This window comes from Pannonibacter sp., from assembly GCF_051860505.1.
Lineage (GTDB): Bacteria > Pseudomonadota > Alphaproteobacteria > Rhizobiales > Stappiaceae > Pannonibacter.
Genome location: NZ_JBHYDX010000015.1, coordinates 1 through 55,400 on the forward strand (window position 1 = coordinate 1; position 55,400 = coordinate 55,400).

Annotated in this window: 50 protein-coding genes and 1 tRNA gene (1 of these 51 running past the window's edge); 27 read left to right on the plus strand and 24 right to left on the minus strand. The window is 63.5% G+C overall.

Translation table 11 applies throughout. The features are described 5' to 3' along the window. Nucleotides 1–211 precede the first annotated feature (211 nt). The 3 genes from uvrB to ACTIFE_RS11805 all read right to left on the minus strand — a co-directional run bounded on the left by uvrB (nucleotide 212) and on the right by ACTIFE_RS11805 (nucleotide 4,603). Nucleotides 212–3,136: an excinuclease ABC subunit UvrB gene (gene uvrB, locus ACTIFE_RS11795; protein ID WP_439529353.1), complete on the minus strand. Its 2,925-nt coding sequence runs from the start codon at nucleotides 3,134–3,136 to the stop codon at nucleotides 212–214. Between the two features lie 168 nt (nucleotides 3,137–3,304). Continuing rightward, entirely contained in the window at nucleotides 3,305–4,081 is a 777-nt protein-coding gene (locus ACTIFE_RS11800) for a VOC family protein (RefSeq protein ID WP_439529354.1), read from the minus strand. A gap of 36 nt (nucleotides 4,082–4,117) precedes the next feature. Beyond that, nucleotides 4,118–4,603 carry a DUF1579 domain-containing protein gene (locus ACTIFE_RS11805; protein ID WP_439529355.1) on the minus strand — a complete coding sequence of 162 codons (486 nt, stop codon included), beginning with the start codon at nucleotides 4,601–4,603 and terminating at the stop codon, nucleotides 4,118–4,120. A 130-nt stretch (nucleotides 4,604–4,733) separates the two neighbouring features. Between ACTIFE_RS11805 and ACTIFE_RS11810 the strand changes: the two genes are divergently transcribed. Next, complete coding sequence (locus ACTIFE_RS11810) at nucleotides 4,734–5,180, plus strand: MarR family winged helix-turn-helix transcriptional regulator (RefSeq protein WP_439529356.1); 447 nt, start codon at nucleotides 4,734–4,736, stop codon at nucleotides 5,178–5,180. On the opposite strand, the gene ACTIFE_RS11815 is transcribed toward ACTIFE_RS11810, so the two are convergent. After that, nucleotides 5,170–5,529 carry a SelT/SelW/SelH family protein gene (locus tag ACTIFE_RS11815; protein ID WP_439529357.1) on the minus strand — a complete coding sequence of 120 codons (360 nt, stop codon included), beginning with the start codon at nucleotides 5,527–5,529 and terminating at the stop codon, nucleotides 5,170–5,172. The genes ACTIFE_RS11810 and ACTIFE_RS11815 overlap by 11 nt on opposite strands. 147 nt (nucleotides 5,530–5,676) lie before the next feature. Between ACTIFE_RS11815 and ACTIFE_RS11820 the strand changes: the two genes are divergently transcribed. Then, a complete protein-coding gene (locus ACTIFE_RS11820; protein WP_439529358.1) occupies nucleotides 5,677–6,636 on the plus strand; it encodes a phosphotransferase in 960 nt (319 codons plus the stop codon). 41 nt (nucleotides 6,637–6,677) lie between these two features. Here the strand turns inward: ACTIFE_RS11820 and ACTIFE_RS11825 are convergent, their stop codons facing one another. From ACTIFE_RS11825 to ACTIFE_RS11845, 5 genes are all read right to left on the minus strand, one after another. After that, complete coding sequence (locus ACTIFE_RS11825; RefSeq protein WP_439529359.1) at nucleotides 6,678–7,646, minus strand: DUF1624 domain-containing protein; 969 nt, start codon at nucleotides 7,644–7,646, stop codon at nucleotides 6,678–6,680. A gap of 21 nt (nucleotides 7,647–7,667) precedes the next feature. Then, nucleotides 7,668–7,796, minus strand: coding sequence for a hypothetical protein (locus ACTIFE_RS11830; RefSeq protein WP_439529360.1), 129 nt, complete (start codon nucleotides 7,794–7,796; stop codon nucleotides 7,668–7,670). A gap of 269 nt (nucleotides 7,797–8,065) precedes the next feature. Beyond that, nucleotides 8,066–8,476, minus strand: coding sequence for a DUF3775 domain-containing protein (locus ACTIFE_RS11835; protein WP_439529361.1), 411 nt, complete (start codon nucleotides 8,474–8,476; stop codon nucleotides 8,066–8,068). Between the two features lie 75 nt (nucleotides 8,477–8,551). Beyond that, nucleotides 8,552–8,719, minus strand: coding sequence for a hypothetical protein (locus ACTIFE_RS11840; protein ID WP_439529362.1), 168 nt, complete (start codon nucleotides 8,717–8,719; stop codon nucleotides 8,552–8,554). A 3-nt stretch (nucleotides 8,720–8,722) separates the two neighbouring features. Then, a complete protein-coding gene (locus tag ACTIFE_RS11845) occupies nucleotides 8,723–8,995 on the minus strand; it encodes a hypothetical protein (RefSeq protein ID WP_439529363.1) in 273 nt (90 codons plus the stop codon). A gap of 216 nt (nucleotides 8,996–9,211) precedes the next feature. Between ACTIFE_RS11845 and ACTIFE_RS11850 the strand changes: the two genes are divergently transcribed. The 3 genes from ACTIFE_RS11850 (at nucleotide 9,212) to ACTIFE_RS11860 (ending at nucleotide 12,301) form a co-directional block, all read left to right on the plus strand. Beyond that, nucleotides 9,212–10,354, plus strand: coding sequence for a PAS domain-containing protein (locus tag ACTIFE_RS11850; RefSeq protein WP_439529364.1), 1,143 nt, complete (start codon nucleotides 9,212–9,214; stop codon nucleotides 10,352–10,354). 89 nt (nucleotides 10,355–10,443) lie between these two features. After that, entirely contained in the window at nucleotides 10,444–11,643 is a 1,200-nt protein-coding gene (locus ACTIFE_RS11855; RefSeq protein WP_439529365.1) for a pyridoxal phosphate-dependent aminotransferase, read from the plus strand. A 175-nt stretch (nucleotides 11,644–11,818) separates the two neighbouring features. Next, nucleotides 11,819–12,301, plus strand: a complete 483-nt coding sequence (locus tag ACTIFE_RS11860; RefSeq protein WP_439529366.1) for a DUF992 domain-containing protein — start codon at nucleotides 11,819–11,821, stop codon at nucleotides 12,299–12,301. Nucleotides 12,302–12,624: 323 nt separating this feature from the next. Here the strand turns inward: ACTIFE_RS11860 and ACTIFE_RS11865 are convergent, their stop codons facing one another. Next, complete coding sequence (locus tag ACTIFE_RS11865; RefSeq protein WP_439529367.1) at nucleotides 12,625–13,062, minus strand: hypothetical protein; 438 nt, start codon at nucleotides 13,060–13,062, stop codon at nucleotides 12,625–12,627. Nucleotides 13,063–13,194: 132 nt separating this feature from the next. On the opposite strand from ACTIFE_RS11865, the gene ACTIFE_RS11870 reads away from it, so the two are divergent. Continuing rightward, nucleotides 13,195–15,270 carry an elongation factor G gene (locus ACTIFE_RS11870; RefSeq protein WP_439529368.1) on the plus strand — a complete coding sequence of 692 codons (2,076 nt, stop codon included), beginning with the start codon at nucleotides 13,195–13,197 and terminating at the stop codon, nucleotides 15,268–15,270. 193 nt (nucleotides 15,271–15,463) lie between these two features. Further along, nucleotides 15,464–16,429, plus strand: a complete 966-nt coding sequence (gene msrP, locus ACTIFE_RS11875) for a protein-methionine-sulfoxide reductase catalytic subunit MsrP (protein ID WP_439529369.1) — start codon at nucleotides 15,464–15,466, stop codon at nucleotides 16,427–16,429. 498 nt (nucleotides 16,430–16,927) lie between these two features. On the opposite strand, the gene ACTIFE_RS11880 is transcribed toward msrP, so the two are convergent. The 3 genes from ACTIFE_RS11880 to ACTIFE_RS11890 form a co-directional block, all read right to left on the minus strand. Then, nucleotides 16,928–17,824: a LysR family transcriptional regulator gene (locus ACTIFE_RS11880; protein ID WP_439529457.1), complete on the minus strand. Its 897-nt coding sequence runs from the start codon at nucleotides 17,822–17,824 to the stop codon at nucleotides 16,928–16,930. A 66-nt stretch (nucleotides 17,825–17,890) separates the two neighbouring features. Then, the gene (gene trxB, locus ACTIFE_RS11885) at nucleotides 17,891–18,847 is read right to left on the minus strand and encodes a thioredoxin-disulfide reductase (protein WP_439529370.1); all 957 of its coding nucleotides are present in this window, start codon (nucleotides 18,845–18,847) and stop codon (nucleotides 17,891–17,893) included. Between the two features lie 34 nt (nucleotides 18,848–18,881). Then, entirely contained in the window at nucleotides 18,882–19,904 is a 1,023-nt protein-coding gene (locus ACTIFE_RS11890; RefSeq protein ID WP_439529371.1) for a mitochondrial fission ELM1 family protein, read from the minus strand. A 171-nt stretch (nucleotides 19,905–20,075) separates the two neighbouring features. Between ACTIFE_RS11890 and ACTIFE_RS11895 the strand changes: the two genes are divergently transcribed. The 3 genes from ACTIFE_RS11895 (at nucleotide 20,076) to ACTIFE_RS11905 (ending at nucleotide 21,183) form a co-directional block, all read left to right on the plus strand. Further along, entirely contained in the window at nucleotides 20,076–20,546 is a 471-nt protein-coding gene (locus tag ACTIFE_RS11895; RefSeq protein ID WP_106754808.1) for an Lrp/AsnC family transcriptional regulator, read from the plus strand. 87 nt (nucleotides 20,547–20,633) lie between these two features. Next, complete coding sequence (locus ACTIFE_RS11900) at nucleotides 20,634–20,894, plus strand: type II toxin-antitoxin system ParD family antitoxin (RefSeq protein WP_439529372.1); 261 nt, start codon at nucleotides 20,634–20,636, stop codon at nucleotides 20,892–20,894. After that, a complete protein-coding gene (locus ACTIFE_RS11905; protein WP_439529373.1) occupies nucleotides 20,884–21,183 on the plus strand; it encodes a type II toxin-antitoxin system RelE/ParE family toxin in 300 nt (99 codons plus the stop codon). The genes ACTIFE_RS11900 and ACTIFE_RS11905 overlap by 11 nt, the downstream gene beginning before the upstream one ends. A gap of 252 nt (nucleotides 21,184–21,435) precedes the next feature. On the opposite strand, the gene greA is transcribed toward ACTIFE_RS11905, so the two are convergent. The 3 genes from greA to ACTIFE_RS11920 all read right to left on the minus strand — a co-directional run bounded on the left by greA (nucleotide 21,436) and on the right by ACTIFE_RS11920 (nucleotide 25,819). Further along, nucleotides 21,436–21,909, minus strand: coding sequence for a transcription elongation factor GreA (gene greA / locus ACTIFE_RS11910; protein WP_106754779.1), 474 nt, complete (start codon nucleotides 21,907–21,909; stop codon nucleotides 21,436–21,438). A 117-nt stretch (nucleotides 21,910–22,026) separates the two neighbouring features. After that, nucleotides 22,027–25,389 carry a carbamoyl-phosphate synthase large subunit gene (gene carB / locus ACTIFE_RS11915; protein ID WP_439529374.1) on the minus strand — a complete coding sequence of 1,121 codons (3,363 nt, stop codon included), beginning with the start codon at nucleotides 25,387–25,389 and terminating at the stop codon, nucleotides 22,027–22,029. Between the two features lie 127 nt (nucleotides 25,390–25,516). Further along, nucleotides 25,517–25,819, minus strand: coding sequence for a helix-turn-helix domain-containing protein (locus ACTIFE_RS11920; protein ID WP_439529375.1), 303 nt, complete (start codon nucleotides 25,817–25,819; stop codon nucleotides 25,517–25,519). A gap of 293 nt (nucleotides 25,820–26,112) precedes the next feature. Here ACTIFE_RS11920 and ACTIFE_RS11925 point away from each other — a divergent pair, with 293 nt between their 5' ends. Together ACTIFE_RS11925 and ACTIFE_RS11930 are read left to right on the plus strand one after the other, a co-directional pair. Beyond that, entirely contained in the window at nucleotides 26,113–27,174 is a 1,062-nt protein-coding gene (locus ACTIFE_RS11925) for a helix-turn-helix domain-containing protein (RefSeq protein WP_439529376.1), read from the plus strand. Between the two features lie 692 nt (nucleotides 27,175–27,866). Continuing rightward, entirely contained in the window at nucleotides 27,867–28,310 is a 444-nt protein-coding gene (locus tag ACTIFE_RS11930) for a MerR family transcriptional regulator (RefSeq protein ID WP_439529377.1), read from the plus strand. Between the two features lie 141 nt (nucleotides 28,311–28,451). On the opposite strand, the gene carA is transcribed toward ACTIFE_RS11930, so the two are convergent. After that, nucleotides 28,452–29,642 (minus strand): glutamine-hydrolyzing carbamoyl-phosphate synthase small subunit, encoded by a 1,191-nt coding sequence (gene carA, locus ACTIFE_RS11935; protein ID WP_439529378.1) that lies wholly within the window; start codon nucleotides 29,640–29,642, stop codon nucleotides 28,452–28,454. 259 nt (nucleotides 29,643–29,901) lie between these two features. Here carA and ACTIFE_RS11940 point away from each other — a divergent pair, with 259 nt between their 5' ends. From ACTIFE_RS11940 to ACTIFE_RS11960, 5 genes are all read left to right on the plus strand, one after another. Continuing rightward, nucleotides 29,902–30,375 carry a GatB/YqeY domain-containing protein gene (locus ACTIFE_RS11940; RefSeq protein ID WP_439529379.1) on the plus strand — a complete coding sequence of 158 codons (474 nt, stop codon included), beginning with the start codon at nucleotides 29,902–29,904 and terminating at the stop codon, nucleotides 30,373–30,375. Nucleotides 30,376–30,622: 247 nt separating this feature from the next. Beyond that, nucleotides 30,623–32,626 carry a DNA primase gene (dnaG, locus tag ACTIFE_RS11945; protein WP_439529380.1) on the plus strand — a complete coding sequence of 668 codons (2,004 nt, stop codon included), beginning with the start codon at nucleotides 30,623–30,625 and terminating at the stop codon, nucleotides 32,624–32,626. A 457-nt stretch (nucleotides 32,627–33,083) separates the two neighbouring features. Further along, a complete protein-coding gene (rpoD, locus tag ACTIFE_RS11950; protein ID WP_439529381.1) occupies nucleotides 33,084–35,105 on the plus strand; it encodes an RNA polymerase sigma factor RpoD in 2,022 nt (673 codons plus the stop codon). Between the two features lie 429 nt (nucleotides 35,106–35,534). Then, nucleotides 35,535–36,992, plus strand: coding sequence for a DUF930 domain-containing protein (locus tag ACTIFE_RS11955; protein WP_439529382.1), 1,458 nt, complete (start codon nucleotides 35,535–35,537; stop codon nucleotides 36,990–36,992). A 117-nt stretch (nucleotides 36,993–37,109) separates the two neighbouring features. Further along, nucleotides 37,110–38,603, plus strand: coding sequence for an MFS transporter (locus ACTIFE_RS11960; RefSeq protein WP_439529383.1), 1,494 nt, complete (start codon nucleotides 37,110–37,112; stop codon nucleotides 38,601–38,603). Nucleotides 38,604–38,644: 41 nt separating this feature from the next. Here ACTIFE_RS11960 and ACTIFE_RS11965 read toward each other — a convergent pair whose 3' ends face one another. After that, nucleotides 38,645–39,244, minus strand: a complete 600-nt coding sequence (locus ACTIFE_RS11965) for a LysE/ArgO family amino acid transporter (protein WP_439529384.1) — start codon at nucleotides 39,242–39,244, stop codon at nucleotides 38,645–38,647. 92 nt (nucleotides 39,245–39,336) lie between these two features. On the opposite strand from ACTIFE_RS11965, the gene ACTIFE_RS11970 reads away from it, so the two are divergent. From ACTIFE_RS11970 to ACTIFE_RS11985, 4 genes are all read left to right on the plus strand, one after another. Further along, nucleotides 39,337–40,233 carry a LysR family transcriptional regulator ArgP gene (locus ACTIFE_RS11970; RefSeq protein WP_439529385.1) on the plus strand — a complete coding sequence of 299 codons (897 nt, stop codon included), beginning with the start codon at nucleotides 39,337–39,339 and terminating at the stop codon, nucleotides 40,231–40,233. Between the two features lie 143 nt (nucleotides 40,234–40,376). After that, complete coding sequence (locus tag ACTIFE_RS11975; RefSeq protein WP_439529386.1) at nucleotides 40,377–40,766, plus strand: DoxX family protein; 390 nt, start codon at nucleotides 40,377–40,379, stop codon at nucleotides 40,764–40,766. A gap of 164 nt (nucleotides 40,767–40,930) precedes the next feature. Next, the gene (locus tag ACTIFE_RS11980; RefSeq protein ID WP_439529387.1) at nucleotides 40,931–41,341 is read left to right on the plus strand and encodes a ketosteroid isomerase-related protein; all 411 of its coding nucleotides are present in this window, start codon (nucleotides 40,931–40,933) and stop codon (nucleotides 41,339–41,341) included. Between the two features lie 24 nt (nucleotides 41,342–41,365). Beyond that, complete coding sequence (locus tag ACTIFE_RS11985) at nucleotides 41,366–42,466, plus strand: NAD(P)/FAD-dependent oxidoreductase (RefSeq protein WP_439529388.1); 1,101 nt, start codon at nucleotides 41,366–41,368, stop codon at nucleotides 42,464–42,466. Between the two features lie 48 nt (nucleotides 42,467–42,514). Here the strand turns inward: ACTIFE_RS11985 and ACTIFE_RS11990 are convergent, their stop codons facing one another. Then, nucleotides 42,515–43,015, minus strand: a complete 501-nt coding sequence (locus ACTIFE_RS11990) for a cytochrome b (RefSeq protein ID WP_439529389.1) — start codon at nucleotides 43,013–43,015, stop codon at nucleotides 42,515–42,517. A gap of 334 nt (nucleotides 43,016–43,349) precedes the next feature. On the opposite strand from ACTIFE_RS11990, the gene ACTIFE_RS11995 reads away from it, so the two are divergent. Further along, nucleotides 43,350–43,937, plus strand: coding sequence for a GNAT family N-acetyltransferase (locus tag ACTIFE_RS11995; RefSeq protein WP_439529390.1), 588 nt, complete (start codon nucleotides 43,350–43,352; stop codon nucleotides 43,935–43,937). Nucleotides 43,938–44,040: 103 nt separating this feature from the next. Here the strand turns inward: ACTIFE_RS11995 and ACTIFE_RS12000 are convergent, their stop codons facing one another. Together ACTIFE_RS12000 and ACTIFE_RS12005 are read right to left on the minus strand one after the other, a co-directional pair. Continuing rightward, entirely contained in the window at nucleotides 44,041–44,784 is a 744-nt protein-coding gene (locus tag ACTIFE_RS12000; RefSeq protein ID WP_439529391.1) for an SIMPL domain-containing protein, read from the minus strand. A 358-nt stretch (nucleotides 44,785–45,142) separates the two neighbouring features. Continuing rightward, on the minus strand, nucleotides 45,143–46,234 hold the full coding sequence (locus ACTIFE_RS12005) for an AI-2E family transporter (RefSeq protein ID WP_439529392.1): 1,092 nt from the start codon (nucleotides 46,232–46,234) through the stop codon (nucleotides 45,143–45,145). Nucleotides 46,235–46,471: 237 nt separating this feature from the next. Here ACTIFE_RS12005 and ACTIFE_RS12010 point away from each other — a divergent pair. Next, nucleotides 46,472–46,547 (plus strand) — tRNA-Ile (locus tag ACTIFE_RS12010). A gap of 223 nt (nucleotides 46,548–46,770) precedes the next feature. Here the strand turns inward: ACTIFE_RS12010 and ACTIFE_RS12015 are convergent. After that, nucleotides 46,771–47,790 carry a 1-aminocyclopropane-1-carboxylate deaminase gene (locus ACTIFE_RS12015; protein ID WP_439529393.1) on the minus strand — a complete coding sequence of 340 codons (1,020 nt, stop codon included), beginning with the start codon at nucleotides 47,788–47,790 and terminating at the stop codon, nucleotides 46,771–46,773. Nucleotides 47,791–47,931: 141 nt separating this feature from the next. Here ACTIFE_RS12015 and ACTIFE_RS12020 point away from each other — a divergent pair, with 141 nt between their 5' ends. After that, entirely contained in the window at nucleotides 47,932–48,408 is a 477-nt protein-coding gene (locus ACTIFE_RS12020) for an Lrp/AsnC family transcriptional regulator (RefSeq protein ID WP_439529394.1), read from the plus strand. Nucleotides 48,409–48,500: 92 nt separating this feature from the next. Here the strand turns inward: ACTIFE_RS12020 and ACTIFE_RS12025 are convergent, their stop codons facing one another. Next, nucleotides 48,501–49,331 carry an alpha/beta fold hydrolase gene (locus ACTIFE_RS12025; RefSeq protein ID WP_439529395.1) on the minus strand — a complete coding sequence of 277 codons (831 nt, stop codon included), beginning with the start codon at nucleotides 49,329–49,331 and terminating at the stop codon, nucleotides 48,501–48,503. Nucleotides 49,332–49,534: 203 nt separating this feature from the next. Here ACTIFE_RS12025 and ACTIFE_RS12030 point away from each other — a divergent pair, with 203 nt between their 5' ends. Beyond that, on the plus strand, nucleotides 49,535–50,506 hold the full coding sequence (locus tag ACTIFE_RS12030) for a GlxA family transcriptional regulator (protein ID WP_439529396.1): 972 nt from the start codon (nucleotides 49,535–49,537) through the stop codon (nucleotides 50,504–50,506). 104 nt (nucleotides 50,507–50,610) lie between these two features. Here the strand turns inward: ACTIFE_RS12030 and ACTIFE_RS12035 are convergent, their stop codons facing one another. Further along, a complete protein-coding gene (locus ACTIFE_RS12035) occupies nucleotides 50,611–51,393 on the minus strand; it encodes an alpha/beta fold hydrolase (RefSeq protein WP_439529397.1) in 783 nt (260 codons plus the stop codon). A 558-nt stretch (nucleotides 51,394–51,951) separates the two neighbouring features. Between ACTIFE_RS12035 and ACTIFE_RS12040 the strand changes: the two genes are divergently transcribed. Both ACTIFE_RS12040 and ACTIFE_RS12045 read left to right on the plus strand, forming a co-directional pair. Beyond that, entirely contained in the window at nucleotides 51,952–54,303 is a 2,352-nt protein-coding gene (locus ACTIFE_RS12040) for a TonB-dependent hemoglobin/transferrin/lactoferrin family receptor (RefSeq protein WP_439529398.1), read from the plus strand. 4 nt (nucleotides 54,304–54,307) lie between these two features. Next, a protein-coding gene (locus ACTIFE_RS12045; protein WP_439529399.1) for an ABC transporter ATP-binding protein/permease crosses the window boundary here: on the plus strand, nucleotides 54,308–55,400 show its 5' portion. Its footprint extends 662 nt past the window's final position; the window shows 1,093 of its 1,755 coding nt (coding positions 1–1,093); it begins with the start codon at nucleotides 54,308–54,310; the stop codon falls past the right edge of the window.

Consider the following 55,400-nt stretch of genomic DNA (forward strand, 5'->3'; position numbering starts at 1 on the left):
CAATCACCCAAAAAACCGCCAATCGAAACAACGCAGATGCAACTCCCAGGGCTCCAAACTTAAACCGGACAGCAGTGGCACAAGGCGGGGATGACCGTTGAGCGGGGGCTTCGGCTGCGGTGTCTGGGTCATGAGGCCCTGCGGCCCCTCACTCTGTGGTGGTCATCCCCGCCTTGTGCGGGGATCCATATGGCCCGCCCGCTTTCCCCACTCACCGCCCCGGCCGTCCCGTCTTCTTCGACCTTCCCTTGCGCCGGGCGTCTTCTGACGGGTCTTCGTAGGAGCCGGTGCCGATCTTGCCGCGCGGTGTGTGGTGCGGGGCGTCTTCTGCCTGAATCGCTGGGGCCTGGATGACGGGCTTTTTCGGCAATTCTCCGCTGTGCAGGGGAACTTCGGTGCGGCCGACAGTCATTTCGTCCAGGCTGTTCTTGCGCACTTTGGAGCTGGGGGCGGGCATGGCCGAGCCCCTGGCCGCTCGCGCCCGGTCGGCGGCGGTTTCCTTCTTCTTGCCGCTGGCGCCTTCCTTGGCCCCGCCGGCGCCGTAAAGCCGTTCGCCCTGATAGGTGCCGCCGCGCTCCTCCACGTCGGACTGGCGTGCCATCGGGTCGTCGGACAGGGCCAGCTCGGTGGCCTGCAGCCGGCGGATCTCGTCGCGCAGCCGGGCGGCGGTCTCGAAGTCGAGATCGGCGGCGGCGGTGCGCATCTGCTTTTCCAGGCTTTCCAGATGGGCCTTGAAATTGTGCCCGACCAGATTGCCGGTCTCGGCAAAGCCCGCGTCGACGGTGACGTGGTCCTGTTCGTAGACGCTGTCGAGAATGTCGCCGATGGAGCGCTTGACGCTTTCCGGCGTGATGCCGTGCTCGGTGTTGTAGGCGATCTGCTTTTCGCGGCGGCGGTTGGTCTCGGCGATGGCGCGGTCCATCGAGCCGGTCATGCGGTCGGCGTAGAGAATGACCTTGCCGTCGACATTGCGCGCGGCGCGGCCGATGGTCTGGATCAGCGAGGTTTCCGAACGCAGGAAGCCTTCCTTGTCCGCGTCCAGAATGGCGACCAGCGCGCATTCGGGAATGTCGAGGCCCTCGCGCAAGAGGTTGATGCCCACCAGCACGTCGAACGCGCCGAGGCGCAGGTCGCGGATGATCTCGATGCGTTCCAGGGTCTCGATGTCCGAATGCATGTAACGCACGCGGATGCCGTTTTCATGCAAGTATTCGGTCAAGTCCTCGGCCATGCGCTTGGTCAGCGTGGTAACCAGCGTGCGGTAGCCCTTGGCCGCCGTCTCGCGCACCTCGCCCAGCAGGTCGTCGACCTGCGAAGTTGCCGGGCGGATATGCACCGGCGGATCGATCAGGCCGGTCGGGCGGATGACCTGCTCGGCGAAGACGCCGCCGGACTGGTCCATTTCCCAGCTGCCCGGCGTTGCCGACACGGCCACCGTCTGCGGCCGCATGGCGTTCCATTCCTCGAAGCGCAGCGGGCGGTTGTCCATGCAGGAGGGCAGGCGGAAGCCATATTCGGCCAGCGTCGCCTTGCGGCGAAAGTCGCCCCGATACATGGCGCCGATCTGCGGAATGGTGACATGGCTTTCGTCGGCGAAGACGAGGGCGTTGTCGGGCAGGTATTCGAACAGGGTTGGGGGCGGCTCGCCCGGCGCGCGGCCGGTCAGATAGCGCGAGTAGTTCTCGATGCCGGCGCAGGAGCCGGTGGCCTCCAGCATTTCCAGGTCGAACAGGGTGCGCTGCTCCAGCCGCTGCGCTTCCAGCAGGCGGCCATGGGCGTTCAGTTCCTCCAGCCGCTGCTTCAGCTCGGCCTTGATCGACTTGGCGGCCTGCTGCAGCGTCGGCTTCGGCGTTACATAGTGCGAGTTGGCGTAGATCTTGACGCTCTTCAGCTCGCCGGATTTCTGGCCGGTGAGGGGGTCGAATTCGGTGATCGATTCCACCTCGTCGCCGAACAGCGAGATGCGCCAGGCGCGGTCCTCGTAGTGGGCGGGGAACAGTTCGATGGTGTCGCCGCGCACGCGGAAGGCACCGCGCTGGAAGGCGGCGTCGTTGCGCTTGTATTGCAGGGCCACCAGGTCGGCGAGCAGCTGGCGCTGGTCGATGCGTTCGCCCACCTCCAGCGCGAAGGTCATGGCGGTGTAGGTCTCGACCGAACCGATACCGTAGATGCAGGACACCGAGGCGACGATGATGACATCGTCCCGCTCCAGCAGCGCACGGGTGGCCGAATGGCGCATCCGGTCGATCTGCTCGTTGATCGAGGATTCCTTCTCGATATAGGTGTCCGTCCGGGGCACATAGGCTTCCGGCTGGTAGTAGTCGTAATAGGAAACGAAATATTCTACCGCATTGTCGGGGAAGAAGCTCTTGAACTCGCCATAGAGCTGAGCGGCGAGCGTCTTGTTCGGGGCAAGGATCAGGGCGGGGCGCTGGGTGCGGGCAATCACCTGCGCCATCGTGTAGGTCTTGCCCGAGCCGGTGACGCCCAGCAGCACCTGCGTCTGCTCGCCGCTTTCCAGGCCTGACACCAGCTCGGCAATGGCGGTTGGCTGGTCGCCCTTCGGCTCATAGGCCGACTTCAGCACGATCGGCACGCCACCTTCGGACTTGGTCGGACGCTCCGGCCGGTGCGGCACCCACAGGACGCCGTTCTTGTGCAGCGGATTGCCACTCTCGATCAGGGCGGAGAGGGCCGCGACGGTGGCCGTTGCGCCGCCATCGCCCGAGAGTTCCGGCAGGGCGTTGCGGCCCTTCTTCTTGCGGTTCTCCTTCAGATGCTGCTCGAGCTTCTCCGCCTCTTCCAGCGAGATGTCGAGCCCGGCAACCGGGTTAAGCCCGCCCGCCGCGCGCTCGCGAGCGCTCTCCGCCTTGCCGATGGACGTGCCGCGCGAGGAGCGCGATCCGGTGTCGGACTTGGCCTTCGGCTTTGCGGCCTTGCGCGCGGGCGCTGCCGGTGCATCCGTCGGGACCGACGCCGGATCAGGCAGCTTCTCGGCTGCGTCCGCAATTTCCTGTGCCCAGTTCGAGATCGAGCCCGAAAGCGGCGCGCCTTCGAAAGCGGCCTGCGGGGCTTCGCCAAAGCCATCGGCGGTTTCGGAGGAGGATGCGGCGGGGGGGAAGGGCTTCTTGCTCATGCCCCGCAATATGGGCCGAGTCCGTTGCCGAGGGAAGGGCGGGTTGCGGCTTTGTTCCGGACGCCGTGTGAGTGGGACAAGCCTCCTGACAGGATGATGTCAGGAGGCTTGTCGCGTTTGCATCATCGCCGGAAGCCAGGGCGTTGAGGAGTACAGGCTTCAGCCTGGTCAGCGCGTCATCGACACCAGCGAGAACATCGCGCCCTGCGGATCGAGGGCGTTGACGATCCACGAGCCGCCGGGCACTTCCTGCGGACCGTTGACGATCCTTGCGCCGGCTGCTGTGGCCCGGGCGACAGCCGCGTCGAGGCCATCGACGTTGATGTAGAAATTCCAGAAAGGCTCCGGCATGTCTGGCATTTTGGTCATGATGCCGCCAAGACCGACGCCGTCCAGCGCAACGCACTGGTAGGTGCCCATCGGCCCCATGTCGACGGCCATGTCCTTCTGCCAGCCGAACATCTTGCCGTAGAACTCGACTGCCTCGGCGCCGTCGCCGGCGTAAAGCTCGTTCCAGCCGAAGGTGCCGGGATGACCCATGGCCGGTTCCGGCGGCAGCGGACCGTCGGGCATGTCCGGCTTGAACAGGCAGATCACCGCGCCATGCGGGTCCGCAACCACGGCAAAGCGTCCGATCTGCGGGATGTCTTCGGCCGGCTTCATGATCTTGCCGCCATGGGCCGCGAACTCTGCGGCCTTGGCGTCGACGTCGGCGACCCCGACATAACCGAGCCAATGCGGCGGAACGCCGATGCCGGTCAGTTCTTCCGGTATGACCATGATGCCGGCGGTCGGCATCGGCTGGCCGGGAATGGTCATCAGCGTGTAGTCGAAGCCGGGCATCCCGGCGTCCGATGCTGTCCATCCGGCAACCTCTGCGTAGAACGCAGCCGCTGCCTTGGGGTCCGTCGTCATCAGTTCGTACCAGATGAACTTGCCGATCATTGCAATCCTCCCTTTTTGAAATGCGGCTCCCCTGCGTCAAGCCGGAGTGACCACATGGGTCATGAACTCATGAAAGCTCCCGTCCGCCTGTTCGACGCTGCCCGTGAAGCTGCGGCTGCCATCAGACCTGAAGCGTATGACATCGCGATAATTGACGATTTTCTCGGGAGTGTTGAAATCCGGTCCCTGGGCTTCCAGCACCAGCGTCTCGCCGCCGTCTTCCAGCCAGCCACGATAGACCCAGAGCCGGTCCATCATCGAACCGATCCATGTGCCGGTGTAGCAGCCGAGCGCCGGGTCGTAGCCGATGGTCATGAACATCCGGGCCGGTGTTCCATCCGGCATCGGGCCCTGGCTTTCGATCACGACCCAGAGGTCCCCAAGCATCCGGCCCGTTTCCGTCCAGAGTTTTGCCGGATCGTTCGGGTCGTAATCTGGATGACCGGTGCTCGAGATCATGCGCCAATCGCCTGCCAGGCGTTGCAGGACCTTGTGATGTTCCGTGGGCTTGGATGGTTGCATGAGCGTCCCCTGTAATTTCGGGTTGAGCTGTCGCATTGGCGGGGGATAAGTCTTGCGGGCCGGGGCGGACCACCGTATCCCGGCAATACTGTCAATTGACGATAAGAGTTGATATCAACATATTTGAACCATGTCAAACGCGCCAGTCATTCCCTATTCCAAGACGCTGCAGGTCAAGGACACCTGCCTCTGCCTCTTTGCCCAGCGAGCGGCACGCGTTCTGGCGCGGCGGTTCGATCTGGCATTGAAGCCGCTGGGGCTCACCAATCAGCAGTTCTCGCTGATGATGTCGCTGAACCGGCCCGCGCCGCCGTCGCTGGGGCAGGTCGCGCGGCTGCTGGGCATGGACCGGACCACGCTGACTGCTGCCCTGAAGCCGCTGACGCGCAACGGCTGGGTCGAGGTTCTGCCGGACCCCAAGGACAAGCGCGGCAAGCGCCTGGCGTTGACTGCGGTGGGCGTCGGCGTTCTTCAGGCGGCTGTTCCGGTTTGGGATGCGGTACACGGTGCGCTGGAGGCTGGAATGGCGACAGACCCGCAGCTGTTGCGCAACGGACTGGCCGAAATCAGCGGCTAGGCGCATCCCCCTTCGAATGCCCGTCCGAATGTCCGAGATCGCGCTCCGGCCAGACCAGATCGCGAACGCGTTGCTTCAGGACCTTGGCCTCCGGGAAGCCGCCGTCCGCCTTGCGCTCCCAGATCTGGGTGCCATCACAGGTGATGACAAAGACACCGCCCGTTCCCGGGATCAGGGTGACGGAGCCAATCTCCTCGGAGAAAGTGCTGAGCAGTTCCTGCGCCATCCAGGCGGACCTCAGCATCCAGTTGCATTGGCGGCAATAGGTAATGACAAGGGCCGGTTTCTCACGCTCCTGAACCTGGGGCGAGGTCTCGGCTTTCGGCTCTTGAACTGTGAGGTTTGACATTGGGGTTGCCTGTGGCGTGGGACATGCGGGCTGGCTGGATCGGCTGTGATCACTGCATGGATCTTTCCCGCACTGCAAGGGTGGTTGTTGAGCTGTGGCTGCTGCCGGGCTACCTGTGAGGGCAGGATTTCCCGAGCCGGTGATGCGATGAGCCAGGACAGCCACGACAAGAGCCGCAGGACCTCGATCGAGGCGGCCGCCTGCGGCCGGCTTGATGCCCTGTTGGCAGATGTTCCCGGACTGGCGGCGGCCATCGGCGACCTGTCAGCGATCTCGCGGCAGGACGGGCTCAGCAACGAGGTCTTCCGCATCGATGGCAGCCGGGGGGAGTTCATCCTGCGGCTTGAACGGCCCAGCCTGCGGGGGCGGGTTGACCGTCTTACGGAGGCGGCTTTTGCCAGGCGGGCGGCGGATCTTGGGCTTGGGCCCAGCGTCGTGCTGGTTGAGCCGGGGCGCGGATTGATGCTGTTGCAGGCCTTGCCGGATGCACGTCCGCTTGCAAGCGATGACAGGGCCGATCCGGGCGAGGCGGTCCTGCTTGGGGTTGCCTTGCGCAAACTGCACCAGGCGGCGGGGCTTTCGGCAGGTCGCCTGTGTCCCGAAGATCTGATTGCCGGGCTGCGGGCACGAGTGCCGGCCGCACGGTTGTCTGCCCTGCAAACGCAGGTGGTGGATGCGGCGATGGCAGCCGCGCGGCAGCTGGGCGCGGACCCTGTCCACCCGGTACCCAGTCACTGCGATCCGGTGCCGCAGAATGTGCTGCTGTCCGGCGGACGGCTGTGGCTGATCGATTTCGAGTATGCAGCGCTGGCCGACCCGGCCTGGGACCTGGCCTATGCCGGACTTGAGGCGGGATATGGCGCGGCTGCGCGCATGGCGTTGTTGACTGGCTATTGCGCCGGAGATTTTCCGGCGGCAGCAAAACTGGCCCTACGCGTTGGCCGGATGCGGCCGGTGTGTGACGTCGTGTCCGCACTGTGGGCGCTGGATCAGGCGGAGGCCGGCAATCCGGCAACGGACTTCACAGCCTATGCGCAGGCACGGCTGGCACGGGCGCAAACAGCGCTTGACCAGCAAGGCAAGCCGTCCGGCAAAGATGACGACTAGGGCCGGTTCCTGTTCGAACTGACTGTCCGGTTCGGCACAGCTTACCGGGCGCCGGTCGGGTCGAAGGCGAGCACGCAGACCTGGTGCCGGTTGTTCATGTCGTCGCGAAACGACATGTTCTCAGGCTCGCGCAGCAGGTTGTCCCAGAGATCGTCAGATCTGAGCGAGGTCAGCGTGCAGGCGCAGATCTTGCGGCAGGCGGCCTCGTCAACGCCGCCCAGAGCGCAGGTGAAGCTGCAGTTGTCGATAAAGTCTGTCGAGGCGCGGTCCGGGATGAGATGCACCGCTGCCAGAAGCCACAGCGCGCCAAACAGCACCGGCTGATGCAGCAGGTAGACAGCCAGGGAATGGCGGCCTGCGAAACAGGCAAGCCGGCCGCCGGGCCCGGTCGGTTGCCACGTGGCCGCAAGCTCTGTCGCCTGTGGTAGGCGCAGGAGATGGCCGGCGGCAATACCGATCAGGGTCAAGCCGGCCCAGGGCGTGAGCGGAACATAGTCGACGCTGGAGACGCCCGGGTCGCCAAGGCCGGTCCATAGCCACCAGGGGCCATCCAAGGCAGGAACGCCCGGCAGATAAGGCAGGGCAAGGATCAATCCGCCGGCGAGAAGGGCGAGCGGGACGCCCGCCAGCGCCGGCAGGCGGGCAAAGGGCAGGGCAATCAGGCTTGCGGCTGCGATGGCGTGCAGGATGCCGAAGCGAACCAGACCCTCGCCGAGGGCAAACCAGGTGCCGAGGCTGACAAGAGCCGCTGCAGCGAGGATCATGGCCTCGCGGCGCAGGAAGGCGCGCCAGCGGATGCCGTTGCCATGTGCCAGCGAGAGGCTGACACCGGCAAGGAACAGGAAGCTGCCAGCGATGGCAGCGGCAAAGGCGCGCCAGCCCGGTGCCGTGTCCACCGGCCAGTCGACAACGCCAAACCAGAACAGGTCCCAGGACAGGTGATAGATGCCCATCGCCAGGAGCGCGAGGCCGCGCAGGGCGTCAAGGACGGGCAGGCGAACCCGGGTCATCAGCGGCTCCGGCCGCGCAGATCAGCCAAGGAAAGCGGACAGCAGCAGGCTGGCGAAACCGCCGAGCGCGATGGTTGCGGCCACCAGGGGCCAGGGCGAGGGGCTGGTGGTGGCTGCGCTGTCCATGTCGAAACGGTCCTGGAGGCTCATCGCTGACCTTTCTGCGGTTTGGGAGATACAGGTTCGCAAACGCGCCCGGCAGTGGACCGGACAATGGAGCCACAGGGAACGACAGTCATGGTTAATGAAAGGTTAAAAGGGAGAGGTGCCCGGATGCCACGGCAGCGGCGGTGGCGGATGGAGCTGTCCCCAGCCGGGTTGAAACACACGGCGGTGTCCGCACCAGAGGTCAAGCGCCGGGCGTCAGGCAAAGTGCTTCAAGTTCAGTTGTTTATTTCAAGTTCTCCGCAGCCTTCAACTCACAGGCCCAAGGCTTCCAGCCCGCCTTCCAGATGGTCGGCAAGCATCGGCATGCGCAGCAGATAGGTGGAGGTTGCAGCGAAGGCGCGGTCACGGGCCTCGTCAACTGCCTGTGCATAGTCGGCGGCGTCAAAGTCCCCCCGACCGAGCCAGACGAGGGCGACCAGTTCGGCGGCCTCGTCGATGTTGAGATCATCGATCAGTTCGCGAAGCTCCTCTTCGCTGAGGTCTTCGCTTTCTTCCTCTGCCAGGCCGTTGTGATGGTGGCTGTCGGTGAGAAGGTCAGGGTCGAATTCGACTTCTGCCTCGCCGCGGTTCTCGTAAGCATCGTCCAGTGCAGTGGAAGCGGCTCGCGCCTTCTGGGCCAGCATGCGAATGGTATCGGGGGACAAGGTGAGTTCGACGGCCATGACGAGCCTCCGCGATCATGTCCTTCCACTATCCACCGGCTTGCATCACTTGACAACCGGCCAGGACAGGAAGGGTTAGCGGCTGCTGTCTTGGGAGGGCGGCACCTGACGGTCGGGGCGCGCCGAGGCGGCGCTGTCGGGCCCGGTCAGCGAGATGATCACGGCGAGGATCAGTCCGAGAGCGATGGCGATGCCGAGGGGACGCAGGCTTGCCTCCTCGGGGTCACGGGATTGGCGGGGCATGGGTCAGTGTCTCCAGGAGGCGGCCCGGCGGCGCGCATAGGCCGGCGAAGCCGAAAGGCTGCGCTCAAGGCGGTGCCACAGGGCCAGGGTGACGGCGCTCATGGCGAGAAACACACCGAGCAGCAGCAGGATCGCGCCATCCACCGTGGCCGCTTCACCGAAGATCGCGTAGAGGCCAGCTGCGGCAAGGCAGGCAAGCGCGGTCACCGGCAGGATGCCGGGCAGGCGGCTGTGGTCGGCTTGCGCTTCATGCTCATGGGAGAAAGATCCGGTCACGATGTGTCCTTTCCTTCGGAATTCCGATGGGGGGGACATTGACCGGCGATTGCGACGCGTTCCCGCTTGGATCGTGACGCAGTGCGACAGATTTTGCGGCCATTTCATGGCGCGGTCGTTAGCCTTGTCATTTTCTGATTCACTTCTTTTTGGGGAAATGCTGCGAGTGTGCACCGCAGTACTCTGGTGGTTGGTTGGGAAGATCCGGAATAGCGGATGCAGGAGAAGAACGTGAAGGCAAACGCCCTCGCTGTCGCAAATCGACCAGAGGACGCCAGGGAACAGCCAGGGACTGCGGTGAGCGAAACAGTCGCTGGCCCGGTGCTTCGCCTGTCTGGCCTGCTGTATTTTATTGCCGATCTCTCCGCCATGCGGCTCGTCTGGCAGGAAAGCAGCTCGCAGACTTTCGAAGGTCAAGGCGGCAAACTGCTGGAGGCCAGTTTCTCCGATGCCATGCGCATGCTGCCGGCGCAGACGCAGAAGAACCTGCTCGGGTTCATCCAGACCGTGCTGCGCAAGGGCAAGGCGGGGCCAACTGAGATTGGCGGAGACGCGGATACCGGGCTGATCGGTGTGACGCTGTACGGTTTGCGTTACGACTCGGAGGGGGGGCAGCCCTTCGTCATCTGTCATCCGGTGGGCGGAATTCCGGAGAACGAGGGCGGCGCGGTGGTGCGCGGCCTGGCGCCGATCCTGAAGCACTTTGTCGAGAACTCGACCAAGATCGTCCTAACCGTCGACAACTACGGCTACATTCGCTACGCCAGCCCTGCCTTCATGCAGGTTTTCGGAATTACGGACCCCGCCCTTTGCCTGGGACGTAACATTGCCCATATCCCGAAACGGGTCGGCAAGACGCTGGCGCTGCTCACGCTGACTGCCTTGACCCGGAGGGCCGGGGCATCGGGTCGCGGTCGGTTCCAGCTCCCCAGCGGGGACAGTATCCTGCTGAATTACTCGGCGGTGTTCTTCCGTGTCAGCGAAACGGTGGGAGGCGTGCTGTTTTCGGCGGAACCTGGGGAAAACGGCCGTGTTGATATGGCAAGGGTGTTTGACGCGATGACAGCGCCGGTGCTGGTGATCGACAGCAAGACCCGCAAGATCCTCAGCGCCAACAAGGTCGCGCGCAAGATCTATGCCCTGACGCAGCAGATCATTGACGACACGCCGATCACCGAGACGTTGCTGCATCCGAAGTCCTTCACCGCTCTGCTTGAAGCCGCGCGCAAGGGCGTCGTCGCACCGCAATCGGTCGTGATCAATTCGATGGATGGCGTTTCCAAGAACAAGCGCCTGCGTGCCATGCTCATCGAAGCCGATGACGCCCCACCGCGCCTGATGCTTGAGGGCAAGGCCTGACGCGAAAACACGCTTTGAACCCTTGCGGTGGCAAGGATCTGGCACTAGGGTCCGCGCGCTTGTTTTTGCAGTCTCCCACGGAGGATACTATGGGCTTTATTGCCGACGCTCTTGCGCGCGTGAAACCGTCCGCGACCATCGCGGTGACCAACAAGGCGCGTGAGCTGAAAGCCGCAGGCCGGGACGTGATTGGTCTCGGCGCCGGTGAGCCGGATTTCGATACACCGGACAACATCAAGGCAGCGGCGATCAAGGCCATCACCGAGGGCAAGACCAAATACACTGCCGTCGATGGCATTCCGGAGCTGAAGGACGCCATTGTCGCCAAGTTCAAGCGCGAGAATGGCCTGACCTACACGCCGGCCCAGGTGACTGTCGGCACCGGCGGCAAGCAGGTGCTCTACAACGCCCTGATGGCAACCGTGAACCCGGGCGATGAAGTGATCATCCCGACGCCGTACTGGGTCAGCTACCCGGACATGGTGGAACTGGCCGGCGGCACGCCGGTGATCGTCGAGGCGGACAAGTCCACCTTCAAGATCACGGCAGAAGCACTGGAAGCGGCGATCACGCCGAAGACCAAGTGGTTCATCTTCAACTCGCCGTCGAACCCGTCCGGTGCTGCCTACAGCCATGCCGAACTGAAGGCGCTGACGGACGTGCTCGTCAAGCACCCGCATGTCTGGGTGATGACCGACGATATGTACGAGCACCTGACCTATGACGGCTTCAAGTTTGCCACGCCGGCGGAGGTCGAGCCGGCGCTGTATGATCGCACGCTGACGGTCAACGGTGTTTCCAAGGCCTATGCCATGACCGGCTGGCGCATTGGCTATGCGGCTGGTCCCGTTTCGGTGATCAAGGCGATGGCGACCATCCAGTCGCAGTCGACCTCCAACCCTTGCTCGATCGCCCAGTACGCGGCGGTGGAAGCCCTCAACGGCCCGCAGGACTTCATCCCGAAGAACAACGAGATCTTCAAGGCTCGCCGTGACCTCGTGGTGTCGATGCTGAACCAGGCCAAGGGTCTCGTTTGCCCGGTGCCAGAGGGCGCGTTCTACGTGTTCCCGTCCTGTGCCGGCACCATCGGCAAGACCGCGCCGTCCGGCAAGGTCATCGAGACCGACGAGGACTTCGTCACCGAGCTTCTGGAGACCGAAGGCGTTGCCGTGGTGCATGGCTCGGCCTTCGGCCTTGGCCCGAACTTCCGCATTTCCTATGCGACCTCGACCGAGGCGCTGGAGGAAGCTTGCATGCGTATCCAGCGCTTCTGCGGAAATCTTAAGTAAAATTAATAACTTATCGGTTGTTCAGGGCGCCTGGTCGCGCTCTGGACACATTCACCTGCGATTGAACCCCGGTCCGGCGGCTTGCAACCCAAGCCAGCCGGGCCGGGGTTCGTCGTTTCATGGCGCGGTGCCGTCGCGGCGACTTTGGTTTCCATTTTTTGTCCGGAGATGTTCCATGTATCGTTCCACGCTCCTTGCTGCCGCCTTGGCCGTCGCTTCCATTGCTACGCCGGCGCTGGCGCAGAACCAGGCCCCGGGCCTGCAGATCGGCGTCTTGACCTGCGCTGTCACGGGCGAAAGCAATTTCATTATCGGATCCAGCCATGCGCTGTCCTGCAGCTACAAGCCGGCTATCGAGGCACCGGTCGAGACCTATACGGGCAAGATCACGGATTACGGCCTTGATATCGGCTCCACCGCCAACGCCAATCTGGTCTGGGGCGTGCTGGCGCCGAGTGCTGACATGAAGCCCGGTGCATTGGCCGGCACCTATGCCGGCGTGACGGCCGGCGTAACGCTGGGTGCCGGGCTTGAAGCCAATGCCCTGATCGGTGGCCTCGATCGCTCCATCGCGCTGAACCCGCTGAGCCTTGAAAGCAACACCGGCGCCAACATCACGCTCGGCGTTGCCAAGCTGACGCTGAAAGCGGCACAGTAAACTGCAATCCGGCTGGTTCCAGTCCAGTTCAAACCGACACGAGGGCGGCGTAGGCTGCCCTCGTGTTGATGACAGACCTTACGGCGTCACCCCGGCCAAGCGTAGCGCGAGCCGGGGCCTACTCGCTTGCAGAGCGGGAAACAGGGTGCCGAAACGTAATGGCAGGCGTAGCACACCTTGCCGCAAAACTCAGCGTCACCGGGCCGATCCTGATGGCTCTGCGAACGAGTAGGCCCCGGGTCTCCGCTTCGCTGCGCCCGGGGTGACACGGAGCAAGATCATGGGGGCTTGGGCGTCCCCCGTACCACCCCCAGCCCTTCCTTTCATTTCCGCTCGTTGCCATCCCTGTTGATTTCGCGGCAGGCCGGGTTGTTCGCTGACGGGCAGGGTTCGGTGAGCTGGAGATTGCGCTCCTTGCGCTGCTGGTCGAGGCGCTGCGTCTGCGTGTCCAGCGTGCCGAGTTGCCTTGCGCGGTCACGCTCCAGAAGTCGGGCCGGGTCTTGGGATCGCGCAGCGCGTCCGCCTGCTGTGCCATTGTCCTGGTAGCCGCCAAGCGCCGACGTCTGGGCGGTCAGTGGTGTTGCTTGGAAAGCGGAGAGTGCAGTGCCAAGGCACAGCACCGTGAGCATGCGTGGCAGATCGATCCTTCGCAGTCGTATTGGCATGGTGTTCCCGAGGGTGAGGCGCGGGCAAGGCAGTTCCAGCAATGCGTCATGGTCCCGCTGCTGGCAAGGCCTGTGCTCGATGCTGCGGTGCCGCACATGTTTTCCTTGCGTCGGCTTACAAAACGGCGCGAGCATGGCGGACCGCCCCAAGGCGGGCGGTGGCGCGGCCTTGCGGCGTCCATCCTGTCGCAAACCGCGCTGGCACCCCAGCCAACGGGAGGCGGCGGCATGACACAAGATCACACGCAGACAAGCGGGAAGGCAGCGACAAACGGCAGACACGCAGGGCCCCGGTGCATCGCGCTGGTTGGGCCCTTTGCCAGTGGCAAGACCACCCTGCTGGAAGCCATTCTCGCCCGCACCGGGGCATTGACGCGGCAAGGCAGCGTATCGGCTGGCTCCAGCGTCGGTGACGGCAATCCGGAAGCGCGCGCGCACAGCATGAGCGTCGAGGTGAATGTGGCGGAGACCGAATATCTCGGCGATCGCTACACGTTTCTGGATTGCCCCGGATCGGTGGAATTTCTCAGCGAAGCCCAGGGCGTGCTTGGCGGTGTCGACCTCGCCGTCGTGGTGGCCGAGGCCGATGACAAGAAGATCCCGGCGCTGCAACTGATCCTCAAGACACTGGAGGATCGCGGCATTCCCCGCGTCCTGTTCCTCAACAAGATCGACCGGACCGACCGGCGGGTGCGCGAGGTTCTGGCAGCCCTGCAGCCGGCGTCAAGTGTGCCGCTGGTGCTGCGCCAGATCCCGATCTGGAAGAACGGCATTGCCATGGGCTTCATCGATCTCGCCCTCGAGCGCGCCTTTGTCTACCGCGAGCATGCTGAAAGCCTGGTGATCGAGATGCCGACGGATGAACACCAGCGTGAGGTCGAGGCGCGGTTCTCCATGCTGGAACGACTGGCCGACCATGATGACGTGCTGATGGAGGCGCTGCTGGAGGACATTGCTCCGGGGCGGGAGCGCATCTTCACCGATCTTGGAGAGGAAATGCGCCAGGGACTGATCTGCCCGGTCTTCATCGGCTCTGCGGAACATGGCAACGGCATCCAGCGGCTGATGAAGGCGCTGCGGCACGAGGCCCCCGGAATTCGTTTCACGCAGCGCAGGCTGGACCTGCCGAAGGACTGCGAGGCGGTGCAGGTGCTGAAGACACTCCACACCTCGCATGGTGGCAAGCTGTCGCTGGTGCGCGTGCTGGCGGGGCGGGTTGGAGAGGCGGCCACGCTCGTTCGTCCGGATGGTGCAGAGGCGCGGATCAGCGGCATCGCCACGCTGTACGGCCAGCAGACGAGCAAGCGGGGGGCAGCGGACGCAGGCGAGACGGTGGCGCTGGGCAAGCTCGACGGCGTCATGACAGGTGAAACGCTTGGACTGCAAGGCGTCGCGCCACAGGTGGCGCGGTCCTGGGTGCCAGAGCCGGTGCTCAGCGTTGCCCTGTCGGCAGCCGAGTGCAAGGACGAGGTCAAGCTGTCGTCAGCCCTTGCCAAGCTTGTCGAGGAAGATCCGGGCCTCAAGGTGTCCCAGTCCGGGCAGTCCGGCGAAACCTTGTTGCAGGGGCAGGGCGAGATGCACCTGCGGGTGGCGCAGGAACGGTTGCGCGGCAAATACGGCCTTTCCATCGATGTTCATGCCCCGAAGGTCGCCTATTGCGAAACCATCCGCTCCAGCACGTCGGTGCGCGGCCGGCACAAGAAGCAGTCTGGCGGGCATGGCCAGTTTGGCGATGTGGCCCTCGAGATCCGGCCCTTGGGCCGCGGCGAGGGCTTTGTCTTCGCCGACCGGATCACCGGCGGGGTCGTGCCCAAGCAATATATACCGGCGGTCGGGGAGGGCGTTGCCGAGGCACTGGGCACCGGTCCACTCGGTTTTCCGCTCGTCGATCTTGCCGTCACCTTGACGGATGGTTCCTACCACTCGGTCGACAGCTCCGACCAGGCGTTCAAGATGGCGGCGATCCTTGCCATGCGGGAGGGGCTGCCGCAATGCGCGCCCGTGCTGCTGGAGCCGGTGCATCAGGTCAAGGTGTTCTGCCCGAGCGAGGCGACATCCCGGATCAATGCGATCATCTCGGGACGGCGAGGACAGCTTCTGGGCTTTGATGCCCGTCCCGGCTGGCCCGGCTGGGACGAGGTGCGGGCCTTGATGCCGGAGGCGGATATCACAGACTTGATCATTGAGCTGCGCTCCGCAACTTCCGGCGTCGGCAGTTTCACCCACCGCTTTGATCATCTGGCCGAACTGGTGGGCAAGGCGGCAGACCAGGTGGTGCAGCGGGCCTCTGCCCGCGCGGCCTGATCTCTGGCTGCAAGATGGCGGCCGGGCGGCACGCTGCCCGGCCCTTGACTGATGCTGGCGCGCTTTCACGCAAGGGTGACGGCTCTCGTCCTTGACTCACTGCAGCGTGACTTGTCAGGAGCGCCCAATCCCGCTCCTTCTACATGGATGACAGGCCGGGAGCGCACCGGCCACCGATCCGAGGGAGCTTGGCATGAACATCATCGGCAAACGAGCGTGGGAGATGGCGGAGCATCTGGCGACGCCGGAACATCTGTTCTTCAACCGACGCCAGGCTTTGAAAGGGCTGGGCCTCGGCCTTGCCGGCGGGATTGCGGGCAGCCTGCTGCCGTCGCCCCTGCGCGCGGAAGACGACCCGAGTGCCGGGCTGTATCCGGTCGGCCGCAATGCCGCCTATACGCTCGACCGGGACCTGACCAACCCGGCCTTTGTCGAGACCTACAACAATTTCTACGAGTTCGGCTCGCACAAGCGCATCTCTGCTGCGGCGCAGAAGCTGCCGATCCGCCCCTGGGTGCTGAAGATCGACGGGCTTTGCGACAACCCGCAGGAAATCGGCATTGACGACCTGCTGAAGAAGATGCCGCTGGAAGAAAGGCTGTACCGCCACCGCTGTGTCGAGGCCTGGTCGATGGCGGTGCCGTGGTCCGGCTTTGCTCTGGCCGAACTGGTCAAGCTGGCGAGCCCGCAGGCGGGGGCCAAATACGTGCGGATGGAAACCTTCCAGAACCCGGAGGTCGCAACCGGGCAGAAGCAGACCTGGTATCCCTGGCCTTATGTGGAAGGCATGACCCTGGCCGAGGCAACCAATGAGCTCGCCTTCATGGCCACCGGCGTCTATGGCAAGCCTCTGCCGAAGCAGTCAGGCGCGCCCCTGCGCCTCGCGCTGCCCTGGAAGTACGGCTTCAAGTCGATCAAGTCGGTCGTGCGGATCAGCTTCACCGAGACGCGCCCCGTGTCGTTCTGGGAAGAGATTGCCGGATCCGAATATGGCTTCTGGGCCAATGTGAACCCGGACGTGCCGCATCCGCGCTGGAGCCAGGCGAGCGAGGAACTGCTGGGCACTGGCGAACGCCGGCCGACGCTCATGTTCAACGGCTATGGCGAGCAGGTCGCAGGGCTGTATGCCGGACTGGAGAACGAGCAGTTGTACATGTGAAGCGTGCAGGCGCTGGCCCAGTTCAGCGCCGGCGCAACCTCCTCCCGAATTCAGGGCAAAAAAAAGCCGGGTCAAAAGACCCGGCAGTTGTTTTTTTGATCTCTCACAGCGGTGAAAGATCACCTTCCAGAGGGGAACAGCTGGCTGAATTGGCGTCGCTGGGAGGAGAGTGCGACGCCGCAGAACCAACAGTGATGCTTATATGCAGTGCACAAGCTGCCGAAACAAGTGGCACCTGCGCAGATCTGCTATGCGTTTCCAGGGTAGCTGGCAAAATCGTCATGCGATTGTCGCGCAGATCTGGGTGCGGCGCACAAAAATTGCCACCGCCTTGTGCAAGTGCCTTTGAAACAAGCGTTTTTCAGAATGTGTCGCAAGCCGTGAAGGGAGTGCATCTGGCCGGCCCTGCTCAAGGCGAAGGCACAGCCCGCGCATGACAATTGCGGGGCAGCGTCACACGGCTGACGCATTTGCGGATGCGAACAGGGGAAAGGGCGCTCAGTAGGCCCAGCGTTCGGCCTTGGCGAGCAGAAAGTCGCGGAAGGCGGTGATGCGCGCGGTGTTCTTCAGCTCGGACGGATAGACGAAATAGGTGTCGAAGCTCGGGATCATGTCCTCGACCTCGGTCAGGATCTGCACCAGCGAGGAATCGTTCTCGACCAGGTAGTCCGGCAGGATGGCGACGCCGATGCCCTTCTGCACGGCGCGCTTGATGGCAACGACGTTGTTGACGCGCAGGACCACCCGGCGCGGATTGTCCACGTCGCGGCCGGCAATCTCGAGCCAGTTCATGTCGCGCAAGTAAGCCGGGGCATGTTCGCCGAAGGTGACAAGCCGGTGGTTGTCGAGATCGGCAATGGAACCCGGCGTGCCATAGCGCTTCAGGTAGGACGGCGCGGCATAGACGTGGAAATGCACCGTGAACAACTTGCGCTGGATCAGGTCCGGCTGGGTTGGCTGGCGCAGGCGGATGGCAATATCGGCCTCGCGCATCGACAGGTCGAGCTCGGCATCATCGACCAGCAGCCGCAGGTCCATGTCAGGATAAAGGTCAATGAACTCGTGGATGCGCTGGGTCAGCCAGGTCGAGCCGAGGCCCACGGTCGTGGTCACGCGCAAGACACCCGTCGGCTTCTCGCGGCTGTCGGTGAGCCGCGTCTGCACGGCTTCCAGCTGCATCAGGACGTCCCGGGCGGTGCGATAGAGCAATTCGCCCTGCTCGGTCAGAAGGAGGCCGCGGGCATGGCGATGAAACAGCGGCACGCCCAGGTCGGCTTCCAGCGCGCTGACCTGACGGCTGACGGCCGACTGGCTCATATTGAGGCTGTCGCCGGCATGGGTAAAACTGCCTGCCTGCGCCGCAGCGTGGAAGATGCGCAGTTTGTCCCAGTCCATCATGTGAGCCTCCGCTCGCGCCCGCTCACGCCTGATGCGGCCGGGCGAATCTGTCAGGCTTGTGTGTCAGGCCTGTGTGTCCGATCCATGTTCGGCCAGAAACTTTTCCGCTTCAAGCGCTGCCATGCAGCCCATGCCGGCAGCCGTCACCGCCTGGCGGTAGATGTCATCGGTGACATCGCCCGCTGCAAAGACGCCGGGGACCGAGGTCCGGGTCGAATCTGCTTCGGTGAAGATGTAATTGTTCGGCTTGAGCTGTAGCTGGCCACGGAACAGATCGACAGACGGGGCGTGGCCGATGGCAACGAAGACACCGTCGGTGGCCAGATCACGGGTCTCGCCGGTCTTGGTGTTTTTCAGCCGGACGCCGGTCACGGCCTTGGGCATGCCACCGCCCAGGATCTCGTCCACGGCGTGATCCCAGATTACCTCGATCTTCGGGTGCTTGAACAGGCGTTCCTGCAGGATCCGCTCGGCGCGGAAGCTGTCGCGTCGATGCACAACGGTCACCTTGGAGGCCAGGTTGGCAAGATACAGCGCTTCCTCGACGGCGCTGTTGCCACCGCCAACGACGACGACCTCGCGGCCACGGTAGAAGAACCCGTCGCAGGTCGCGCAGGCTGAAACGCCGGCGCCCATGTAGTCCTGTTCAGACGGCAGGCCGAGCCAGCGCGCCTGCGCGCCGGTCGCGATGACCAGGGCGTCTGCGAGGAAGATCGTGCCACTGTCGGCAACAGCACGGAAGGGCCGCTGCGACAGGTCGACTTCGGTGATTGTGTCATACAGCAGCTTCGTGCCGACATGCTCGGCCTGCAGCCGCATTTGCTCCATCAGCCAGGGGCCCTGGATCGGTTCGGCAAAGCCGGGATAGTTTTCGACATCGGTGGTGATGGTCAACTGGCCGCCCGGCTGGATGCCGGCAACGAGCACGGGCTCCAGCATCGCGCGGGCCGCGTAGATCGCGGTGGTGTAACCGGCCGGGCCGGAGCCGATGATGAGGAGCTTCACGTGTTCGGTGGTCATGGCGATCCACTTTCTGTCGTCGCCACCAGGCCCGTCAGGGCTGGCGGTCGCTGTTGGTCTGGCCGGTGGCCCCGCGCTGCCGCATGGCGTTGCGAATGGCTGCGGCAATCTCTGGCGTGCTGTTCAGCGGCTCGTAGGTAGTGGTTTTCAAAGGCCCGGGGAAGGGGTGAACAATGCCCATTTCCGCCAGTCCAGACAAAAACATTCCAATCTTGGCGTGGCCGCCGCCGGGATGGAACACATGCACGGCGCGGCCGGTCGCCGCAGCTTCGCCGATCATGTTGGTGCTGTCGGCGGTCACCACGACCGCCTCCGCCCGGCCAAGCATGGCGGCAAGCGGGTTTTCACCCCTGCCGTCCCAGAAGAAGTGTCCGCCCGTCGCAGCCATTTCGGTCAGGGCGCGTGCGAGCCCTACCGGGGTGCGCCGTGATGTCGTGATCATCAGCCTTGCGCCAAACCGCGCCCAGGCTTCGAGCCCGGCGACAAGGGCGCGAATATCGCCATCGGAAAACTGGTGATGGCGACTGTCACCGCCCACCAGAACTGCAACGCGCGGGTGACCGATGGCGTCCAGCCTTGCATCAGAGGTCGCGCTGGCACGGGCAAGCCGGGCGGCGCTGAGCCGGTGCGGCGCCGTTAGCGTGACCATGACATTCGGCCCGCGCAGTCTGTCGTGCTGGCTCACCCAGATGAAGTCCGCCGTGCCGCAACCGGTGCGTGGATCTTTCAGAAAGACGGTGAAGGTGTCGCCTTTGCTGATCCGCTTCAGCCGCTTGAGATAGGGCACGGCGCGTCGTCCCGAGGCGATGGCGAGCTGGGGAAACGGCGGGGAAAGGGGGCTCTGCGGCCGGGTCTCGTTCTCGCGCGGATCGATCGGGCCATAGGGCATCACCCAGGAAAACGGCGCGCGGGGTCGTATGATGCGGCGCTCATAGGCAAGCCCTAGGGCCTCGGCCACGCCGATGCACTGCGCTTCATCGCCGGCCTTGCCATCGGTCAGGATCCAGGCCGGCGCAGCTGCGGATAAAAGAGCGGTTTCAGGTTCTTTCTTATTCATCTCGGTTTTTGTTATAGTCTTGCAGAACCGCAAAAAAAATTTTACTTCCAGCCACATCTACGCGGGTGAGCCGGAGAGTCGCAAGGCTTTCAGCCGCTGGATACGGCAGGCAGCAGGCCCGCCTGATCCAGGTCCGGAGCGCTGCCCGCTGTTATCGCTATGGAGAGTTTCTTGAAAGCACGGCTTGATGCCATCGATTGGCACATCCTGAAAGAACTACAGCAGGATGGTCGGATGACCAACGTGGAACTGGCGCGCCGGGTCGGGATTTCCGCTCCCCCGTGCCTGCGCCGCGTTCGGGCGCTGGAAGAAGCGGGCCTCATTCGGGGCTACCGCACGCTGCTGGACGAGAAGCAACTGGGCTATGAGGTGACGGCCTTTGCCATGGTCGGCCTGCACAGCCAGACGGAGAACGACCTGATCGCGTTCGAACAGACCGTCAACGGCTGGCCGATCGTGCGCGAGTGCTACATGCTGTCGGGCGAGGTGGATTTCCTGTTGAAATGCGTCGCCCCCGACCTTCAGACCTTCCAGACCTTCATCATCCGCGAACTGACCGCAACGCCCAACGTCGACAGCGTCCGCACCGCCCTTACCATTCGCCGGACCAAGGACGAACCGATGGTGCCGATCGCGCGGTAGGCGTCGCAAGACAACGCCGTCGCTGTAATTTGACAATCTTTGCCAATCTCTGCCAAAGTCTGCGAATGTGATTGAAAGAGGTTGGCCATGGCGACGATGAATGTATCGCTTCCGGATCCCATGAAGGATTGGGTTGAGGCTCAGACGGTCTCGGGGCGTTATAGCAACGCGAGCGACTACGTGCGCGATCTGATCCGGCGCGACCAGGAGCGTTGCGGCAAGATTGCTCATATGCAGATGCTGGTTACAGAAGGTCTGGAAAGCGGCGTCAGTGACCAATCTATGGCCGATATCCTGAACGCTGTGCGTCATCGCGTCCGGACAGACCCGTCTTCGGATGGCCTATAAGCTCAGCCGCAAGGCAGCGGATGATGTCACGGGGATCTTGATCGAGGGGACTGTGCAGTTTGGCGACGCGCAGGCTGCCCGCTATCATGGCCTGCTGGAAAGCGCCTTCGAACTGATTGCAGCCAATCCGTATCTGGCGCGTGAACGCCATGAGATAAATCCGCCTGTCCGCGCTTATCCGGTCCACTCTCATCTGGTCATTTATGTCGTAGATGACCGCAGTGATGTGCTGATCATCCGTGTGCGCCACGGGCGTGAGGACTGGAAGCAGAACCCATCAGGGGAATAGACGGTGAGGGCTTCTTGTCCCTGATGGAATGGGAAGCGGTGGCAGCTTTGCAGGTCATAAGACGGCCTTACACCAAGTCTTGTGGTGTTGACGCATCACGCTTCGAAATTGCTCGGACGCCAGACGGACTTGAAGAGTTCTCGTTGTGTGAACCGTCTTGAGGATTGGTACTGTCGGCCGACTTCATCAAACAAAAATGCCCGCACAAGCTGCGGGCATTTTCATCAGGCATGTTTGCGAAACGCAACGGGATCAGAGGAAGCTGACGGCCTCGATCTCGTAGGAGCGCGAGCCGCCGGGTGCGGAAACCTCGACGCTGTCGCCGACGGTCTTGCCGATCAACGCGCGGGCAATCGGGGACGAGATGGAGATCCGGCCCTGCTTCACATCGGCCTCAACGTCGCCGACGATCATGTATTTCTTGGCTTCCTCGGTGTCCTCATCGATCAGCGTCACGGTTGCGCCGAACTTGACCGTGGTCCCCGAGAGCTTCGAGACATCAATGATCTCGGCGCGGCCGAGCTTATCCTCGAGTTCCGCGATGCGGCCCTCGTTGTGGCTCTGGGCTTCCTTTGCCGCATGATATTCGGCATTTTCCGACAGGTCGCCGTGCGCACGGGCCTCGGAAATCGCCTCAACGATCCGGGGCCGCTCGACCGACGTGCGCTCCTTCAGTTCCGTCTGCAGCATGGCATAGCCCGCAGCCGTCATCGGGATCTTTTCCATTGGTCCTGGACCTTCACGTACCATGGCCCGCACCGAAGGGCGCGGGCCGAAAGAACATAAAAAGCACGATCCAGCCGGACGTTTCAAGGTCCGGCTGGAGTGCGGATGAATTGAGCCTTAGCCGAAGTAGGACTGCAGGGGTCGAACTTCAAGGCCGCCGGTTTTATACGCCTCGATACCCTTGGCGGCCGCTACAGCCCCAGCGAGGGTCGTGTAGTAGGGCACCTTGTGCAATAGGGCAGCGCGACGCATCGAACGGCTGTCGGAAAGGGCCTGCGCGCCTTCGGTCGTGTTGAAGACGAGTTGGACCTCTCCATTCTTCACAGCATCAACGATGTGCGGGCGGCCTTCAAGCACCTTGTTGACCTTTGTGCAGGCAATTCCGTGCTCGACAAGGTAGCGCTGGGTGCCGCTGGTCGCGATAATCCGGAAGCCAAGCCCTTCGAGACGGCGCACGGCATCCAGAACACCAGCCTTGTCCTGGTCGCGCATGGACACGAACACGGTGCCTTCCAGCGGAACGCCGGTGCCAGCCCCGATCTGGGACTTGGCAAAGGCCGATGCGAAGGAACCGTTCAGACCCATCACTTCGCCAGTGGAGCGCATTTCCGGTCCGAGAATCGTGTCGACGCCCGGGAACCGGGCGAAGGGGAACACGGCTTCCTTGACGGCGACATGGTCCAGAACCTTCTCGGTGAGACCAAAGGACGCAAGGCTTTCGCCGGCCATGATGCGGCTGGCGATCTTGGCCACCGGCACGCCAATGGTCTTGGCCACGAAAGGCACCGTGCGCGAGGCACGCGGGTTCACTTCCAGCACATAGATCTCGCCATCCCGGATCGCATACTGGACGTTCATCAGGCCGCCGACCTGCAGCGCCTTTGCGAGGGCCACGGTCTGCCGCTTCAGTTCCTCGATCAGTTCGGCCGAGAGCGAGTAGGGCGGCAGGGAACAGGCACTGTCGCCGGAGTGGATGCCGGCTTCCTCGATGTGTTCCATGATGCCGCAGACGAAGACATCGGTGCCGTCGGACAGGGCGTCCACGTCCACTTCGATGGCGCCGTCCAGGTAACGGTCGAACAGCAGCGGGTTGGTGCCCAGCAGCGTGTTGATCTGGCCGGTCTTGTCGTTGGGATACTTGGCGCGGATTTCGCCAGGCACCAGTTCCGGCAGGGTGCCGAGCAGATAGGAGTTCAGCGCTTCCTCGTCCCGGATGATCTGCATGGCGCGGCCACCCAGAACATAGGACGGACGCACGACCAGCGGAAGGCCGAGCTGGCCGGCGATCAGGCGGCCCTGTTCGACGGAATAGGCAATGCCGTTCTGCGGCTGCTTCATGCCGAGCTTGGTCAGGAGCTTCTGGAAACGGTCGCGGTCTTCGGCCAGGTCGATCATGTCGGGCGAGGTGCCGAGGATCGGGACATTCGCCTTCACCAGAGCCTGTGCAAGCTTCAGCGGCGTCTGGCCACCGAACTGGACGATGACGCCGTGCAACGTGCCGTTGGACTGTTCCACGCGCATGATTTCCAGCACGTCTTCCGGGGTCAGCGGCTCGAAATACAGGCGGTCCGAGGTGTCGTAGTCGGTCGAAACGGTTTCCGGGTTGCAGTTGACCATGATCGACTCATAGCCAGCCTCTTCCAGCGCGAAGGCGGCATGGCAGCAGCAATAGTCGAACTCGATGCCCTGGCCGATGCGGTTCGGGCCGCCACCCAGGATCACGACCTTCTTGCGATCCGACGGCATGGCTTCGCTGACCGGGGCGCCAGCAAACGGCGCCTCGTAGGTCGAGTACATATAGGCCGTCGGCGAGGCGAACTCGGCCGCGCAGGTGTCGATGCGCTTATAGACCGGATGCACGTTGAGGTCGGCACGCCGCTTGGCGACGGCATCGGCATCAAGGCCGGCCAGCGAGCCGAGGCGGGCATCGGAGAAGCCCATGGCCTTCAGGCTGCGCAGCATCTCAGCACTCTGCGGCAGGCCATGGGTGCGGACCTTGGTTTCCATGTCGATGATGCCGGCGATCTGCTCCAGGAACCAGGGATCGATGCCGCACAGGGCGTTGATCTGCTCCTGCGACATGCCCAGGCGCAGCGCCTGTGCCACATTCAGCAGCCGGGTCGGCGTCGGCGTGGAGATCGCGGCACGGATTGCGTTCTGGTCATCGCCTTGGCCAAGGCCGGGGATTTCGACTTCATCGAGGCCAGTGAGGCCGGTCTCAAGCCCGCGCAAGGCCTTCTGCAGGCTCTCCTGGAAGGTGCGGCCGATGGCCATCACTTCACCGACAGACTTCATAGCGGTGGTCAGCGTCGGTTCGGAGCCCGGGAACTTCTCGAAAGCAAAGCGCGGGATCTTGGTGACGACGTAGTCGATGGTCGGCTCGAAGGACGCCGGCGTGGCGCCACCGGTGATGTCATTCTCCAGCTCGTCGAGCGTGTAGCCGACCGCCAGCTTGGCCGCGATCTTGGCAATCGGGAAGCCGGTCGCCTTGGAAGCGAGGGCGGACGAGCGCGACACGCGCGGGTTCATCTCGATGACAACCAGACGGCCGGTCTCGGGGCTGACCGCGAACTGCACGTTCGAGCCGCCGGTTTCGACGCCGATCTCGCGCAGCACCGCAATCGAGGCGTCGCGCATGATCTGGTATTCCTTGTCGGTCAGCGTCAGCGCCGGCGCGACCGTGATGGAATCCCCCGTATGCACGCCCATCGGATCGATGTTCTCGATGGAGCAGATGATGATGCAGTTGTCCGCCTTGTCGCGGACCACTTCCATCTCATATTCCTTCCAGCCGAGCAGGCTTTCGTCGATCAGGATCTGGCCGACCGGCGAGGCATCGATGCCGGAGCGGGCGATGGTCTCGAATTCCTCACGGTTGTAGGCAACGCCGCCGCCGGTGCCGCCGAGCGTATAGGCCGGACGGATGATGGCCGGCAGGCCGATCTCGTCGAGGGCCTTCATGGCTTCCAGGAAGCCGGCGTTGCGGTCATAGCCGGTGATCTTGCCGTTGGCATCGCGGATCGCGGGCGAGGACGCAATCGAGGCGCGCGGGTTTTCCAGCCCGATGGCATCCATCGCGGCGCGGAATTTTTCGCGGTCCTCGGCCTTTTCGATCACGTCGGCACGCGCGCCAATCATTTCGACGCCGAACTTCTCCAGCACGCCGTCGCGTTCCAGATCGAGGGCGCAATTCAGCGCCGTCTGGCCGCCCATGGTCGGCAGCAGCGCGTCCGGGCGTTCCTTTTCGATGATCCGGGCGACCACTTCGGGGGTGATCGGCTCGATATAGGTCGCATCCGCCAGATCCGGGTCCGTCATGATCGTGGCCGGATTGGAGTTCACGAGGATGATTCGATACCCTTCCTCACGCAGCGCCTTGCAGGCCTGTGTGCCCGAGTAGTCGAACTCGCAGGCCTGGCCGATGACAATCGGACCGGCGCCGATGATCAGGATGGAGGAAATGTCTGTGCGTCTGGGCATCGTGGCTCGCATCGTCCCGCCGTCGCGCCTTGAAGCGCGAGCGTGAGGGCTCGTCCAAGAGGATTACATTGGTGGCTGAGTGCGCCTTATAGGCAATTGAGCGCCGAGATGAAACCCCGGATCGGCATCAATCCAGATCTGATGGCAATTGTCCGTCCACGGGCGGTGGGGGAAGCAGCGCCTGGCTGGCGCTGATGCCGTCGAAATCGCCGACACCCTGGGACAGGGCGTAGCAGGCAAGGCGCACGGATTTGGGGATTTCCACCGGTCTGCCATCACGATGACCCTTCTCGTAGTACTGGATCATGCGCTTCTTCAGGCCGAGACGTTCTGCTGCTTCCTTCTGCTTCAGCCCGAGGGCGCGGCGCCAGTCGCGGAACTGGTCCGGTGTCATCATGGGCGGGCGAGGTGTCTTCTTCAGGTCGGCCATCGTCATCTGTCCTGCGGGTGCCCCTGGCACTGGCTGGCTCTTCTTAGCATTGCTGAGATGACGAACCAAACCCCCAATTGTTTGCCAGCTATTGGATTGGCCGGCGGCGATGGGCAAAGTGGCAGAAGCGATTGGAGACAATTTGACCCAATGCATTAACGAACCCGAAAGACTACCGTTTCAAAGGTTCATTTACCATCGCCGGGCTTCGCGAAAGCCGGTATAGATCCCGCCATCATGAAGTGTGTGGCGGTTGCTGCGAGAAAATTCCAAGCAAGTTGCAGGACTGGATGGTGGCGGACGAGGCAGACGGCGGGCAGGCCCGCAGGAGCGACGAACAGACCGGTGATCGCGCGCAGATTCATGGCAGCGTGCTGAAGGCGCTGGCGCTGCACCTGCACCGCCATGGCCTGTCGCTCGAGGATGTCAGCCGGAAAGCCGGGGTTACGTTGCCACCAACTGCGGCGATCTTTTCCCGCTTTTTCGCCCTTGGTGACTTTGCGCATCTGCTTGAACACTCCGCAAAGCTGCTCAATGACGACTATATCGGCCTGCGATTCGGCGGGTTGGCCGACAGCGGGCCCGTCCATCCCCTGCTGCTGGCCATCGGCTATGCTCCGACACCGCGCGTCGCTCTCGAAACAATCGCTGCATATCATCGATCCCTCATCGACCTGACCGACTGTGCGACGCGGATTGGGCCGCGTCGGATGGAGTTTGTCTGGCGCATGTCACCGCGCGTCGTGCTGCAGGATCAATTGGTCGACCGGACTTCCGGGGCCCTGGCGACGCTCCTCAGCAATGCCTTGGGGCCTGACATCATGCGCCAGGTCGAGTTTCAGCTGACCCGGCCACGCCCTGCGGACCTGAAGCTGCATCGACAGGTGTTTGGGTCGTCGATCGTCTTTGATGCGGCCGAGAATGGGGTGAGCTTGCCGGTGGAACTGGCTGAGCGGGCCTTGCCGAAACATGAGCCGGCCCTGTTTGCGGCTCTGGTGGAACTGGCGCAGCGCCGGATAGCCGACCGCCGGGCCGTGACGGGGGTCGCCGGACTGGTTTGCGAGGAAATCGCGGCCAACCTGGCCAAATCGGACCTCACCCTGGACACTGTGGCGCGGATGCTGGGCCTGAGCCCGCGCGTGCTGCAGCGGCGGCTGTCAGAGCAGGGCGAGACCTTCCAGGATCTTTATGACCTGGTCCGCAAGGAGGCCGCGACCGATCTCCTGCGCAACACCGGCCTGCCGATCTCCGAAATTGCCTTCCGGCTTGGATTTGCAGCCGTCGGCAATTTTACGAGGGCCGCGAAACGCTGGTTCGGTGCCGCGCCCAGCCAGTGGCGCCAGGAGAAGGGGTAGGCGCTGCGGGCTTAGCCCCGATGCGCACGTTTGAACCGCGGAGCAGGTTGCCGCACTGGTCATGCAGTATTGTCGCAAAACCGACATGCTGCTGGATATTTTGTCAAATGATTGGCGATGAAAACGATCCCACTTGTGTTTCTGATTGTTTCCATTTTCCTTCCAAAGGTTCCGTCCAGGGCTGGCCAGCAAATGCATAGGTGGTCCTACAGATATGTATGCGGTTTTTTCTTGGGTCCTACTTTCGGCAAACCTTCCGTAAGTTCTGTGAATCGTTCTGTATTCAAAGTTATTGAATTATCGATAAAAGCTATTTGATCATATATTTCCTTGTTCATTCTGGCGTAATAGCGAAAACTGCAGCGGAAACTGGGCAGGTGATGTTGGCTAAAACGACGGATCACCACGAAATAACATTTCGCGACTTGAAATTCTGTGCGTGAAGCACAAAAAATGGCGCGAAGTGAGAAGAAAAATACAAAAACTGGTGTAATAGTACGGTTGTTGAACAAATCGAGCCCCCGCACTCACGCGGCTGGAGACGCCCTTGGTGCTCTCGAGTCGAATGCCGGGTGGGGGTAACATATGTGCATGTTAGTGCCGCCGGGTCGGAATAGGTGGGAGACCGACCCAGCGGATACACATATGGCTCGAGGTTCATCTTCGCTTCAACCACCGGGCAAGACTCGACCATGAACAGTTTAGCGACAAACATTGTCGTCGTCCCTGATATCGCAGGGCCGGTCATCGACGATGAAAACGACACAAAGCTTCTTGCCATCTCCGAGATGTCGGAGCTGTTTTCCGTGACCTTGCGCACGCTGCGCTTCTATGAGGAAAAGGGGTTGATCAACCCCGTCCGCAAGGGGGCACGCCGCTTCTACTCCCGCCGTGACGTCGGCCGGATGCGGGTCATTCTGCAGGCCAAAAAGATCGGCCTGACCCTGACCGAGATCCGCCGGGTCATCAAGCTGGTCGAGAGCACCTCGCCGCGTCGGCAGCAACTTGAGGAACTGCGCACCATCTGTGGTGCCCAGCAGGAGATGCTGAAGGAACAGCATGCCCTGCTGCAGGAGCAGGTTGCCGAAGTCGACCACGTGCTCAATTCGCTCGACAAGCTGATCCCCGTCTCCTGACGCCAGAGACGCGACATGACAAAGAAGCCCGGCCGTTGGTCCGGGCTTTTTTGTTGGTCACAGGCCATATGCACTCGTCGAAATGCGAACAAAAAGCCCGGCACTTGGCCGGGCTTTCGTTTGTCAGCTGAGGACGCTGCCTTAATGCGCGGTCTTGCGGGCGCGCATGAGGTCGGTGAAGCGCTGGAACAGATAGTGGCTGTCGCGCGGACCGGGCGAGGCTTCCGGATGATACTGCACCGAGAACACCGGCTTGTCCTTCAGGCGGATGCCGCAGTTGGAGCCGTCAAACAGCGACACATGTGTTTCTTCCACATCGGCCGGCAGGCTGTCGCGGTCCACAGCAAAGCCGTGGTTCATCGAGGTGATCTCGACCTTGCCCGTGGTGTGGTCATGCACCGGATGGTTTGCGCCGTGATGGCCCTGATGCATCTTCACGGTCTTGCCGCCGAGCGCCAGGGCAAGCATCTGATGACCGAGGCAAATGCCGAAGACAGGCAGGCCGCTGTCGACAAGCTTGCGGATCGCGGGCACGGCATAGTCGCCGGTTGCGGCCGGATCGCCGGGACCGTTCGACAGAAACACGCCGTCCGGCTTGAGGGCGAGAATGTCGTCTGCCGACGTATTCGCAGGCACCAGAGTCACCGCGCAGCCGGCTTCTGCCAAGAGGCGCAGGATGTTGCGCTTGACGCCATAGTCGATGGCCACGACCTTGAACTCGGCCTCGGCTGCACCCTGTTCGCCGTAGCCCTCGTCCCAGACCCAGGCGGTCTGGGTCCAGGACTGGCTCTGGCCGCTGGTGACATCCTTGGCCAGATCCATGCCTTCGAGGCCGGGCCAGGCCGCAGCCTGTGCCTTCAGGGCGTCGACGTCGAACTTGCCTTCCGGATGGTGGGCAATCACCGCATTCGGAACGCCAAGGTCACGGATGCGGGCGGTCAGCGCCCGGGTGTCGATCCCGGAAATGCCAATGATGCCACGCGACTTCAGCCAGTCGTCAAAGCGGCGGGCGGCGCGGTAGTTCGACGGGTTTGTCACGTCCGCTTTCAGCACGGCACCGCGCACGCCGGAAGCGGAGGCCATGTTGATGGTTTCGATGTCTTCCTCGTTGACGCCGACATTGCCGACATGCGGGAAGGTGAAAGTCACGATCTGTCCGGCGTAGGACGGATCAGTGAGAATTTCCTGGTAGCCGGTGATGGCTGTGTTGAAGCACACCTCGGCAACGGCCTCGCCGGTGGCGCCAAGGCCCTGTCCTTCGATCACTGTCCCATCGGCCAGCACCAGAAGCGCCGTGGCAGGCGGAATGGCCCACGCGTCTGCGGTCGTCATGTCTTGCTTTCTCGGTGTTGTTGATGACATCATCGGGCACAGCAGGCCCGTCAGCACGCCTTGCGAGCGCAACCGGGGCCAGCGGGAGCCCTCATGCTTCAAGAGCGGGAATGTAGGCCAAGGACCGGCCTCGGTCAACTGTGCTTTCCGCTTATAAAAATCAGTGAAATCAACTGCTTGGTGGTGGCGTCATTGCTTTCTGGCGGCAATCTGGCTATTTTGGCTCCGGCTTGGGGCCAGGTCGTGGTGGGGACTTGTCATGCGGGAACACATCAGCGCCTCGTTGAAGGAGGCGCTTGAAAGCGGCGACAAGCGCCGCGCGGCAACGCTGCGCCTGATCCTTGCGGCGATCAAGGATCGGGAAGCTGCTGCGCGCGAAACGGGGCGCGACGGGGTGCCGGACGAGGAGGTTCATGACTTCCTGCGCCGCATGCTGGCGCAGCGCCAGGAGTCGCGCCGGGCCTTCGAGGAGGCCGGCCAGATCGATCTTGCCCAGCAGGAGGAAGACGAAAGCGACATCATTCGCGAGTTCCTGCCGCCCCAGATGGATGATGATGACATGCGGCGGATCTGCGCAGAGACCATCGAGGCGATCGATGCGGCCGGGCTGCGCGACATGGGGCGATGCATGGCGGCGCTGAAGGAGCGCTATCCCGGCCAGATGGATTTTGTGCAAGCCTCATGCCTCGTGAAAGACCTGCTGCGCAGCCCGGTGCCCGATCAGGAGCCGTGATCCGCGCCTGAGCCTGAGCCCCGGGAGTTTCAGGGTGCCATGCGGTCGGCCTTCGGGGTTCTGACGCTCATGGCATGTTGGACGGCAGCGATCTCTTGCTGTAAGAGCCTTCGACTTCCTATGTTACACTGTCACATGATAGGGACTGCGAGCGGTGCCGGCCTCTGGCGCCGTGCAGCTGCCGTGTCCGCGATCCTTTCAAACAACATCCGCAGTGGCACGATGGCCGTGAGCGGTAGGCAGACCGATGCGCTTCGACACTCGCTTGCTCGATGAAATCAAGGCCCGTTTGTCCCTGTCGGACATTGTCGGACGGCGGGTGTCCTGGGACCGGCGCAAGACCCAGCCCGGCAAGGGCGATTTCTGGGCCTGCTGTCCCTTCCACCAGGAAAAAAGCCCCAGCTTTCACGTTGATGACCGGCGCGGGCGCTACAAGTGCTTCGGGTGCGGCGCGTCCGGCGATCATTTCCGCTTTCTGACGGATACGGAAGGCCTGAGCTTTCCTGAAGCGGTCGAACGTCTGGCCGATCAGGCCGGGGTCGCATTGCCGGCTCCCGATCCGCATGCGGCGCGGCAGGAGACGAAACGGGCCGGCCTTGCCGAGGTCTGCGAGATGGCGGCTCGGTTCTTCCAGATGGAGTTTGCCGGTCCACGCGGCGAGGCCGCGCGCGCCTATGTGCAGAAGCGCAAGCTCGCGCCGGCCACTTTGTCCGAATTCCGCTTTGGGTTTGCGCCGGACACACGCGATGCCCTGAAGAAATTTCTCGCCGGGCAGGGCGTGGACGAGCCGCTGATCATCGAGGCAGGCCTTGCGATCAAGCCTGATGACGGTCGTCCGTCCTATGACCGGTTCCGTGGCCGCCTGATGATCCCGATCCACGACGACCGGGGCAGGGTGGTGGCCTTCGGCGGCCGCACGCTCGATCCGGACGGGCAGCCGAAGTATCTCAACTCGCCCGAGACGCCGCTGTTTCACAAGGGAAACATGCTGTTCAATGTGCATCGGGCACGCGAGCCGGCCTACAAATCCGGGCAGGCGGTGGTCGTGGAAGGCTATCTTGACGCCATTGCCCTGTGGCAGGCGGGCATTCGCCATGTGGTGGCGACCCTCGGCACTGCTTTCACCGAAGAACAGGTGATGCGGTTGTGGAAACTGGCACCCGAGCCGGTGGTTTGTTTCGACGGCGATGCGGCGGGTATCTCCGCGGCACACAGGGCAATCGACCGGATCTTCCCGGTGCTCAAATCCGGCTATTCCTTCCAGTTCTGCTTCCTTCCGGACGGGCAGGATCCCGACGACCTGGTCAAGGCGCGGGGGCTGGATGGCTTTCTCGAGGAGGTCGCCAAGGCCCAGCCGTTGTCGGAAGCAATCTGGGAACGTGAGGTCTCGGTTGCCAATCTCGACACGCCCGAGCGCAAGGCGGCGCTGGAGAAACGCTTCGAGGATCTGATCGGCGGTATCCGCGACGAGCGGGTGCGTCGCCGCTACCAGCTCGACCTGCGGCTGAAGTTGTCGAACCTGTTTTTCGAGCAGGCGCGGCGCAAGCGCTTCGCCGGGGCCAATGGTGGTTCGGGGAGCGGTGCCGGCTATGGCAACGGGGGAAGCGGGGGAGGGGCAGCCAATGCCCTTATCTCCACCGATCCGGGCGGACGGGTCATAGCCGCGCCGAAAGGCACGATGTTCGGCACCGAGCGGCTGATCTGCGGCTTGTGCGTGCGTTATCCGCATCTTCTCGACCGGCATATCGAGCGTGTGGCCCGGCTCGGCTTTTCTGATGCGTTGCACACGCGTTTCCGCAACGAGATTTGCCGTGTTGCCACGGATTTCGACAAGCTGTCGGTGGCTGATTTCTATGAGAGCCTGGACGACACGTTCTACCAGATCCTTGGCGAAGTGATGCGGGATGGGGGACCGGACGGGGAGCGCGGCGGCGGCACAGGTCTTGGCAGTTTCTCCGAACTGGCGCAGCGGTTCCCCTTGCTGCGCAAGGATCCACCGGACGACTTCATCGAAGCTGTCTTCCTGCATTTTCTCGACAGTCTGGAACTGATCGCACTGGAGCGGGAACTGAAGCTGGAACTGGACAATGCGGAAGTCGAGCTGGATGAGGGCGCGTGGAACCGGATCCGGGGCCTGACGCAGGATCTGGCACGGCGGCGCGAGGAATGCGCCCGCGAGGAGGCGGAACTCGCCGAGCGGGCCAAGAAGCTGCGGGCGGCCCCGCCGATGGCGATTGCCGGAGCCCATTGAGGGCCCTATCTGCCCGACAGGCGGGCCAGGTTACGTTTACGAAACAGGGTGTTTTCTTGCAAATCGCATTGACTGGCGGCGAATCACACTTGCGAATCACATGCGTCGAGCTAAATAGGGAGAATCAGTCAGCTCACCCGGCTCCGAATGGCATGCGACCACGGACAGCTCAGCGAGACGTAGCTGCGATATCTCGATGTTTGGCCCGGCGGGGCGCCTGACCGGCGGCCTTGCGGGAACGGGTTTGGTCAGCCGGCCGCCAGGGAGCGGAATTCGGCAACCAGACCTTACGGTTAAGTGGGACTTAAGGGACAGGGCATTACAACCCGAATCATCAACCGGTCCTCGGGCGCAGCGCCAGCGGCAGCGCGCCCGGCGGATTTCGCGGCAGCGAGGCGGATCGAGTTCGGACATGCGGGCGCGACGCCGTGGCACTGCGGCGGTTCTGGAGCAGACAATGGTAGCTAAGGCAACACAGACGGAAGAAGCACAGGAAACGGCAGCAGAGGGGCAAGACGGCCCGCTGCTCGACCTTTCCGATGCCGCCGTCAAGCGCATGATCAAGGTCGCGAAAAAGCGCGGCTATGTCACCTACGACGAACTGAATGAAGTGTTGCCGTCAGAGCAGGTGTCTTCGGAGCAGATCGAGGACACGATGTCCATGCTCTCCGATATGGGCATCAATGTGATCGACAGCGACGAGGTCGAGGAAGCCCAGGTCGACGACGCGGAAGAAGGCGGCGAACTGGTTCCTGCCGCACCGACGGCGCTGGCGAAGGCAAGCTCCACCCGCGAGCCGACCGATCGCACCGATGACCCGGTGCGCATGTACCTGCGCGAGATGGGGTCAGTCGAGCTTCTGTCGCGCGAGGGCGAAATTGCCATCGCCAAGCGCATCGAAGCCGGCCGCGAGGCGATGATCGCCGGCCTGTGCGAAAGCCCGCTGACGTTCCAGGCCATCATCATCTGGCGCGATGAACTGAACGAGGGCAAGGTCCTCCTGCGCGACATCATCGACCTTGAGGCGACCTATGCCGGCCCCGACGGGCGCGGTGGCCCGGTGGTCGGTGAAGGCGAGGACGAAGAGGCTGAACTCGACGATGACGGTGCTCCCAAGCGCGCGCCGGCCGGCGAGGAGGCCCCGCGCAGCGGTGCGGAGGGCGAGCGCCCGGCTGAAGAGGGCGAGGAGGAGGAGGACGAGTTCGAGTCCAACGTTTCCCTGTCCGCCATGGAAGCCGAGCTGAAGCCGCAGGTTCTGGAGACTTTCGACCGGGTTGCCGACAGCTACAAGAAGCTGCGTCGGCTGCAGGACCAGCTGGTGGAAAACAAGCTGGCCAACAAGACCCTGTCGCCGAGCCAGGAGCGCCGCTACAAGAAGATCCAGGAAGAACTCGTCACCGATGTGAAGAGCCTGTCGCTAAACCAGAACCGCATCGATGCGCTGGTCGAGCAGCTCTATGACATCAACAAGCGCCTGATGGGCTACGAAGGCCGCCTGCTGCGTCTGGCCGACAGCTATGGCGTCGACCGCACCGACTTCCTCAAGCAGTACCAGGGCGCCGAACTCGACCCGAACTGGCTGCGCAAGGTGGCGAACCTTGCCACCCGTGGCTGGAAGAACTTTGTCGGTAAGGAAAAGGATACCATCCGCGAGCTGCGGCAGGAGATCCAGACGCTGGCAACCGAGACCGGCCTCGAGATCATCGAGTTCCGCAAGATCGTGTCCATGGTGCAGAAGGGCGAGCGCGAGGCGCGCATCGCCAAGAAGGAAATGGTCGAGGCGAACCTGCGTCTCGTGATCTCCATCGCCAAGAAATACACCAACCGTGGCCTGCAGTTCCTCGACCTCATCCAGGAAGGCAACATCGGCCTGATGAAGGCCGTGGACAAGTTCGAGTACCGCCGCGGCTACAAGTTCTCGACCTATGCCACCTGGTGGATCCGTCAGGCGATCACCCGTTCGATCGCCGACCAGGCCCGCACCATCCGCATCCCTGTGCACATGATCGAGACGATCAACAAGATCGTCCGCACCTCGCGCCAGATGCTGCACGAGATCGGCCGCGAGCCGACCCCGGAAGAGCTGGCCGAAAAGCTGCAGATGCCGCTGGAAAAGGTCCGCAAGGTGCTGAAGATCGCCAAGGAGCCGATCTCGCTCGAAACTCCGATCGGCGACGAGGAAGATTCCCACCTCGGCGACTTCATCGAGGACAAGAACGCGGTCCTGCCCATCGATGCGGCCATCCAGTCGAACCTGCGCGAGACGACCACCCGCGTCCTCGCCTCGCTCACCCCGCGTGAAGAACGCGTGCTGCGCATGCGCTTCGGCATCGGCATGAACACCGACCACACGCTGGAAGAAGTCGGCCAGCAGTTCTCGGTCACCCGCGAGCGTATCCGCCAGATCGAAGCCAAGGCCCTGCGCAAGCTGAAACACCCGAGCCGGTCGAGGAAGCTGCGCTCGTTCCTGGACAGCTGAGGCGGCTTGCAAGCACGACAGAATTGCAAGAGGCTGGTCCCTGTGACCGGCCTTTTCGTTTGGCGCTCTTGCCGCCGGACTTCACCCAAACTCAGCCGTCATCCCCGTCCTTGTGCGGGGATCCATGCAGCCTCCGGCCCCTCGTCGCTCCTGCGCAGGCAGGAGCCCAGTAATCGGGGCGCACATTGGCTAGTCGTGGCGCTGCGCAGCACAACAGTGTCTGGTGGTTATTGGGCTCCTGCCTGCGCAGGAGCGACGAGAGCAAGGGGGCATCCCCAAGTCCCTTCAGCCGTCATCCCAGCCCCCTGTTGCTCAGGCATGTGCTGGGATCCACAAACCCGGCGATGACCGCCAGTGGATAACTCGCCCCCGCGCGGCCATGACCTTTCCCGCTCCCATTTCGCCGCATTTGTCAGTATGCATCAGCGCATGGAACAGGAGCGGGTCACGGGTGTTGCGCGGTTTGGGGGAGCCATCGGGCTGTCCGTGCTGCTGCATGTCGCGATCGTCGGATCCATGTTCCTCAGCCCGTCCGAGCTTTTGCCGCCGAGCCGGGAGCCGGTGGTCGAGGTGACGCTCGTCGAGCCGCCAGCGCTGGAAACGGCGCCCGAGCCGGAGCCCGAGCCCGAAACGCCCGAACAGAAGCTGGACCTGGCCGAGTTGCTCGCCAAGCCGGAGCTGGACCTGAAGCCCGAAGCCGAGCAGTCAGCCACGCCGCCGCCTGCGCCGGAACCCGCACCCGAGCCCGATAAAGCGCCTGAAGCAGCGCCGGAGACGGCCTCAGAGCCTGATCCCGTACCTGAGCCGGCTCCGGCTCCCCCGCCTGTTGCGGCACAGGACCAGCCGCTGCAGCCCTTGCCCGTGCTCATTCCTGTCGTCGAGTTCGGCGAGGAGGACAGCGGACCTGAGGCGGCCGCAGACGGCAGTGCCGCAGAGCCCTCCGGCGCAGCCGAGGACAATCTGCAAGCTGCTGACACTGAGGCCGCAGAACCTGCGCCAGGATCTGCGGAAGAGCTTCCCGGGGGTGGCTCTGGCGATGGCGGACCGGAAGCTCCGGCTGGAACCGATGCTGCCGCAGGTCAGCCCCTCGCTGCGGAGCCGGAGCCTGTGGAAGATACGGCAGTTGCCGCCGCGCCAATCGCCGAAGAACCTGCAGCCGGTGCGCCCGCTGCTGCGCCTCTTGCGTCTGACATCGGCGCATTGGTGGCGCAGGCGGGAGAAACGCCGGAGGTTGCCCCGCCCGCTCCCGGTGAGCCTGAGCTTGCCGAGACCCCTGCCGAGACCTCTGGCGAGACCCCTGGCGAGACCTTGGCCGAGACGGAGGTGGCCTCCGTCCTCACGGGGCCGCTGGTGGCCACAGCGCCACCCCGTCCCAAGCCTCCCGTCGAGACGCAAGTGGCGTCGGCCGATCCGCAAGCCGCACCCGGCGCGATCCGCCCAGGACGCGGCACGGGGGCGGGATCAGGAACCGGGAGTGGCACCGGACCTGGAACCGGTCCGGGTACGGCGACGACAAGCCTTGCCAATCTCAAACCAAGCCGGCGGCTGTTTTCGAACACCCTGTCCGGCGATGCCCGCGCCAAGACTGCCATGCGGGGCATGCCACGCGAGATGCGGGCCGATGTCCTGTGCATGACGGAACTTCGCGCCCAGCTGACCGATGCCTCTCCGGCCTATCGACCGGAAGTGCTGCCAACGTTCCGCCTGAAGACCGGGAATGTGCTGGCGACCGACCGGGCCGGCTTTCGCGCCGGCGGCTACTGGTACAATGTCGCCTTCCGCTGCGAGCTGGACGAGGACATCACCAAGGTGAAGTCCTTTGCCTTCGAGGTGCGCGGTGCCGTGCCTCGCGGCGAATGGGCGGCGCGGGGCTTCCCGAGCTACTAGGCGGATCTGGCGTTTCGGTGCCGGTTCGGGGCATCTTGTGGCAACATGCTTCTGATACACGCAATCGGTATGTTTCGACTGTGTTGGGGCCGCAGACGGCCGAATCAGGAGACTCGCATGGGCAGCAGTCAGGTCACCGCAACGCCTCGCTCCGTCCAGGGCTATATCGACGAAGCGCCGCTTTGGGCGGATGGCACGCCCGTTCGGGCCGCGGTCATGACCGCGATGCAATGGCGGATCTGGGGGCTGGCGGCAGCGGGCAAGTTCTTTGAGGGACTGGTCGTCTTCATGACCGGCGTCGCCCTGCCGCTGATGGCAAGGGAGTTCAACCTCGATGCGACCGGCTATGGTCTGGTCAGCGCTGCCACGCTTTTCGGCATCCTGATCGGCGCGACCTTGCTGGGTGGCCTTGCGGACCTCTTTGGTCGCCGGCGCCTGTTCATCATCGAGATGCTGTTGTTCATCGGCTTTCTGGCCCTTTTGGCCGGCGCGCCGAATTTCGTCATCGTGCTGATTGCCCTGTTCGGGCTCGGTGTTGCGCTTGGCTGTGACTATCCGACGGCGCATCTGATCATTTCCGAGAGCATTTCGTCGGAAGCGCGCGGGCGGATGGTGCTGGCCGCCTTTGCCTTTCAGGCTGTCGGCGCGCTCTGCGGCACCGCCCTTGCCTATTTCGTCCTGACCTATCACCCGCAGGTCGATGCCTGGCGCTGGATGTATGGCCTCGTCATCCTGCCCGCGACAGTGGTGGTCATTGGCCGGTTCTTCATTCCGGAAAGCCCGCACTGGCTTCTGGAACAGGACCGCCGGCAGGAGGCCGAGCAGGCCCTGCAGCGCTTGCTGAAGCGCGATCCGGCCTATCCCAAGGCGACGCCGCTGCTCGGCAAGGCGGCGGAACTGGCGCATGACGTGAAAAAGGGCAGCAAGGTCCTGCTGGCGCTGTTTTCCAATCGCAAGGCGCGGCGCGCCACCATCCTGGCGGCTGTACCCTGGTTCCTGCAGGACCTTGGAACCTATGGCATCGGCATCTTCACACCGGTGATCCTGGCGACCGCGCTGGGGCATGCGCCCGGGCATGCAGCCAATCTGGCGGATCTGCTGCAGGATGACCTGCTGGCGGCAGAAGGGGCCGCGATGATCGATGCGCTGTTGATCGTCGGCATCCTGTTTGCCGTGTTGCTGGCCGATCGCTTCGGCCGGATCCGGCTGCAGGTTGTCGGCTTCATCGGCTGTGCCGCCGGGCTGTTCATCGCGACGCTCAGCGACAATGTCAGCCCGTCAATGCAGGTGCCGATGATTGTTGCGGGCTTCATGATCTTCAATTTCATGACCAATCTTGGGCCCAATGCGCAGACTTACCTCATCGCCGGCGAGGTGTTCCCGACCCGATACAGGGCGGTTGGAGCCGGCTTTGCCGCCTCCGTTGCCAAGATTGGCGCGGTGCTGACCGCGTTCCTGTTCCCGACCCTGCTCGCAACGGTCGGAAAGGACCCACTGCTGTTCGGCCTGATCGCCGCCTCGCTGCTCGGTGCCTGGGTCACCTATGCCTTCCGGATCGAGACCAACGGTGTGTCGCTGGAAACACTTGATGCAGAGCAGGACAGGACCTGACCTGAAGGCCTTCGCTGGTTGTGCTGCGTCATGGACCTTGTTCAAAAGATCAGCTTGATCGCCAGCCCGATCATCACCACAGCGATCACCCCGTCGAGCACCCGCCAGGCGTTGGGCCGGGCGAAGACCGGGGCGAGCAGACGAGCGCCATAGCCCAGCGAAAAGAAGAACAGGAACGACCCGGTCACGGCTCCCGCGCCGAAGGCCGCTTCCCGTCCTGGATACTGGCTGGCGATCGAGCCGATCAGCAGCACCGTGTCGAGATAGACATGCGGGTTGAGGAAGGTGAAGGCGAGGGCGGTGGCCAGCGTTGCGCCAAGCCCCTGGCGGGCGCCACCGCCTAAGGTCAAGGCGCTGCCGCCGGTCATCGCGGATCGGGCGCTGCGCAGTCCATAGGCAACAAGAAACGCTGCCCCGCCATAGCGCAAGGCCGGTTCGATGCCGGGGATCAGGTCGGTCACCGCACCAAGGGCGAACACGCCGAGCGAAATCAGCAACGCGTCGCTGAGCGCGCAGGTCAGGCAGACCACGAAGACATGCTCCCGCCGCAGACCCTGCCGCAGGACGAAGGCGTTTTGCGCGCCGATGGCGATGATGAGCGACAGGCCGAGAAACAGGCCAGACAGGGCGGCAGTCAACATGCGGGGCTCCAGGGCAGATATTGCCCGGACCAGCTAAGGTGAACTGGAGAATTAGGCTAGCTAATAAATCTCATCTGAGATTAGACTTGCTAATGCACTTTGATCCATCCCATCTGGCTGCCCTGGCAGCGATCCTGCGCAGCGGCAGCCTGGATCGCGCGGCACGTCATCTCAATGTAACGCCCTCTGCCGTTTCCCAGCGGCTGAAGGCGCTGGAGGAGCGCGTCGGTGCGGTGCTTGTGGTGCGGGGCCAGCCGGCCGCCGCCACGGAAGCCGGCGAGCGGCTGCTGCGCCATGCCGAGGAAGTGGCGCTGCTGGAAGGCTCCCTTGCGCGCGATCTCCAGCTTGCAGGTGCCAGTCAGGCGACCCTTCGTCTTGCGGTGAATGCCGACAGCCTTGCCACATGGTTCATTCCCGCCATGGCGCAGGGCGCACGCGACGGATTGCTGTTCGACCTGAAAATCGATGATCAGGACCACAGCGCCGACTGGCTGCGCCGGGGCGAGGTGAGGGCCGCAGTCAGCTCCGATGCCGATCCGGTCCAGGGCTGCGACTGCTTCTTTCTCGGATCGCTCACCTATGTTGCCACGGCCAGCCCGGATTTCATGCGCCGCTGGTTCGCTGAGGGCGTCACGGGCGGCAGTCTCGCTGCCGCGCCGGCCATGACCTACAACGCCAAGGACCGTTTGCAGACTCAGTGGATCGAAGCCACCTTCGGCGTTGCCCTGTCTCCGCCAACGCACTGGTTTGCCTCGACCCATGCCTTTGTCGATGCGGCCCTTGCCGGCCTTGGCTGGGGCATGAACCCGGAGATCCTGGTGCGCGAGCATCTGGCCGCTGGGCGGCTGGTTGAACTGGTGCCGGGCCGCCGCCTGTCTGTTCCTCTCTACTGGCATGTCAGCCGGTCAACCGCCGCCGCGCTGGTCCCGCTGACCCGCGCCGTTCGACAGGCCGCCGCCGTGCGGTTGAGCGCAGATGCGACTGCGTGAACAGGCGTGGCACGGCAGGTTTTGCACTTCCAGTCACGCGGCCGCGAGCGAGCCCGTGTAAGCCCTATTGCTGATTGCAGTCATCCGGTTCTACAAAAAGACTGGGCCGGTCTACCGGTCCTGCTCTTACATCGGAGACTGCCATGACGTTTCTCTCTGGCCACGCCAGCAGCCTGCTCAGTGCCCTGCGCCTGATGTCCGGCCTGCTCTTCCTTCAGCATGGGACGACCAAGTATCTGTCCTTGCCGCCCAGTGATTTCTCCGGTGTCGCGCCTTTGTCCCTGCCGGGGATTGCCGGCATGATCGAACTGGCGACGGGCTTGCTGATTGCGGTCGGCCTGTTCACGCGGCCGGCGGCGTTCCTGGCCTCGGGCACCATGGCGGCGGCCTATTTCCTCGCCCACGCACCGCAGAATTTCTATCCGATCCTGAATGGCGGTGAGCTGGCGGTGCTGTACTGCTTTGTCTTCCTTTATCTGGCGGCAGCCGGTGGCGGTCGCTTCAGCGTTGACGCATTGCTCGGTCGCACCTGAGCGCTCTGCCCTGGAAACTGCTTCCGCGCGGACTGCGCGCGGAAGCCTCTTGCCCTGTCGTGACTTCGCATTTGGCGAACGGAAGGCCGCGATCATGGCTTGCCATAGGGACCGGGAGCGGGCTCAATGCGGATCCTTTCGCTTGTGCAGCATCCGGATTCCCCATGCCCAACGCCCAGTCCCTTGCGCTCCTCAACCGCTACTATGCCGCGTTCAATGCCGGCGACACGGCCACCATGGTCGCGCTTGTCACCGATGACGTCGCCCATGACGTCAACCAGGGTGGCCGGCGCACAGGCAAGGCGCTGTTCACCGAGTTCAACGCCCACATGACCCGCTGCTACAAGGAGACGCTGACCGACATCGTCGTCTTCGTCAGCGAGGATGGAACACGGGGCGCGGCCGAATTCATCGTCAATGGCACATATCTCGCCTCGGACGAGGGGCTGCCCGAGGCGAAGGGCCAGACCTACCGCCTGCCGGCCGGCACCTTCTTCGACATCCGCGATGGCCAGATCGCCCGCATCACCACCTATTACAATCTGGAAGACTGGATTGCTCAGGTCAGCGCCTGATCCTGCCACCGGGAGACCATTGCCATGAAAGTCATCGTTGTCGGCGCCGGCATTTCCGGGCTCTCCACCGCCTGGGCCCTTGCCAGGCGCGGGGCGGAAGTCACGCTCCTGGAACAGGGGCCGGTGCCCAATCCGCTATCTGCCTCGGGCGACCAGCACCGGATCATCCGCCGCGCCTATGGCGGGCAGGGCGGATACCAGCGCCGGATTTCAGATGCCTATGCGGCGTGGGACGAGATGTGGTCGGATCTGGGGGCCAAGCACCTCGTGGACACCGGCTTCCTGCTTCTGTCGCAGGAACCGGGCGATGAGGGCGAGCGCTACCGCCAGGGCATGATCGACGGCGGCTATGCGCTTGACGACATGACCGGTGCGGAAGCTGAGGCCCGCTATCCGTTCCTCGATGGCAAGACCCTGCGCTTTGCAGCCTTCAATCCCGAGGGCGGTGTGCTGCTCTGCCAGAAGATTGCAGCCGGCCTCAGGGACTGGTTCATCGCCCGGGGCATTGACCTGCGCGAAAACACCAGGGTCACGGCCATTGATCGGGCGGCCGGATCAGTGTCTCTCGAAGATGGTACGGTGCTCACCGCCGACCGCGTCGTCGTGACGGCAGGGGCCTGGGTGGTGCAGCTTGCGCCCGATCTCGCCCGCCACCTGACGCCGTACCGCACGGCCGTGGTCTATCTCGATCCGCCCTCCGATCTCAAGGCGGCCTGGGAAGCCGCCCCGGTGATCCTCGATGTGGGTGGCAAGGTTGACGGCTACGTGTTGCCGCCGGTGCCTGGCACCGGGCTGAAATTCGGCGCTGGGATCCACAAGGTTAAGAACGCCGATGCCAACGCCAACCGCGTGCCGGTGCCGGGCGAAGGCGAGACGCTGCGCAATCATTTTGCCCCGCCCTTTGGCCGGATCGAGGAGTACAAGGTGACGGACGTGGTCACCTGCGCCTACACCTTCACATCGGACGAGCATTTCTTTGTCGAGGAGGATGGCAAGGCCGTCTTCGTCTCCGCCTGCTCCGGCCATGGCTACAAGTTCGGCGCCGTCGTCGGCCAGAAGATTGCGGCGGGCGTTCTCTCTGGTGACGTCAAGACCGCACGCATCTGGCTGGAAGCACGCGACTGAAGCCGGGTCCGGAGGCCTGTCCTCCAGACCCGTTCTGCCGACAGCGCCTCAGCGGCCGGGGCGCAGCATCCGGGCCATCGTATCGTCATTCAGCACGATGCGGTGCCAGACGACGGCCAGCACATGCAGCGCGATCAGCAGCACGAACACCGGCTTCATTGCTTCATGCATCTCGCCTGCGTCATGCACGCCGAGAAACCATGCCAGCAGGCCCGTCAGGGGCATGACAAGCAGCAGGACATAGAACAGCCCGTGCGTGGCCTTCATCAGGCCGAGGGTGATGGCGTTGCCACCAGCGGGCGCCGGCGTGCCCCGGCGCAAGCGCAGCACCAACCGCCACAGCGTCAGGCCGAGAATGACGATGCCAACCCAGACGTGCAGGTTGCCGAAGATGAGGGTTGCGGTCTCCGGGGTGGTGCCGCGATTGAGGGCGCGGCCAAGATCCTTGATCCAGTCGCCGAAGAGGATCTGGAACAGGACAAGCGCGGCGATGACCCAATGCAGTCCGATCTGGGCGGGGCTGTAACCTTGTGTGGCTGGGCGTGACACGGTTTCACTCCTGGCTGTTGGCCGGCTTGTAACCGGCAAGACTGTGCTGCCGACCGGGATCATGCTTGCTTGAAAGAACGATCGGTAGATGCAACTGTCGATGCTATCGAAAGATCAGGCCAAGGCGAGGACCAAGTTGTCGCCAAATGTAACGCCGGCACCTGTTTGTTTGAAGCCGGCTTTGCTTTACTGCCGCTGCGAACCTGTTTTCGGTTGACTGCTCTGCGGCGGCTGCATGGCTGCTCTGCATTCTCGGCGGACAGCAAATCACCTCTTGTCTTTTTTGTGGCAACACGGGCATCGTAGGGGAAAAGAAACACAGCAGGGAGAGACTATGCCGGTTCAGATCAAGCTTCTCACACATCAGACGCTGCAGGATGCCCTTGAGGATCTGGCGCGTCTGCGCATCGAGGTGTTCCGGGCATGGCCTTATCTCTATGACGGAACCATGGACTACGAGACGCGATATCTCGCCCGCTACGCGCAGACGCCAGGTGCAGTGATCGTGGGAGCTTATGACGGGGACCGGCTGGTGGGGGCCGCGACGGGCGAGCCACTGGCCAAGGAAGTCATCCAGTTTCGCGAGCCCTTCGAGGAGCGGGGCTTCGATCTGGACCAGATCTTCTATCTCGCCGAATCCGTGCTTGTGCCCGAATACCGGGGCCAGGGGCTGGGACAGCAGTTCTATGAGGCCCGCGAAGCCCATGCCCGGGCGCTCGGCTTCACCCGGACCTCGTTCTGCGCCGTCTTGCGTCCGAATGACCATCCGGCCCGTCCGCCAGCTTATGTGCCGCTGACCGACTTCTGGCGCAAGCGTGGCTATGCGCCGCTTGAAGGCGCCATCGTCTATTTTCCCTGGAAGGATGTCGGTGAAACGGAAGAAACCGAGAAGCCGATGCAGGTCTGGCTCAAGGATCTCTGATCTCTCTCGGTCCGATCTGACAGGCTGCCTTTCACAGGCTGCCTCTGGCCGGCAGCTAGAGCCTCAGGGCAGGGAGGTGTTCCCGCCCTGAGGACAGTTCGGCTCAGTCCGCCAGTTCGTAGACGATGGTGACGCTGGCGCTCAGTGTTTCCTCGCCGGACAGCATCGGCGGCATGGCTTCGGCAGACATCGCCGCCATGCGGTACATTGGCTGCGGCACGGCCGCGCCGCCTTCGCTCATCGATAGCACCTTGCCGAGCTTCACGCCGGCTGCCGTGGCATAGAGTTCGGCCTTGCGGCGGGCATCGGCAACGGCCGCCTTGCGCGCATCATCCGAACGCTTGTCGGCGTCCGAAACGATGAAGCTGACACCGTTGATGGCGTTGGAGCCGCTCGCCACCATGGCGTCGAGCAACGCGCCGAGCTTGGCCATGTCGCGCACCTTGATGCTGATGCTGTTGCTGACCTGATAGCCATCGATCACCGGCGCCTTGTCGGTCTTGCCGTAGTCCGTGTACTTCGGCTGCACCGAGAAGCCGTTGGTCTGCATATCCTTTTCGGCGACACCGGCTGCCTTGAGCTTTTCCACCACGCCGGCCAGCGCCTTGGAATTGGCAGCCAGCGCCTCGGCGGCCGTTGCAGCCTCACTGATCACGCCACCGGAAATCATCGCCTGGTCGGGGGCAACAATGATGTTGCCGATGCCCTGCACGGTGATGAAGAGATCGTGCTTGGCGTCCTCGGCATGGGCGGCCGTCGTGGCGAAAGCAGCGCTGAGCGCCAGCGGCAGGGCGATCACCATGGCCCGGAGCGGACGGCGGACGGAACGGGTTTGAGGCAAATTCATCGTAAAAAATCCTTATGCTCACGAGGGGCATGAGAACCCTCGCCCCGGAATGCGGCAAGTCAAAGGCGCGTGTGCGCCTTTCCGTCCGTCCCGTCCTTCTCGGCGTCACCCCGGGCGGAGCGTAGCGCAGACCCGGGGCCTACTCGTTCGCAGAGCCTTCGAGATGGGGCACAGTGCCTCAGAACGCAGCGGCACCGCTGGCCTCCAGATAACGAGATGACGAACCTGTCGTCACCGCTCTGCAAGCGAGTAGGCCCCTGTGTATGGAGAGTCTGGCTCGGCGCTGCGCTTGGCCAGGGGTGACATCCGTGGGTTTGTCAAGACCGGCGGACACCGGCCCGCTCACCGCAGGACTGCGTTACGGGCGCACCAGCGCCGTTTCCCCCACGCTGACCTCGCCATGCTGCAGTGGCGGGCCGATGTTGCCATCGGCGGAGAGCAGGATGGCCACCGGCCGGGTCTGCGGGATCTGGGCGCAGATGATGAGGATCACCACCGTCAGCGGCACGCAGAGCACCATGCCCGTGACGCCCCAGATCGCGCCCCAGAAGGCGAGCGACAAGAGGATGACAAGGCTGGACAGGTTGAGGCTCGCCCCCATCAGCCTCGGTTCAACCAGGTTGCCGAGCAGGAACTGGATCAGCCCGAGGCCGATGGAGATGACGAGGAATGGGCCATAGGTCTCGAAGAACACCAGCGCCAGGAGGCTGGGGAAGATGACGCTGATCAGCGAGCCGATGGTCGGAATATAGTTCAGCAGGAAGGCGATGAAGCCGAACAGCGCCGCATAGGGCAGGCCAAGCAGTGTCAGCAGCGTCGTCGTCAGCAGACCTGTGGCGAGACTCACGGCTGTCTTTATCCCGAAGTAATGCAGCACCCGGCGGTTGATCTCGGCGCGGATGGCAAAGGCCGCCTCGGCGCGTTCCGGGGTTTCGAACAGGGCGGCGTATTTGCTGTTGAAGGTCGACTGCTCGATCAGGAGGAACAGCACATAGATGAACACCAGCGAGGCCGAACCGGCCATGGTGGTGATGAAGCTCGCCGCCTGGGTGACCAGCTGCGTCAGCGAGGTCTGCGGGAACAGGTCGCGGGTCTGCAACGGTTCGCGCAGACCCGTCATCTCCGACAGATTGGCAAAGACCTGCTCCAGCCGCGCCTGATAGCCTGGCGTGTCACGGGCAAGCTGGGTGAGGTTGGCAGCGACCAGATCGAACACGAACATGGCGGCGGCAAAGATGATGACCAGCGCAATCAGCAGCGCAGGCAGGGCCGGCAACCGCCAGGGGCCGAGCGGAATGGCGCGCAAGCCGCTCGCCAGCGCATTGATCAGATACCAGACGATCAGCGCCGTCACGAAAGGCAGCAGCAACGCCCGCCCCACCACCAGCAGCCAGCCGACGAGACAGACCAGGACAAGGGCCAGCGTGATATTCAGCAGGGAGTTTCGCATCAGGCGCCTGTGCTTGCAGCTTCAATCTCCCGCCACCCTGCACGGGACGGGCACAGGCTTGCAAGAGGGGCAGGCAACCGTCAGGCCGCGACGGACGGCAAGTCCACATCGCCCAGCCGCGCAAACGCTGCAAGACAGCCACCGCTTTCCGGCCTAGAAACTCCCGCACAGGCCAGCAGCTCGCCTCTTGCCCGAACCGGCAAGCCTGGTGTACCAGAAGGCTCCGCCTTCGGCGCAGGGCCTGTAGCTCAATGGTTAGAGCCGTCCGCTCATAACGGATTGGTTGGGGGTTCGAGTCCCTCCGGGCCCACCATTTTTTCAAAGGGCGCATTGCTTCCAAGTGTTGAACGGTTGGCTTTCTCAATCGAGATCAAGCCCGGATAGGCTGCGGCTGAGACCTTGCGACGTTGACACTGCGACGGACAACAGTGCCAACCTGGGTCCAAAGCTTCACACAATGCTACTTCTCGCGGATCGGGGTCTGCGGCTGGCGAAGGGGACAGCGCCAGCCGGCCGGCGGAGTGGGCTGCGTGTAATCAGCCTTCCCTGTAATAATAGCTGTAGCCGTTGATTGCCGGCGCGCCGCCGAGGTGGGCGTAGAGGACGCGGGCGCCGTCCGGGAAGACGCCCTTGCGGATGAGGTCGATCATCCCTTGCATCGATTTGCCCTCGTAGACCGGATCGGTGATCATCGCCTCGGTGCGGGCGGCGAGGCGAATGGCTTCGTTCGTCTCGTCCGAGGGAACGCCATAGGCGGGGTAGGCGTAATCGTTGTAGATGACGATTTCGTCCTCGCGGATCTCGCGCCCCAGTTCAACCAGTGCGGCAGATGCATCGACGATCTGCCGGACCTGCGCGCGGGTCTGGTCGGGTGTGCCAGAGGCGTCGATGCCGATCACCCGGTCTGCCCGATCCTGTGCGGCGAAGCCGACGATCATGCCGGCCTGCGTCGAGCCCGTCACCACGCAGACGACGATGTAATCGAACTGGAAGCCGAGCGCCTTTTCCTGCTCTGCAACCTCTTCGGCAAAACCGATGTAGCCGAGTGCACCGAACTTGTGGACGCTGGCGCCGGCCGGGATGGCATAGGGAATGCCGCCGGCATCGCGGACGGACTGGATCGCGTTTTCCCAGCTCTGGCGGATGCCGATGTCAAACCCGTCCTCCACCAGCCGGGAGTCTGCGCCCATCAGCCGCGTCATCAGGATATTGCCGACCCTGTCATAGACGGCGTCGTAGTGCGGCACCCATTTTTCCTGAACGACGACGCACTTCATGCCGATCTTTGCCGCGGTGGCGGCGACCATGCGCGTATGGTTTGACTGGACGCCGCCAATGGACACCAGCGTATCGGCGCCGGAGGCAATGGCGTCCGGCACGATGTACTCCAGCTTGCGCAGCTTGTTGCCGCCCATGGCCAGGCCCGAGTTGCAGTCCTCGCGCTTGGCATAGATCTGCACCTTGCCGCCGAGCGCATCGGTCAGGCGCGGCAGATGCTCGATCGGGGTCGGACCGAAGGTCAGCGGGTAGCGGTCGAATTCATCAAGCAGTGACATGGATCAGTCTCCGTGGTTTCAGCCACGAAAAGCCTAGCAAGACCGGCAGAAAATGAGCTTCCATTCTTCGGTCATTTGTGGGTCAAATAGGCGAACGAACAGATGGGTTTGTTACCTCTGGCCTCATCGAGGGCATAGAAAATGAAAGAAACTTCCAAGCACGAGCTGGACCGCATGGACCGCAACATCCTGCGCGCGCTGCAGAAGGATGGCAGGCTTGCGAATGCCGATCTGGCCAAGATGGTCAACGCCAGCCCGGCCACCTGCCATCGGCGGACGCAGCGGTTGTTTGACGAGGGGTATATCGCCTCGGTCCGGGCGCAAATTGCTCCGGCAACCGTCGGACTGGGGGCGCTGGTGATGGTGGGGGTGGTGCTTGACCGCTCGACACCTGAGAGCTTTGCTGAGTTCGAGAAGGCGGTCGGCGCGATGAAAGAGGTGCTGGACTGCAACCTGGTCGCTGGCGATTTTGATTATCTGCTGAAGATCCGCGTGCGCGACATGGCGGGCTTCAACCTATTGCACGGCAAGCAACTGATTGCGTTGCCGGGCGTGCGGCAGATCCGGACCTTCTTTGTGTTGAAGGAAGTCAAGGACAACGCGCCGCTGCCGTTCTGAGATGGCAAGCGGCGCGCTGTGGCAGACAATCAAGGAGGCAGGCGCACCTACCTCCCTGATTGCTCCGCTGGTCTTGCGCAGCCTAGTGGGGGTTAGCCGCGGGCAAAGGCCAGAAGATCCGAATTGATCACTTCCGGGTGTGTCGCGAAGGGGGCGTGCGAGAGACCGGGATAGGTCTTCAGCGTGCCGTTCTGCAGCAGCTTGATCGCCTTGTGGGCGGAGTTCGCGATCGGAACGATCTGGTCATCCTCGCCATGCATCAGCAGCACCGGAATGCTGAGGGCCTTCAGGTCTTCGGTGAAGTCGGTTTCCGAGAAGGCCTTGATGCAGTCGTAGTGCGCCTTGGCGCCGCCCATCATGCCCTGTCTCCACCAGTTCTGGATCTGGCCCTGGCTGACCGTGGCACCTTCGCGGTTGAAGCCGAAGAACGGGCCGCTGGGAATGTCGAGGAAGAACTGCGCCCGGTTGGCGATCAGCGCTGCGCGGAAGCCGTCGAACACCTCGAGCGGGATGCCGTCCGGATTGGCCGGCGACTTGACCATCACCGGGGGAACGGCGCCGATCAGGACCGCCTTGGCGATACGGCCCTTCTCGGCTCGGGCCGCGTAGCGTGCCACTTCGCCGCCGCCGGTGGAATGGCCGATATGGATCGCGTTCTTGAGGTTCAGGGCGCGGGCCAGTTCGACAACGTCATTGGCGTAGGTGTCCATGTCGTTGCCGGTGTCGGTCTGATCGGAGCGGCCATGGCCGCGACGGTCATGGGCAATGACGCGGTAACCCTTGTCCAGGAAGTACAGCATCTGATTGTCCCAGTCGTCGCCGGACAGCGGCCAGCCGTGATGGAAAACCACCGGCTGTGCGTCCTTCGGGCCCCAGTCCTTGTAGAAGATGTTGGTTCCGTCCTGCGTCTTGATCGTAGCCATGGTCAATTCTCCTTGTGCTTGGGCCATCTGGGCCCGGTTCAACATGAGAAGGGCAGCAGCGCCGGCCCCGGTGGAAAGAAGAGTTCGCCGCGTGAGGTCGAAGGTCATTGCGATGCCTTTCTGTTTGGCATGGACAAGCTACGCCGTAGCCCGTACGAAAGGGCGTGGCGGAAACGACAATGATCGGGGCGAAACGGACAATAATGCAGGCGCCAACCCTCGTGGCCGAGATCGGCCTTCTGATCTATCCGGACTGCCAGCTGGCGGCGATCCATGGGCTGACGGACCTGTTCCGGATTGCCGGTGAGTGGACCGGCGAGCCGCCGCGCGCCATCCGTGTGTCGCATTGGCAGGCAAGTGAGGCCGGTGTGGAGCCTGTTTGGGACAGCCATCCCGGCAAGGCGCATCGGCTGAGCCATGTGATTGCCCCGCCAAGCCTGATCAAGCCGGACCGCATGGCGCCCGTGCCCAATGCGGCGCAGTGGATGAAGGAGCAGCACCGGTCCGGGACAACATTGTGTTCGGTCTGTGCCGGCGCGTTCGTCCTGGCCGAGACCGGGCTGATGGATGGCCGCCGCGCCACGACGCACTGGGCTTTCGCGCAGCAGCTGGCGATGAGGTTTCCAAAGGTGCAGCTGGCAGACGAGAACATGGTCGTCGACGAGGGGGACATCATGACGGCCGGAGGCATCCTGGCCTGGGCTGACCTGGGGTTGACGCTGGTGGGGCGGCTGCTGGGCCCGGCAACCATGCTGGCCACGGCCCGGTTCCTGCTGATCGAGCCGCCGCGCAACAGCCAGCGCCCGTTTGCGCAGTTTATTCCAAAGCTCGATCACGGCGATGATGCGATCCGGCAGTGCCAGCACCGGATCCATGCCGAGGCCGCGAGCCTGCAGGGCGTTTCCGATCTGGCCGACGGCATCGGCATGAGCGGGCGGACATTCCTGCGCCGGTTCAGTGCCGCGACCGGCATGACGCCGGTCGAGTACTTGCAACACGTTCGGATCGCCAAGGCGCGCGAGGCGCTGGAGCGGACACTGGTCCCTGTCGACCGCATTGCCTGGGACGTCGGCTATTCCGATCCTGCCGCTTTCCGAAAACTGTTCCAGAAACTCACCGGCCTGCCGCCTGCCGCCTATCGGCAGCAGTTCGGTATTGCGGCGGCGGAGCACTAGGCAAGGGTCTGGCATGGCCTGTCCTTTCAGGCTTTGACTTGTGCGGGGGGCTGTCTTCACGGCGTCCCGGCTGCCGATCCGGTCGGCAACCCGGACACAGGTGCTCAGTTGCGAGCCGCGCCGCGCGCTGCCGCATCGATGGCCGCCGCGACCGCTGCCGGTTGCGTCAGGAACGGAACGTGACTGGCCTTGACCTCGACGATCGACGCGCCGATGCGTTCGGCGGTGTGCCGCAACAGCTTGGGATCAATGGCCTTGTCCTCTGTGGCGATCACGGCCCAGCTGGGCTTGTTGCGCCAGGCGGCTTCGGTCACCTTGGTGCCGAAGATGGCCATGTTGATCGGCACCTGGCTGTCGCGCAGGAACGCGGCATCCGCATCGCTCGTGTCGCCGGCAAAGCCGATCTTGAACTTGTCGAGATTGACGAAACCGAACCCGTCCGCACCGGTTTCAATCACGAATTCCGCTGGCGGCGGGATCTCCTTGAACTGGTCACCTGTGCTCTCGCCGACGTCGGGGGCAAGCGCGGAGACATAGACCAGCCCGGCTACCTTGTCGGCGGTGCCGGCCTGCGTAATGACCGTGCCGCCATAGGAATGACCCACCAGAAGCGTCGGGCCGTCCTGCCGGTCGAGGATCCGGCGGGTTGCGGCGACGTCATCGTCAAGCGAGGTGAGCGGGTTCTGGACGATGCTGACCCGATAGCCGCGCGCGGTCAGGTCGTCATAGACCCCGCGCCAGCCCGAGCCATCGGCAAAGGCGCCGTGAACCAGAACGACATTCCTGACACTCTGATCCGCCGGGAGGGTGCTGTCTGCCAGTGCGGCTGGCATCAGCCATGCGAGTGCAGCGACGGCCGAAACCGTTGTCTTCAAATATCTGATCATTTCTTGCATCCTTGCGATTGGACCTTGATCGGCTTGATCAGCCGGTGCTTGCCCCGCGCCATCCGGACGGCGCGGGAGGCAAGGCTTTGTCGGGATCCAGACAAGGACAGTGTACGGAAAACGCACTGGAGGGTGCTTCCATAATTCAACTGATTGTTTAGAACTGAGAGCCAGTCGAGTTGGATCTTTTGTCACTGACAATCAGTTCTTGGTAGAATTTCGGAAGATTCTTCCATTGCCCCTCAATGGTGCGCTTCTCGTCGTGTTTGGGACGAGACGTGCACCCCAAGTGCGGTGTGCGGCAGTTTCGGGGAGAGAGGGCTGCCAGCTGCGAGGAGCCTGGCCGTGCAAGGCCCGCGTGGCAGGCAAGCCCTTGATGGCGGAGAGAATTGATCCTTGCCGCTTTAATACTTGACTCCGCATCTCATATTTTAATACTCCCTCCCATAACGGTGCAGCGCGGATGGTGCGCGCCGGATTTGCCAGCCCAAAGCAAGCGATCCCTTCCTTGAACCGCAGTCCGGACTGAAATGTCGCGGGCCTTTCGGGAGCCTTTTCATGTCTGTTGCTACAGGGCGCGATGCCCTCTGGCTGGCGAGTGTCGCCGGCCTCGCTCTCCTTTGCGCCGCCTCCGGTGCGTCGCCTGCACTTGCCCAGACAGCCGGTAAACCGGCCGGCAATACGACAAGTCAGGCCGGCACAGGCGCGGCCGCCGCAACGGCCCAGGCGCCGGCCCCGGCCGAGGCTGCCCCGGCCGAGGCCGGTGGCCTCATCACCCAGCTCAGCCGCATCACGCTCTTCGCCGACCGGCAGGAAACCGCCGTGCTGGATGTGCCGGCGCATGTCTCCGTGGTAACGGGCGAGGAGCTGAAGCAACTCGGCATTTCCGACATGCAGCAGCTGACCCGTTATCTGCCCGGCGTCACCGTGCAGCGCCAGACCTCGGCCACCGATCCGTTCAACACCTTCTCCGGCTTCACCATCCGCGGCGTCGGCGGCAACCGGGTGCAGATGCAGGTGGATGGCTCGCGCGTCGCCGAGCGCATCACCGACGGCACCCGCGACTATCTCGACTTCAACTTCGTGCGTCAGGTGGAAGTGGTGCGCGGCCCGGCCTCGGTGCTGTGGGGCGCCGATGCGCTGGGCGGTGTCGTCGCCGTCGAGACCCTGGACCCGGAAGACGTGCTGAAGGGCCGCAAGATGGGCGGCGAGGGCCGCGTTGCCTATGACAGTTTCAACAGCTCGGGCGTTGCTTCGGGCGTGTTCGCGCAGCGCTGGTCTGACACTTTCGCAGTGATGGCGGCGATCTCGCGTCAGGCCAATGAGGAGGCCAAGCTCTCCAACGCCCGTGCCGATGGCGGCATCTACGGCTGCCCGCGTGTGCTCTCCGCCGGCCAGCTGCCCTGCGACAAGCTCGACCCGACCAATGGGGACAGTTATCGTGGCCTGTTCAAATTCGTCTGGACCCCGTCGAACGAGCACCGGCTGGAGGCCTCGGCCGACCTTCTGCGGCGCACGACCGACGTGGACTACACCCGCACGCGCGGCGTCCAGACCAACGGCAATGTCATCACCGGCTATGACCGCGACCTGACCCTGACGCGCAACCGCTTCGCGCTGGAACACAGCTGGACGCCGGACAGTGGCTTCCTCGACGAGCTGAAGACCACCTTCGCCTACACGCCGCACAAATATGACCGCAAGGGCGTCCAGCGCGGCCGCAACAAGGCCGGGCAGGGCTACATCCTGCAGGATTACCTCTCCTACAAGGAGAACTTCTTCGAACTGGACGTGCAGGCGACCAAGTCCTTCGAACTCGGCGCCACGGACCACGAGCTGACCTTCGGCTTTGACGGCGACTATTCCAAGGTCGACTACACCCGCCTTGACCGCACCACAAACCTTGCCACCGGCGCGGTGACGGAAGCGCGGGCGGGCGGCTTCAACTTCGCCAATTCCGACACGCGCCGGGCCGATGTCTATGCCCAGCACAAGATCGGCCTGTTCGACAACAAGCTGGAACTGACGCCGGGCGTGCGTTTTGCCACCTACCGCATCAATCCGCGTCCGAACCCGGATTACAAGGTCGTGCCCGGCTCCGAGCCGCGGGTGCGGGAGGATACGGCGCTGCTGAAGAGCCTCGGCGCGCTCTATCACATCGACGACACCTGGTCGGTCTGGGGCAAGTACGGCGAAGGCTTCAAGATGCCGACGGCGCAGCAGCTCTTCACCTCCGTGCCCGGCGCCGCCTTCGACCAGATCCCGGCGCCGAACCTGAAGCCGGAAAAGGTGCGCAGCCTTGAGGCCGGCGTCCGCGCCCAGATCGAACGCGGCTACCTGTCGATCACCGGCTTCCGCGCCGACTACACCGACTTCATCGAGAGCTTCTACAACCCGCCCGGCACCAATGACTACACCTACCGCAACCTGTCGGAAGTGGCCGTCTGGGGCGTGGAAGTGGAGGGCGCCTATGGCGTAACGGAGGATCTGACCGCCACCGCCAGCGTCGCCTGGCAGAAGGGCACGCAGAAGGCAGCCGCCGGGGCCGCCTCGACGCCGCACACTCTGCCGCCGCTCACCGCCGTGCTCGGCCTCAGCTACGCGCTGCCGCAGTACAACCTGACGCTGGATGCCATGACCCGCATGGCCGCGCCGGTCTACGAGACCTCCTCGCCCACCGGCTTCAAGCCGGGCGGCTATGCGGTGCTCGATGTCTTCGCCTCCTGGCAGGTCACCGAAATGGCAAGCCTCGATCTCGGCGTGAAGAACGTCTTCGACAACCGCTATTTCGAGGCCTCCGCCGCCGGCATGACCACGCGGCCCTCGACGGCGGTTGCCAACCAGAACCCGCTCGAGCTGCAGACCGGCCCCGGCCGGACCTTCCAGGCCTCGTTCAACGTGAAGTTCTGATCCGATGCGTGCTGTTCTTGCTCGCATTTATCGCCTGACGCGGCTTGCCGCGTCAGGACCGGGGGCGCCGGTGGCGCTGGTTCTTTACGCGGTTGTGCTCGGGCTGCAGTTTGCCGCCGTCTGGGTGTCGGTGCAGATCATCAGCTGGTACAGGGCTTTCTATGACGCGCTGGAAAGGCGGGATGCGGCAGAGGCCCTGCTTCAGGTCGGCCATTTTGCCGCGCTGACTGCGGCTGCCGCCGCGTGTTTCCTTGTTGGCGACTGGCTGCGCAAGCGGCTGCAGATGCGCTTGCGTGCGCGGCTGACGGCTCGCATGCAGGATGCCTGGCTTGCCAACAAGGCTTACTGGCATCTGCGCCCCGGCTTTTCGGCGCAGCCGGTCGACAACCCGGACCAGCGCATTGCCGAAGACTGCCGCAAGTTCATCGAGCGTCTGCTCATCGAAACGCTGGACGTGATCTCAAACGCGGTCGCCCTTGTCTCCTATGTGGCGGTGCTGTGGTCAATTTCGGCCGTGCCGCTCAGCTTCCACCTGTTTGGTCTCGACGTGGAAATCCCGCGTTACATGGTCTGGGCCGCCTTCCTCTATGTGGCTGTGTCGAGCCTCCTGACCCATTTGCTGGGTCGGCCGGTCAAGGGGCTGGTGTTCCAGCAGGAGCGCTGCGAGGCGGACTTCCGCCATGCTCTGGTGCAGCTGCGTGAAGGCACGGACGAAATTGCACAGTCCTCCGGCGAGGAGGCCGAGCGCCGCCGCCTTGAGCGCAGGTTCGGCGAGATCTGCCACAATTGGCACCGGCTTATCCGCGCCGAAGTCATCCTCGGCCTGTTCGTTCAGCCCTACAGGCAGTCGGTCTTTCGTATTCCGACATTTCTGGCCCTGCCTGCCTATTTCGCGGGGAACCTGACACTCGGCGGGCTCATGCAGCTGGCGCAGGCCTTCGTCAATACATCGACTTCCTTGAGCTGGTTCATCTTTTCCTACCGGGAGCTGGCGGAATTCGTGGCGGTTTCGGAGCGTCTGGATGATCTTTTGGCGCTGACGCGCAATCCGCAGACGCCTGAGAGCGTGCCGCAGGCGATCACGCGGGGGCCAGCCC

Excerpts from the sequence above, each read along its gene's own strand:
- ACTIFE_RS11900 (WP_439529372.1), top strand. The coding sequence starts at position 20,634 with ATGGCGACGATGAATGTATCGCTTCCGGATCCCATGAAGGATTGGGTT.
- ACTIFE_RS11805 (WP_439529355.1), bottom strand. The coding sequence starts at position 4,603 with ATGCAACCATCCAAGCCCACGGAACATCACAAGGTCCTGCAACGCCTG.
- ACTIFE_RS11995 (WP_439529390.1), top strand. The coding sequence starts at position 43,350 with ATGCCGGTTCAGATCAAGCTTCTCACACATCAGACGCTGCAGGATGCC.
- ACTIFE_RS11905 (WP_439529373.1), top strand. The coding sequence starts at position 20,884 with ATGGCCTATAAGCTCAGCCGCAAGGCAGCGGATGATGTCACGGGGATC.
- dnaG (WP_439529380.1), top strand. The coding sequence starts at position 30,623 with ATGCGCTTCGACACTCGCTTGCTCGATGAAATCAAGGCCCGTTTGTCC.
- ACTIFE_RS11835 (WP_439529361.1), bottom strand. The coding sequence starts at position 8,476 with ATGGCCGTCGAACTCACCTTGTCCCCCGATACCATTCGCATGCTGGCC.
- ACTIFE_RS12035 (WP_439529397.1), bottom strand. The coding sequence starts at position 51,393 with ATGATCAGATATTTGAAGACAACGGTTTCGGCCGTCGCTGCACTCGCA.
- ACTIFE_RS11815 (WP_439529357.1), bottom strand. The coding sequence starts at position 5,529 with ATGTCAAACCTCACAGTTCAAGAGCCGAAAGCCGAGACCTCGCCCCAG.
- ACTIFE_RS11810 (WP_439529356.1), top strand. The coding sequence starts at position 4,734 with ATGTCAAACGCGCCAGTCATTCCCTATTCCAAGACGCTGCAGGTCAAG.
- ACTIFE_RS11850 (WP_439529364.1), top strand. The coding sequence starts at position 9,212 with ATGCAGGAGAAGAACGTGAAGGCAAACGCCCTCGCTGTCGCAAATCGA.
- carB (WP_439529374.1), bottom strand. The coding sequence starts at position 25,389 with ATGCCCAGACGCACAGACATTTCCTCCATCCTGATCATCGGCGCCGGT.
- ACTIFE_RS12020 (WP_439529394.1), top strand. The coding sequence starts at position 47,932 with ATGAAAGAAACTTCCAAGCACGAGCTGGACCGCATGGACCGCAACATC.
- ACTIFE_RS11890 (WP_439529371.1), bottom strand. The coding sequence starts at position 19,904 with ATGAATAAGAAAGAACCTGAAACCGCTCTTTTATCCGCAGCTGCGCCG.
- uvrB (WP_439529353.1), bottom strand. The coding sequence starts at position 3,136 with ATGAGCAAGAAGCCCTTCCCCCCCGCCGCATCCTCCTCCGAAACCGCC.
- ACTIFE_RS11800 (WP_439529354.1), bottom strand. The coding sequence starts at position 4,081 with ATGATCGGCAAGTTCATCTGGTACGAACTGATGACGACGGACCCCAAG.
- trxB (WP_439529370.1), bottom strand. The coding sequence starts at position 18,847 with ATGACCACCGAACACGTGAAGCTCCTCATCATCGGCTCCGGCCCGGCC.
- ACTIFE_RS11985 (WP_439529388.1), top strand. The coding sequence starts at position 41,366 with ATGAAAGTCATCGTTGTCGGCGCCGGCATTTCCGGGCTCTCCACCGCC.
- ACTIFE_RS12040 (WP_439529398.1), top strand. The coding sequence starts at position 51,952 with ATGTCTGTTGCTACAGGGCGCGATGCCCTCTGGCTGGCGAGTGTCGCC.
- msrP (WP_439529369.1), top strand. The coding sequence starts at position 15,464 with ATGAACATCATCGGCAAACGAGCGTGGGAGATGGCGGAGCATCTGGCG.
- ACTIFE_RS12030 (WP_439529396.1), top strand. The coding sequence starts at position 49,535 with ATGCAGGCGCCAACCCTCGTGGCCGAGATCGGCCTTCTGATCTATCCG.
- ACTIFE_RS11840 (WP_439529362.1), bottom strand. The coding sequence starts at position 8,719 with ATGCCCCGCCAATCCCGTGACCCCGAGGAGGCAAGCCTGCGTCCCCTC.
- ACTIFE_RS11825 (WP_439529359.1), bottom strand. The coding sequence starts at position 7,646 with ATGACCCGGGTTCGCCTGCCCGTCCTTGACGCCCTGCGCGGCCTCGCG.
- rpoD (WP_439529381.1), top strand. The coding sequence starts at position 33,084 with ATGGTAGCTAAGGCAACACAGACGGAAGAAGCACAGGAAACGGCAGCA.
- ACTIFE_RS11955 (WP_439529382.1), top strand. The coding sequence starts at position 35,535 with ATGGAACAGGAGCGGGTCACGGGTGTTGCGCGGTTTGGGGGAGCCATC.
- ACTIFE_RS11980 (WP_439529387.1), top strand. The coding sequence starts at position 40,931 with ATGCCCAACGCCCAGTCCCTTGCGCTCCTCAACCGCTACTATGCCGCG.
- ACTIFE_RS11960 (WP_439529383.1), top strand. The coding sequence starts at position 37,110 with ATGGGCAGCAGTCAGGTCACCGCAACGCCTCGCTCCGTCCAGGGCTAT.
- ACTIFE_RS11820 (WP_439529358.1), top strand. The coding sequence starts at position 5,677 with ATGAGCCAGGACAGCCACGACAAGAGCCGCAGGACCTCGATCGAGGCG.
- ACTIFE_RS11940 (WP_439529379.1), top strand. The coding sequence starts at position 29,902 with ATGCGGGAACACATCAGCGCCTCGTTGAAGGAGGCGCTTGAAAGCGGC.
- ACTIFE_RS12000 (WP_439529391.1), bottom strand. The coding sequence starts at position 44,784 with ATGAATTTGCCTCAAACCCGTTCCGTCCGCCGTCCGCTCCGGGCCATG.
- ACTIFE_RS11975 (WP_439529386.1), top strand. The coding sequence starts at position 40,377 with ATGACGTTTCTCTCTGGCCACGCCAGCAGCCTGCTCAGTGCCCTGCGC.
- ACTIFE_RS12005 (WP_439529392.1), bottom strand. The coding sequence starts at position 46,234 with ATGCGAAACTCCCTGCTGAATATCACGCTGGCCCTTGTCCTGGTCTGT.
- ACTIFE_RS11920 (WP_439529375.1), bottom strand. The coding sequence starts at position 25,819 with ATGGCCGACCTGAAGAAGACACCTCGCCCGCCCATGATGACACCGGAC.
- ACTIFE_RS11860 (WP_439529366.1), top strand. The coding sequence starts at position 11,819 with ATGTATCGTTCCACGCTCCTTGCTGCCGCCTTGGCCGTCGCTTCCATT.
- ACTIFE_RS11965 (WP_439529384.1), bottom strand. The coding sequence starts at position 39,244 with ATGTTGACTGCCGCCCTGTCTGGCCTGTTTCTCGGCCTGTCGCTCATC.
- ACTIFE_RS11855 (WP_439529365.1), top strand. The coding sequence starts at position 10,444 with ATGGGCTTTATTGCCGACGCTCTTGCGCGCGTGAAACCGTCCGCGACC.
- ACTIFE_RS11830 (WP_439529360.1), bottom strand. The coding sequence starts at position 7,796 with ATGAGCCTCCAGGACCGTTTCGACATGGACAGCGCAGCCACCACCAGC.
- ACTIFE_RS12015 (WP_439529393.1), bottom strand. The coding sequence starts at position 47,790 with ATGTCACTGCTTGATGAATTCGACCGCTACCCGCTGACCTTCGGTCCG.
- ACTIFE_RS11930 (WP_439529377.1), top strand. The coding sequence starts at position 27,867 with ATGAACAGTTTAGCGACAAACATTGTCGTCGTCCCTGATATCGCAGGG.
- carA (WP_439529378.1), bottom strand. The coding sequence starts at position 29,642 with ATGACGACCGCAGACGCGTGGGCCATTCCGCCTGCCACGGCGCTTCTG.
- ACTIFE_RS11870 (WP_439529368.1), top strand. The coding sequence starts at position 13,195 with ATGACACAAGATCACACGCAGACAAGCGGGAAGGCAGCGACAAACGGC.
- greA (WP_106754779.1), bottom strand. The coding sequence starts at position 21,909 with ATGGAAAAGATCCCGATGACGGCTGCGGGCTATGCCATGCTGCAGACG.
- ACTIFE_RS11970 (WP_439529385.1), top strand. The coding sequence starts at position 39,337 with ATGCACTTTGATCCATCCCATCTGGCTGCCCTGGCAGCGATCCTGCGC.
- ACTIFE_RS12025 (WP_439529395.1), bottom strand. The coding sequence starts at position 49,331 with ATGGCTACGATCAAGACGCAGGACGGAACCAACATCTTCTACAAGGAC.
- ACTIFE_RS11880 (WP_439529457.1), bottom strand. The coding sequence starts at position 17,824 with ATGGACTGGGACAAACTGCGCATCTTCCACGCTGCGGCGCAGGCAGGC.